Source organism: Pseudoalteromonas sp. SG45-5 (assembly GCF_014164085.1).
Lineage (GTDB): Bacteria > Pseudomonadota > Gammaproteobacteria > Enterobacterales > Alteromonadaceae > Pseudoalteromonas > Pseudoalteromonas aliena.
This window is the reverse complement of sequence record NZ_JACJEM010000016.1, coordinates 1-51,320: the sequence shown is the minus strand read 5'-3', so window position 1 is coordinate 51,320 and position 51,320 is coordinate 1. Positions and strand designations below refer to the sequence as shown.

Sequence of the window (51,320 nt, the reverse complement as noted above, 5' to 3'; positions counted from 1 at the left end):
AAAATAGTAAGTGGCGTCCCCAAGGGGATTCGAACCCCTGTTACCGCCGTGAAAGGGCGGTGTCCTAGGCCTCTAGACGATGGGGACACATAAATGTGTCACTAGGACAACTGAATTTTTAGACTCGTTTCAGGCGAGCTTTCTTAATAACACTACACCAACTATAAAAACAGTAAGTGGCGTCCCCAAGGGGATTCGAACCCCTGTTACCGCCGTGAAAGGGCGGTGTCCTAGGCCTCTAGACGATGGGGACACATAAAAGTGTCACTAGGACAACTGAATTTTTAGACTCGTTTCAGACGAGCTTTCTTAATAACACTACACCCACTATAAAAATAGTAAGTGGCGTCCCCAAGGGGATTCGAACCCCTGTTACCGCCGTGAAAGGGCGGTGTCCTAGGCCTCTAGACGATGGGGACACATAAATGTGTCACTAGGACAACTGAATTTTTAGACTCGTTTCAGGCGAGCTTTCTTAATAACACTTCACTTCCCTATTAAAAATAAGTAAGTGGCGTCCCCAAGGGGATTCGAACCCCTGTTACCGCCGTGAAAGGGCGGTGTCCTAGGCCTCTAGACGATGGGGACACATAAATGTGTCACTAGGACAGTTGATAAGTTTAACTCACATCATGAGCTTTAAGGTAATTGCGTTTAATACAAGTAAAGACTCGAGCTTTAATTGTGACGCTATTTTCTCGGTAAAACCGCCTTTAACTAATAAAAGTTAAATGGCGTCCCCAAGGGGATTCGAACCCCTGTTACCGCCGTGAAAGGGCGGTGTCCTAGGCCTCTAGACGATGGGGACACAGAAAACTGCTACCCTAGGACAAAACACTAATTTTTGGTGGAGCCATGCGGGATCGAACCGCAGACCTCTTCACTGCCAGCGAAGCGCTCTCCCAGCTGAGCTATGGCCCCAACTTAATCAATACTCGCCATGATAAACACGTCGGGTATCGCTTAGTGCGGGGCGCATTCTATGCACCACCCAAAATAAAGTCAACAGTTTTTTACCTAGCTTTATTTAAATGGTTTAATTTTCAACAAACTGGCTATCAAGCATGCTAAAAAACACAATTTTAATAGGAATCCCCTTTCATTGCTTGTAACTTAACCGCAACTTTAAAACTTTTAGCTAGAACTACTCCACTTTTCTGTTTCACACCCAATCTCTAATGAAGATAAAAGGTATACATTTATATGCAAATTAAATTTATGATGAATTCTAGCCATGTTTATCTTTCAAAAATGAATTTACCGTTGTGCATTTAGTTTTACGCTAAGTAAGGATAGTATGCTTATTTCTATAAGGCTCATTTGGTTATAACCCCCCCTCGTCGCGATTACATACCCTAGATTGAACAAATTTAATAAACTTGGTCTTTAAAAGACAGCGCTAATTCTGCTAAGTGGTGAAAAATGACCACTTAAATTAATTGTGAGGCAATAAATATTGCACCTGAGAAAACCAACATGCTCCATTTAGAATGGTTTTTAGCTATAACTCATTTTGATCTAAAGATAAAAACTCGAATCCTGAAAGGTCATCAAGCCCTAACATAAAGCTAATGTAAACAGCGTCTACACTACATTTATTACAAACAGCTTAACTTATTTGAATCCAATGATTAAAACAAACGTAATTTAAGTACAGTGATAATACAATATTGCACTGTTCTCGAACGTTATTTAAACTACAACTTTGGATTTGATGATAAAATAGACTCCAACCCTGCCCCATTGCTTATAAAATCTTCATTCAGCACATTTTTATCATTCAAGTGTTGACACATTTCCAACTCTATCTATAATAGCGCCCCACAACGACGCAGCAATGTGGTGTTGTTTAGATGTGGGTGATTAGCTCAGTTGGGAGAGCATCGCCCTTACAAGGCGAGGGTCACTGGTTCAAGTCCAGTATCACCCACCACTTTTTGATAAAAGTGTTCACATCTAAATTCTATATGGGTCGTAAGATCAGTTAGAAAAAGAGAGCATCACCGCTACTTAACAAGCAACGGCGAAGTTCACTGGTTAAAGTCCAGTACTATTTATTTAATAGTAGCGTTTTAATTTATATGTGGGTGATTAGCTCAGTTGGGAGAGCATCGCCCTTACAAGGCGAGGGTCACTGGTTCAAGTCCAGTATCACCCACCACATATAAAACCTATCATTATATTAATAGTCGCGTTTTGAAATTGTAATATGGGTCGTTAGCTCAGTTGGGAGAGCATCGCCCTTACAAGGCGAGGGTCACTGGTTCAAGTCCAGTACGACCCACCATTCCTAGAATGGTGCGTATTACAAGAAAATCTAAATGGGTCGCTAGCTCAGTTAGAAAAAAGAGAGCATCACCGCTATTTACAAGTAACGGCGAAGTTCACTGGTTAAAGTCCAGTACTATTTATTTTAATAGTAGCGTTTTAATTTATATGTGGGTGATTAGCTCAGTTGGGAGAGCATCGCCCTTACAAGGCGAGGGTCACTGGTTCAAGTCCAGTATCACCCACCACATATAAACCTGTTATTATATCAATAGTCGTTTTAAATTTAATATGGGTCGTTAGCTCAGTTGGGAGAGCATCGCCCTTACAAGGCGAGGGTCACTGGTTCAAGTCCAGTACGACCCACCACTACTTACAGTGGTGCATATTAAATGTAATTTGGGTGATTAGCTCAGTTGGGAGAGCATCGCCCTTACAAGGCGAGGGTCACTGGTTCAAGTCCAGTATCACCCACCAAATTACACATTAAGTGTTTAATTCATATAAAAGCATTTAATGACAGGCGTACCTATTATATGTGGGTGATTAGCTCAGTTGGGAGAGCATCGCCCTTACAAGGCGAGGGTCACTGGTTCAAGTCCAGTATCACCCACCACATATAAAAACATCTAAAAATTCTCCTTGTTAAAATCAATAAATACTTTTTTATAATCACTTTTAATTTTTACATTATAAAATTCTATGTGGGTAGTTATCTAAGCTGTAAAAAAAGAGCATCGCCACTACTCACAAATAATGGCGAGAGTCACTGGTATCAAGCCAAGTAATCACACACCACATAGATCATTAAAAATATTTTTATTAAACTCCCACAGATCCAACTTTAAATTTATAAATCTTTTTTAACTATACTAATTCGCTTAATTAAGTGCGCTATTTTGAGATAAGAAAGCATTGTCGATAACAATCCAAAATTTCACCACTTAATTATTCTCAGCAATTGTTTCTGCATGGACCTACTTTCTACATCCACCCAATCGCATAGCAGAAGTTTTTAACTCTGTTATAGTCAGGTTTAATACCAATCTGCTTATATATGGGGTCTATTTAACGTTAATAAAATTACGCTAGAACTAGGCAAAAATTCTTGTATCTAGTTGTTCTAAATAAAAAATTTTAACGACGTTATAGTGCAATTTAATTAGTTAAATTGATCAAAGATTTATGCAGTTTAGTATAAGCCCTCAAATTGATAAAACATTGATGCGGACCGGTATTAAGCTATTTCTTGATTAATTAGATCAAACCAATGCTATAAAAGTTAAATAACTGCCAAAGATAGACTCCCTACCCAAGATTCACATTACCCATACAAATTAAGTTACAATTGTCAGCTTTATCAAAAGCACTTAAAGGTTATACTTTAATCATTAACGAATAATAAGGAATGAGGTTATGTCTGGAACTACGATGATTGTACTTATTGTGCTAATTTCGGTTGGCTCAGGAGTAGTTTACGATATGTATAAAAAGCATCTTGAGTTTAAGCATAAAATGCAAAACAACAACAGCGATGCCCATAAACAATTAGCTGAAACAAACGCACAAGTGCTTGCATTAAAAGAGCGTGTACAAACACTTGAGGCTATTGTTACTGATTCAAGCTTTAACATTAAAGATGAAATTAATAAGCTTTAAGTTGTTATAAATAATCAGGATATAAGTGCGCGTTTTCTGGCTGCTCTATGCCGTGAGCAGCTAAAAACCCGCCAATAGCTTGCCCGCAGCCTTGTGGTGCTCGCCCACTGTCTATTTCAAAATTTAATTGATTAGCGTGTTGCTTACCCATAGAGCAAAGCCCGACCGTACTTGGTGAGCGCATTGCAATACTTAGCTTACCAATTTGTGCTACTGCCACATTTTTACTAAAACGTGTAAATCCTTGGTATTTGAATTGCTCACTGACATAATCATTACTCGTATTTACTAAAGCAGAAATAAAACCATGTAAAAAGCTATTAGCTGATGCATCGCTTGTTAAAAAAGCCAACATTTTGTTATTAAACTCACTTAATTGGCAATTACTGCATTGCAACTCAACAGTGAACAAGTGCTGTTCGGCTGTAATTGCTTGATGACTTTTAAGCTCAATGGCTGCATCCGCAAATACAACACGCTTAATAATATTATTAATGCTGACTTCATTGCTGTTTGCAATAACTAACTCAGGGTTTTGCGCCATTACCGGTAAGTCGTGATGATTATTAAAAGGCGTGCTTATTGAACCATCTTGAATAAGCTGAAATAGCTCTCGTACTTCGTGTTCACGTGCTATTTTTAGTGCTAAAAATGCAGTTTGAATAAGCTCTGAGGTAGGTAAGTTTTCCTCTACTATCCAGCGTCTGCCAAATAATAATTTTTTGGCTTTGCCTTCATTTACAGATGCACTTTTTTGGTAGTTATCTGGACTCAGCACTGCTACTTGCAGATAAATTTCTTCACCTTTTTGTGCAGCAAGCACTCTAAAGTGAGCCGAAAATTCAATACTCTCAAGCACTTCGTTTACGCTTTCAAGCGTGTGCTTATAACGTAAAAAATGTTGTGGCACCACCCAGCTACTATTAGCCAATTGCACAAGGGGTGCATAAGAAATAGGTTGCTCGTAACTGTGTTGCCATTTTTGCTCATTACTAAGCAAATGATCAATGTGACTCTTGTTATCTGACATAAATAAACCAAATAAACTCGCGTTGTGCGATATAAACTATGAACACATTACGTCGTCAATGTCGCAATTAGATCACATGTACGCCCTACTTTCGGGCTTTTTTAACTATCGGTAAGTTCTTGATAGTTTTTTATAACTTTTTGATAGTAAAGAGCATCTTTATTAAGCATTTTATTATAATGATTTATGAGTTGGCGCTGGTACATAGCGTGTTCTGCGCTAGTAAAGTCCCACATTTCGTTGCCAGTATTACTAATCTCATTATTGGTATTAAAGCTCACTTCAATCACTTCATAAAAACGTTTGTTGTCGTAAATTATTTGTTCACTTATAAGCCCTAAACCTAATTGCTTTAAACCGACTCGCAACTTATAAGTGTGATGCACTGGGCATAAAATAAACCGAACATTATTCAAATGCTCACTTAAGTTATTAACAGTAATTTGTTGTATTAAACGTAACAACAGCTCACCACCAACACCTGCTATTACAACTACTTGGCTTTTACTTTGAGCAATTTCAATTTTGCCTACATCCTGACATAAGACCTGCCACTGCGAATTTTTATCACCGGTTTTTTGTAATTTATTAATAGATGATAATTGCGCTTCTAAATCGTTCATTAAAGTCGCAACTATATCAACAAAAACGACTTTATTAGCTGCGTTTCGTTTTAGTAGCGCCAAGCCCAAATAACCATGGTCGCAACAGCAATCCCAAATTATATCTTCAGGCTCGGTAATTAACGCATCGATAGCCGCTAAACGTTTGCTCAGTTTCATTTAAGCAGGTGTTTGTGACGTTTTATAGACAAGCGCCTTTAAACTTCTGTCGCTGTCCACTTCAATAAAGCGTGCTGTAGGTGCAAGGCGCTCAACAAATTCAATTGCGCCTTGGGTGTGCTCGTTTATTAACGCTTTAAACGCGTCTTCGCTAAGCTCTGGACTATTTGCACACAACAGCAGTTTTGTTGTATCGCAAAGTAGTAGCTCTGGCAACCTGCGCAGTACTTTTTGATAGTCTTTAGTTAAAATAAAGCTGCCTTTTTGAAAGCTTGGCGGATCAACTATTATTAAATCAAACGGGGCTGCTTTTTTTAGTTTTCCAAACGACTTTAAAATATCATGTGGTAAAAAACTGACGCCTTTGTCAAAACCATTTAATTGATGGTTTTGCTTACCAACCTTAAGTACGCCTTTACTCATGTCCATATTCATTACATGGTCTGCACCACCTTGCATAGCCGCCAAAGAAAACCCACACGTATACGAAAATAAGTTAAGTACTTTGCCGTGTTTACTGTTCGCCATTACAAATTCACGGCCACTGCGCATATCGGGAAATATTCCGGTATTTTGACGGCTTTGTAAATCTACTAAAAAACGAATGCCGTTTTCGGTTACAACATGCGGGTTAGGTAATTGCCCATAAACCACGGTATTTTGGCTTTGCACACCAGCGCGCTGCTGATAAACAAGTGACGTAATAAGCTCTGGCTGGTTTTTTTGCGCCCATTGCCACACAACATCGGTAAGCTCGGTTAGTGTTTGCTCGTCAATCTCGTCGTACGAGACCAAAAATAAACTGGGCGGATAAAAGTCTAAATTAATGTGGCTTAGCGCTTCGACGCTGTGGCCTCGGCCATGAAAAACACGACATAGTTCATTTTTTAAAATTGGCGCGTCTTCAAGCGCAGTAATAATAGGTGTAAAGTTTGCTGTCATTGTTAATTAATCAACTGTTGTTGTAGTTCATGTATTTCGTCGCGAACGGAGCCCGCTTTTTCAAATTCTAAATCGCTTGCGTATGCATGCATTTTGGTTTCAAGCTGCTTAATTTGTACTGAAATTTCTTTCGCACTAAGCACCTTTTTAGAGTCTTTACGAACAAGTCTAAGGTTATCTTTAGGCCCAGCTTCTTCGCCTATATCCATCGCATCAAGAATCTTTTTGGCTAACGAATGCGGTTCAATGCCATGTTTAACGTTGTAAGCATGCTGAATTTCGCGTCTGCGCGCTGTTTCGTCCATAGCCTTAGCCATCGATTTTGTAATTTTATCACCGTATAAAATTGCGCGACCATCTAAGTGACGAGCAGCACGACCAATGGTTTGAATAATTGAACGCGCTGAGCGTAAAAAGCCTTCTTTGTCGGCATCCAGTATAGCAACAAGCGCCACTTCTGGCATATCTAGGCCTTCTCGAAGTAAGTTAATACCCACCAACACATCAAACACACCTGCACGTAAATCACGAATAATTTCGACTCGTTCAACCGTATCAATGTCAGAATGCAAGTAACGTACTTTTACACCATGCTCACTCAGGTAGTCGGTTAAATCCTCCGACATACGCTTGGTTAATGTGGTTACAAGTACTCGTTCGCCCTTCTCCACACTTTTATAAATTTCTGATAGAAGATCATCAACCTGATCCCCCACTGGGCGCACTTCTATGAGTGGGTCAAGCAAACCTGTGGGTCTAATTACCTGCTCTGCTATTTCACCTACGCAGCGCTCTAATTCAAAGTCGCCTGGCGTTGCCGATACATAAATAGTTTGTGGTGCTATGGCTTCAAACTCTTCAAAACGTAGCGGTCTGTTATCCATTGCTGAGGGCATTCTAAAACCATATTCAACAAGATTTTCTTTACGGCTTCTGTCGCCTTTATACATAGCGCCAATTTGCGATACGGTTACGTGCGATTCATCAATAATCATTAATGCGTCGTCTGGTAAGTAATCAAGTAATGTTGGCGGCGGATCGCCAGGCGTACGGCCTGATAAATAACGGCTGTAGTTTTCTATACCAGAGCAATAACCTAGCTCCCGCATCATTTCTATATCGTATTGCGTACGCTGTGTTACGCGTTGCTCTTCTACTAATTTATTGGCACTGAGTAACTGGGCTCGTCGCTCTTTGAGTTCTTCTTGTATTTTATCGATAGCACCGAGTATTTTTTCACGCGGAGTAACATAGTGTGTTTTTGGATAGATAGTGGTACGTATTATATGCTTTTCGACGGCGCCAGTAAGCGGGTCAAAAATACTCAAGCGCTCTATTTCGTCATCAAACATTTCTACGCGAATTGCGAAGGTGCTAGATTCTGCCGGAAATATATCAACCACTTCACCGCGTACACGGTATGTACCACGGCTAAAATCTATGTCGTTACGGGTATATTGTATTTCGGCAAGGCGACGAAGCATATCGCGTTGATCTACTTTTTCGCCCACTTTTAAAAGCAGCATCATTTTCATGTATGACTTAGGGTCACCCAAACCATAAATAGCCGATACCGATGCGACAATAATGGTGTCTCGGCGCTCAAGCAGTGCTTTGGTGGCACTTAAACGCATTTGCTCGATGTGTTCGTTAATAGATGCGTCTTTTTCGATGAATGTATCGCTTGACACAACATACGCTTCTGGTTGGTAGTAATCGTAATACGATACAAAATACTCAACCGCATTTTTAGGAAAAAATTCTTTCATCTCACCGTATAACTGTGCGGCTAGTGTTTTATTATGCGCCATTATTATTGTAGGACGATTTAGGTCGTTAATAATATTAGCCATAGTAAAGGTTTTACCTGTACCTGTAGCACCGAGTAAAGTTTGGTGCGCAAGTCCAGCTTCTAATCCCTCGCACAGCTGTTTAATAGCCGTGGGCTGATCGCCCGCTGGCTTAAAGTGTGATTTTAGTTGGAAATGATCGCTCAATTAGTGCACTCCTTTAACGATTGACGGCTCAAAGCTTCAAGCTCTTTTACAAACCACTTATAAGATACTATTGCGGTAAATAAATTACCCAACGCGGCACCAATAAATAGGCCAGTTAAACCAGCAAGTTCATTGCCTATATAAGCAAATGGTAAGTAGAAAACGAATAAACGAATAGCACTTAAAAATAATGCATTCATTGGTTTGTGTAATGCATTAAACGAAGAATTAGATAATATGATCACTCCTTGCAAACCATAGCTTAATGGAATGGTATAGATAAAGAGTTTTATAACATCTATAACCGCTTGCTCTTTACCAAACATTTGGCTAATAAAGCCAGAAAGGGCAATTAAGATAATATAGATGACGAATTGCCAAATCATTACAAACTTTAAAGTACCAATGTAGGCCTCTTTTACTCGGCATAATTTACCTGCCCCAAAGTTCTGGCTCACAAACGGCGGGAGTGTCATCGACAAAGCAAGTACAAGAATACTGGCTATAGACTCAATCCTGCTGCCAACACCAAATGCAGCAACGGCTTCTGGACCATGATGAGCAACCATAGCAGTCATTACAGCCATTGCAACTGGGGTCAACATGTTCGCCCCAGCAGCGGGTAAACCTATTTTTAACATTTTACGAATAGCGCCGATCACTGTTTGAGAACCGGCTTTTAAACTCAACAATCGTTTTTTTACTATCAGTACATATAAGATAATAACGACAGCAACTCCCCATGCAATTACACTCGCAATGGCCGCGCCTTGGATACCCATTGCTGGAATAGGCCCAAATCCAAAGATAAGAAGGGGATCGAGTACTGCGTTTATAAGCCCTGCTCCGCCCATCACAATACTTGGCGTTTTAGTATCGCCACTGGCACGTAATACCGAATTACCAATCATTGGCGTAATTAAAAACACACTACCAATAAACCACACATTCATGTATTCATGTATCAAAGGAAGTACTTGCTGGCCTGCGCCTAATAACGTAAAAATGGGATCGATTAGCAAATACCCAATAAACGATAAAATAAGCACCAAAACAAACGCCACTAATATAGAAATACTTGCATCAAAGCGCGCTTCATCTATTTTATTACTGCCAAGCGCTTTGCCGATTACCGCAGAGGTGCCTATCCCTAATCCAATTGCCAAACTAATAACCGTAAACGTAACAGGAAACGTAAAGCTCACGGCAGCAAGTGGTTCTGTACCTAATAAACTAATAAAGAATGTATCAACAATATTAAACATCATCAAAGTGATCATGCCAAAAATCATCGGAATGGTCATTTTCTTTAGTGTTGCAGGAATTGGATCGTTTAGTAAATCAGGGCGAGTCTGAGTTTTTGAAATTGCGCGCATGGTATAAATTAGCCTCTTTTACTGAGCTGATCATTTTAAAGCATCAAGGCAATTCAAGCCACGGATTTATCAATAGATTTGCAGTAGCAGATTAAGTAAGGACTTAAAAAACAGTTAATGTGGATTTTTACGTATTTTTGTTAAAATAGAGCCTTAACAGTCTAAAAAACAATTAAAACACATTTTCGTTACTTTTATTACAAACAGCCACTTATTGCTGATGCTTTTTCGCACAAAGCAATCCTTTAATTTATCGTGACGAATAATTTCTTTCATCAGGTTACCTGATACAAATCAAAAAGATTAACCTATTGTTTTTTATAGATATAAAAATAATGATTTAAAAGCTTGAAATCGGTGTAGCACCCTACAGCTCTAGTGCCGCTAATGTTCTTCAGGTTTCATAAACAGAGTTATCCACAGAAACCGTGGATAACTCATTCAAAGCCGCATTTATAAAGGCTTTCACAGAACCAAACTCTTTAGTTAGTCTTTACCAACATCAGATGTTCTATTAATGCCATTTTTACAATTTCAACAAAAAAATACATTCACCAGTAAAACCGCCTCTATTATCACTTGTGTTAGGCTAAATAAATTTTGTATAAGTATACCGCAAGTTATTGATTGTATTATTTTTGAACTATTCATTCGCTATCTTTAACGTGCGTATAAAATGAGAACAGCTCTACATAAAAATTAATTTATTTTAAATCTTACCGAAAACCAATTTACCAAAACCTGCTCATTCAAAAAGAACAAAGACTATTTTTGTAAAAAGAATGAAACCTTCTTTTTATGTTTTTTAGCTGACTTTCGTTAACTAAGCACTTAAAAACTGTATTTTATTTACTCAATGAACACTATAAATTAAATAAAAAAGCAATTTACATCGTGTTCTAGCACCTAAAATTTCTGGAAAAAAATCTAAATAAAGCCAGAAAACACGCAGATTGAGTATAAAAACAACGAATAAACCTCTTTTTTTAATTTATGATCTTTTATATGTTGACAGTTTGCGGTGAGGTCATTAATATTTCGCCCCGTTGAAAGGCAAGACGCTTCCCCCTTAGCTCAGTTGGTTAGAGCGACGGACTGTTAATCCGCAGGTCCCCCGTTCGAGTCGGGGAGGGGGAGCCAAGTTTTTCAACCATAAACGATTCCCCCTTAGCTCAGTTGGTTAGAGCGACGGACTGTTAATCCGCAGGTCCCCCGTTCGAGTCGGGGAGGGGGAGCCAAGTTTATGATTATGATATGTAGTTCCCCCTTAGCTCAGTTGGTTAGAGCGACGGACTGTTAATCCGCAGGTCCCCCGTTCGAGTCGGGGAGGGGGAGCCAAATCATAATAAAAGCACTACTTTAGTTCCCCCTTAGCTCAGTTGGTTAGAGCGACGGACTGTTAATCCGCAGGTCCCCCGTTCGAGTCGGGGAGGGGGAGCCAATTCTAATAATTTCATAGACATTCCTCTTAAATTACACTACCATAAGCGCCATAACTAAAGCATAAATTAATGCGTTAAACTTAGTTTATTAATCTAATATTTGATCCCTTCGCTTTCGAATTAAAAGACTAAAAAATGGCCGGCTTTAAAAAACTTATTCTTATACAACTTATCTCTTGGCTATTATGCGTAGTTGCAGGAACTTACTTTATATCAGCTCAGTTTGATAGCGCAGTAAGCGACGCACAAATAAATGCACAAAATACAATAACGAAATATATTGATAATTCTTTTTTTAATGACGAAGCCGCCCAAAATTTAAAAAACGCGCTTGCCGATGGTAAAACATTCTCACACTTTACGTTAAGAGACTTCCAGGGGGCTGAAGTATTTACTATAAACTCCCCTGCTCGCCTCCCTGTGTTTGCTCAGTTTATAGAGTCTGTTTTTAATTCTGTTCGACCACAGTTTGCGGTTAATACCGCAGCCGATATTAAAGTTGAATTTACAATTAATATTCAGCATCTTGGCGAACAACTGCAAACATCGTTTTTTATTGTGTTTTTTATGTCTGCTATTTTAGTTATTATTCCTGTTATTTTAATGAAATCTATTTTTTATCGTTTGAATAGAAATATCAGTATGACTATTGCCGATGTCATCGATATTTATATCAACCAAAACCAAGCAAGTAACGATTTAAAAATTGCATTAGATGGCTCTAAATTGCAAAAGCTAGGTAAGGATCTCGTGCCAAGCTTTAACCGTTTGTCCTACTTTTTAAAGTCAAAAAATGACGACATTCAAAATGCTGCATTAAGTATTAAACAAGAAGCGTATAAAGACGTAATTACGGCACTTGGCAACCGCAATATGTTTGTTGAGTATTACGAAAAAAATATTGAAAACGTAGAACAAAGTACATTCGGATCACTCGCAATGATCCGCTGTAGCGAACTGCAAATTATAAATCAAACACGTGGCTACCAAAAAGGCGACGAATACGTCAAAGCTGTTGCAGATATAGTTAAACACATAAGTGGCACTTATACAGGCAGTCAAGTGTTTCGATTAAATAGTTCTGATTTTGCTGTCGTACTGCCTCATGTGCCTTTGAAAGAAGCTGAGCGCTTTGGCGAAAACTTACAGTCTCGTTTTACGCAGTATCAACAAAACCAAGAACTAAGCTCAGTAGCTAACACGGGAATTGTGGGTTACGAAAAAGGCAAACCGTTAGGCGAGCTGCTTTCGATTGTTGATAACGCCATGAGTATGGCGCAATCAAAACAAGTAAATGCATGGCACGTTCAACGCGAAACCGACTTAATTAATAATGTAAGTGCAGGTTTTGGTAATCAGAACTGGCGTAAAGTAATTAACGAAGTTATTGAATCCAAGCGCGTTCATTTAGTTATGCAAAACATTATGCCTTTAGGTAAAAACAGTAAAGCCTATGCCGAAATTCAAGTTCGCTTTAAAACCGAAGAAAACCAAACGCTTCCTACCGCTTCGTTTTTAGCAATGGCCGAAAAGCTTGATATGGCCATAGACATAGATAAGCTAATTATTGATTCTTCACTTGAGAAAATAAAAACTCGCAACCTTTCTGAAAAAAACTTTGGGCTGAATGTAACCGCCTCAAGTGCGCATAATGATCAATTTGTCATTTGGTTAGAGCGACGCTTGCTAAAAGATACGCACATTGCGTCAAAACTTATTTTTGAAGTGAGTGAATTTGGTTTACAACAAAATATTAAAGCCAGTAAACGCTTTATTGATATGGTACATCGAGTTGGTGCCCGTATTACTGTTGAACGCTTTGGTGTTGGTTTAACCTCATTTAAATTTTTCCGTGATTTAAAGCCTGACTTTATTAAAATGGATGCAAGTTACACTCGTGGTTTAGAAGATGACAAAAACAATCAATACTTTATGAGACTTATGGTCGACTTAGCACACAGAATAGGTGTTAGCGTGTTTGCAGAAGGTGTTGAAAGCCAAGAAGAAAAGCATATTGTTGAGACTCTTCTTTTAGATGGTGTACAAGGCTATTACATAGAAAAACCTAAAGATATGTAACGGTCACCTCCCAAACACTTATCCCCCTGCTTTTTTAGTTTTAAAGTAAATATTAGTGTGATCGTTTTTTATAAATTTGTACTATTAAAGTCATAATTTTAAAGTAAAGATCACATCCAAATCACAGTATTTTTACACCTTTGTTGTTACCCCTTAAATTAATATTGTTTATTTAAATGATAATCACTGCATATGTTGTTAATCACATCAGAAAAAAGGATAATACCTCTGATTTTAATAGCGCGAGGCTCGCATGACTGAATATGTCTTGTTATTGATTGGTACTGTTCTGGTTAATAACTTTGTATTAGTACAATTTTTAGGCTTATGTCCTTTTATGGGCGTATCAGGAAAACTTGATACGGCTATTGGTATGTCTTTGGCGACTACTTTTGTGCTTACGCTCGCCTCTGTTACCAGCTATTTAGTAAATCAGTATATTTTAATCCCACTCGACATCGAGTTTTTGCGCACAATGAGCTTTATTTTAGTGATTGCCGTTGTGGTGCAATTTACTGAAATGGTGGTACGTAAAACGAGCCCAACTCTGTATCGCTTATTAGGAATATTTTTACCGCTAATAACCACTAACTGTGCTGTATTAGGTGTCGCCTTATTAAATATCAAAGAAGATCACTCATTTTTACAATCGGCAGTGTATGGTTTTGGCGCTGCGGTTGGCTTTTCGTTGGTGCTGGTATTATTTGCAGCATTACGTGAGCGTTTAGCAGCAGCTGACGTACCCACCCCTTTTAAAGGCGCCTCTATTGCCATGATAACCGCAGGATTAATGTCGATGGCGTTTATGGGCTTTACCGGATTAGTGAAATTTTAATATGACCTTGTTTTATGCCTTAATTGCGCTTGGCTCGTTAGCGCTGGTTTTTGGGTTGATTTTAGGATTTGCTGCGATACGATTTCGCGTAGAGAGCAATCCCATTGTTGAGCAAATAGACACCATTTTACCGCAAACCCAGTGCGGACAATGTGGCTACCCTGGTTGTCGTCCCTATGCAGAAGCAATTGCAAATGGTGATGAAATAAATAAATGCCCACCGGGTGGCGAAGCAACCATGAAAAAGCTTGCAGGCTTAATGGGTGTTGATGAAAAACCACTTGCTGGCGGCGAACAAGCAGAGCCAATAAAAACAGTAGCCTACATTCGCGAAGACGAATGTATTGGCTGTACTAAATGTATTCAGGCTTGCCCTGTTGACGCTATTTTAGGCGCGACTCGCCAAATGCACACGGTGTTAATTGATGAATGTACCGGCTGCGATTTATGTGTTGAGCCCTGCCCTGTAGATTGCATTGATATGCTGCCTGTAGCCGAAACTAAACAAAACTGGAAATGGCAGCTAGATGCTATTCCTGTTACACAAATAGATTAGAGGTTTGAGTGGATAAGTTACTTGAACAAATAAAAAAAGGGGTTGTTTGGCCATTTCCTGGCGGCATACACCCACCACAACAAAAATCACTCTCTAATAGTGCGAGCATTACGCGCCTACCATTGCCCGATAAGCTCGTAGTGGCGCTAAAGCAACACATAGGCGCAAACGGTAAACTACTTGTAGAAAAAGGCCAACGTGTACTTAAAGGCCAAGCTTTAACGGCTCCTACTGCAAACTGGTCAGTACCTGTGCATGCACCAAGTTCGGGTATTATTACTGATATAGCTCCACAGCCTTCGGCGCACCCTTCTGCATTACCTGAGCTAAGTGTTGTTATTGAACCAGATGGTAAAGATGAATGGGTAGCACTTAATCCAATTAATAATCCAACAGCGCTTACCCACGACGAATTAGTAAATATAATTCATCAAGCCGGCATTAGTGGTATGGGCGGCGCAGGTTTTCCTACCTATATAAAAGCCGACACTAAACAACCGATTGAATTTTTGATAGTCAATGCGGTTGAGTGTGAGCCCTATATTACAGCCGACGACACCCTAATGCGTGAGCATGCAATTGAGGTAATTCAAGGCCTTGAACTCATGCAACAGTTGCTAAACCCAACGCTATGTATTGTAGGCATTGAAGATAACAAACCCGAAGCTATTATAGCGATGACCAAGGCGGCTGAGCATAACGAAAAAATAATTGTGCAAACGGTCCCAACTATTTACCCATCGGGCGGTGAAAAACAACTTATTAAATTACTCACTAATCGTGAAGTGCCAAGCGCCGGCATACCGGCTGACATTGGCGTACTTGTGCAAAACACAGGTACGTTGTTTGCCGTGCAGCAAGCTGTGTACGAAGGTAAGCCACTCATTGAACGGGTAGTGACGGTTACGGGTAATACTATTCATAAACCAAGTAATGTGTGGGCTTTATTAGGCACTGAAATTAAACACTTACTTGATTGCCAAGGTTTTTCACCTGTACCACAGCAACGCGTTGTTATGGGCGGCCCGATGATGGGCTTTACTCTGCCCACAGTCCGTATTGGCGTTGTAAAAACAACTAACTGCATACTAGCGCCTGATCATAAAGAACTTGCAGAGCCTGGCCCTGAAAAAGCCTGTATTCGCTGTAGTGCGTGTGCTGATGCTTGCCCTGCCTCTTTATTACCGCAACAATTACAATGGTTTGCTAAATCAAAAGAATACGACAAACTCCAGGAACACAATTTATTTGATTGTATTGAATGTGGTGCATGTGCCTATGTTTGCCCAAGTGAAATCCCACTTGTGCAATACTACCGTGTTGCCAAAATGGAAATAAAAGAACAACAGGCTGATAAAATTAAAGCCGATCGCGCAAAAGAGCGTTTTGATGCACGTAAAGAGCGCTTAGATCGCGAGCAAGAAGAAAGGCAAAACCGTCATAAACGCAAGCCTGCGGCTAAATCAGCTGACGAGAAACAAAAAGTGGCTGATGCGCTAGCCCGCGTTAAAAGTAAATCAGATAATGGCGATGAAAAATCGGCTGTTGCTGCGGCTATCGCCCGTGCTAAAGCTAAAAAACTCGGCGATCAATCAGCTGAGTTAGAGCCTGATAATAGTGAAGTCGCAAAAGAACGCGCACTTCGTAAAGAACAAGCGCGAAAATATAAAGATCAAAAATCTCAAACAGATGAATCAGCCGTGAGTGAATCGCCACAAAGCGATGCACCAGTTGATGATAAAAAATCAGCAGTGGCTGCAGCAATTGCCCGCGCTAAAGCTAAAAAAGCAGCGCAAGCAAATGAAGCTACTGAGCCTGCCATTAGTGAAGTGCCGCAAACCGACGCGCCAGTTGATGATAAAAAAGCCGCCGTTGCCGCTGCCATTGCTCGCGCCAAAGCCAAAAAGGCGGCTAAAGCATTAGAAGACGCAGAGCCAATCGTGAGTGAAGCGCCACAAACTGATGCGCCAGTTGATGACAAAAAAGCAGCCGTTGCCGCTGCTATTGCCCGTGCCAAAGCGAAAAAAGCAGCTAAAGCATTAGAAGACGCTGAGCCTGCCATTAGTGAAGCACCGCAAACCGACGCGCCAGTTGATGACAAAAAAGCCGCCGTTGCCGCTGCTATTGCACGCGCTAAAGCCAAAAAAGCAGCTAAAGCACTTCAAGATGCAGAAGCACCACACACACCCGATAATACTGACAATTCATCTAGCTCTATTGACGCTAACGTACCTAAATCAAGCGACGATAAGAAAAAAGCAGCTGTTGCTGCCGCTATTGCCCGAGCAAAAGCCAAAAAGTTACAAAAAGAAGGAAATGATCAGTCATGAAATTAACCATGGCCAGTTCGCCGCATAATCACAGTCATAAATCGTTAACGCGATTAATGCTCACCGTTATAGCTGCGTGTATTCCTGGACTCATTGCTCAAGTTGTATTTTTTGGCACTGGCGTGCTCATTCAGTTAGTACTGGCATTAACTGCAGTAACGGTTTTTGAAGCGGCCATAATGTTTTTGCGTAAGCGCCCTATTTGGCCTGCATTAAGTGATGGCAGTGCTTGGCTAACCGCAGTGTTATTAGCGTTAAGCATTCCGCCTTTAGCCCCGTGGTGGATAATTATTATTGGTTGTTTATTTTCTATTGTTATCGTTAAACAATTATATGGCGGCTTAGGGTTTAACTTATTTAACCCCGCAATGGCAGCCTATGTGCTGTTATTAGTTTCATTTCCGGTACAAATGACCTCGTGGTTACCAGTGACTGATTTATTAAATAACCCGATTGGATTTATTGAACAACTACGCCTTATATTTACCGACTTCACCTCCATTGGTTATAGTTTAGATCAAGTCCGCGCAGGTATTGACGGCATCACGATGGCAACGCCTTTAGACACGATTAAAACCGATATCGGTCATGGTTTAACGGTGACCGAAAGCATGCAAAAACCATTATTTAATGAATGGGCAGGCCTTGGCTGGGTGTGGGTTAATTTAGGCTTTTTAGCCGGTGGTTTATACCTATTAAAAGAAAAAGTAATTAACTGGCATATTCCAGTCAGCTTTATTGCAAGCTTAGCTATATGCAGCGCCATTGGCTATATTGCAGCGCCAGGAACTGAGCCAGGTACAATATTTCACTTATTAAGTGGTGCCACTATGATGGGCGCATTTTTTATAGCGACCGATCCTGTATCAGCCGCCACAACTAATAAAGGTCGTTTAATTTACGGTGCTTTAATTGGCCTACTAGTGTATTTAATTCGTACTTTCGGTGGTTATCCTGATGCCGTTGCGTTTGCTGTTTTGTTATTAAACATTGCAGTGCCATTGATTGACTACTACACGCAACCACGTACTTATGGCCATGGAGCAGTAAAATGATTATTTCATCAATGGCTAAAAATGGCGCTATTTTAACGGCATTTGCCCTTGTAACCACGGGGCTCGTTGCGTCAATTAATGCATTAACCGCCGATAAAATTGCCGAACAAGAACAGCTACACCTAACGTCTCAGTTGCAAGAAGTGCTTGACCCGAGTACTTACGATAACGCGCTTTCAACCGATTGCGTTATTATTTCAGATGAACGGTTAGGCCCTTACGCTAATCAAATAATTTATCGTGCCCGCAAAAATAACAAGCCCGTTGCCCTTGTTGTAAGGCATGTCACACCAAGTGGTTACAGTGGCGATATTAACTTGCTAACGGCCGTTTTAAGTGATGGTACTATTGCAGGCGTGCGCAGCACTAAACACGAAGAAACCCCAGGTTTAGGTGATAAAGTAGAAGTTAAAAAATCCTCTTGGATCACCACCTTTAAAAGTTTAACAGTGCAAAGCGAAAACGATGCTCGCTGGGCCGTTAAAAAAGACGGGGGACAATTTGATCAGTTTACAGGAGCCACCATTACGCCTCGCGCAGTGGTTGGCTCAGTAAAAAACGCAGTACTGTTCGCGCAGAGTGAATTTGATGTTATTTTTGCCGCACCTAACGCCAAATGTGCAGAGGTAACTAAATGAGCGAATTAAAAACTTTATATAAAGAAGGTGTATGGGTAAATAACCCTGCCCTAGTGCAGCTGTTAGGCCTGTGCCCGCTGCTTGCTGTTACCTCTACAATCACTAACGCATTGGGCTTAGGGCTTGCAACACTGCTTGTTTTAGTCGGCTCTAACGTAAGCGTATCAATCGTAAGAAACTGGGTACCAAAAGATATTCGTATTCCGGTGTTTGTCATGATCATCGCAGGCTTTGTAACCATAGTGCAGTTACTCATGAACGCTTATACATTTGGGCTTTATCAGTCTTTAGGGATTTTTATTCCGCTGATAGTTACTAACTGCGCCATTATTGGCCGTGCTGAAGCGTACGCGTCTAAAAATCCTGTTCACTTATCAGCCTTTGATGGCTTAATGATGGGCTTGGGCTTTATGATTGTGCTGGTAGTTTTAGGCGCAATGCGAGAGCTAATTGGCCAAGGCACGTTATTCGACAGCGCCGATTTATTATTAGGCCCGTGGGCACAAAGCTTACGCATTGAAGTATTTAGCTTTGATAACCAATTTTTACTCGCTATTTTGCCACCCGGCGCATTTTTAGGCCTGGGGCTGCTTATTGCAGCTAAAAGCGTAATAGACGCACAAATAAAATCAAAACAAATCGCACCGCCAGAGGCTGAAAAAGGCCCTCGAGCACGTGTTACTAGCTTAACTTAAGGGGAAAGCGCATTAACTTAGCAAAAGCTAATGCGTTTTAAGTTGCATGAATAAAGAAAAACGTCACCAAATACTCTCTCGCTTACGCGACGATAATCCACATCCAGTTACAGAGCTTGAATATTCAAGCCCGTTTGAGTTATTGGTTGCCGTTACGCTCTCAGCGCAAGCAACCGACGTAGGCGTTAATAAAGCCACTCGTAAGCTGTTCCCTGTTGCTAATACACCCCAAGCTATTTTAGATATTGGCCACGACACACTGCGTGATTATATAAAAACAATCGGTTTATTTAATTCAAAAGCGGCCAACGTGTATAAAATGTGCCAAATATTGGTTGATGAACATAACAGCATAGTGCCAGAAAACCGTGAAGCCCTAGAAGCCTTACCAGGCGTTGGCCGTAAAACCGCTAACGTAGTGTTAAATACCGCCTTTGGCTGGCCTGTAATTGCGGTAGATACACATATATTTCGTGTTTCTAATCGCACTAAGCTTGCCATGGGTAAAGATGTTGTCGCCGTTGAACAAAAGCTTGAAAAAGTAGTGCCAAAAGAATTTAAAGTAGACGTGCATCATTGGCTAATACTACACGGGCGTTACACCTGCGTAGCACGTAAACCAAAATGCGGCAGCTGTATTATTGAAGACTTATGTGAGTTCAAAGATAAGACAGAATAGTTGATTCTCTAGTACTATATCCAAATGATCAATGCAATTTAAATATCAAGATCGTCCAAGTGTTTAACTTTTGCACTTGGTCGGTTTTCACTTATAGCTCATTAAGTATTATACAATGCTATTGATACTGAAAGCACAGTTCAACAGCTACACCGTTTTCCATTTGCTCTATCTTTACCTTAACACCATATTTTTCGCACAAACGTTTAACTAACGACAGACCAATCCCACACCCGTTGCTCGAAGAACCACGAACTCCTGTCTCAAACGCTTCTGATATAGCAAGCCCAGAAGGAAAGCCTTTACCGTTATCGATAATACTTAAGCTCCCATCATGGAAGGATAATTTGATTTGGTTGCACTTACCGTGTTCGACTGCGTTATAGAGTAAATTTTGTAGAATAAGTTTAAACTCATCTTCTCCCATTTCTATATAAACATTACTTTCAATTTCTATACACAAATCGACACCTGAAAGAACCTCTAGATTATCAAGCACACAGGTTTCAATCAGCGCTTTTAGGTTGTTTTTTTTAATTTCAGTCCCTTTTTCACGAGCTAAAGCTAAAAGAGCCTCAATGGTCCTTTGCATTTGCTTGTTTGCATCATCGATTCGAACAACAAATTTTTGCTGTTCTGGTGTGAGTTGCGTTTTTGCTAAGAGAGTTAAGGCTCCTTGATTAATGGTTAAAGGAGTTCTGAGCTCATGAGAGACATCCCGAGTAAACTGTTGCTCTCGGTTAATAAATGAGTTGATCCTTGTTAGCGCTAACTGTAACACTTTGGCAAAGCGGCCTATTTCATTACTTTTAAAACGACTAGCAAAATTGGTGGGTAGCTGAGTAACCGGACTGTTATCAACGATATCCATCAAATCATCGAGTGGTTGAAGCTGTTTTTTAACTAACTTTATTGTCCCAAATGCTAAAAGTAGTGCTAAGGCGATGCCAAATAATAAAAGTGCAGATGAAAAGCCAAAAATAGTGCCCATTAATTTATTAACGACAAGCTGGTCGCTGACATCCGCTAACAAAATATGTTGATGCAAATTGGACTCATCGACAAAAGCAATATGAAAGTGTTTACCACTATCATCACTAAACTCTTTGCGGCGAGGCTCTGCTTCTAAGGCTATTTTAATAGGAAGTGGGAGTGTAGAACGATCTTCATAATATTTAATAAAGCTTACATTTGGCCTTGGGAGTTGCGCTTGGTTTATTTGCTCTTTTACAAGACGTTTTTGCCCATTCAATATTTGATAAAAGAAGTTATCTTCAACAACAAAGCTAAATATCAAGGTGACTGAAGAAAATAACAGGCTCAATAACACCACGATGGAGACAAAATAAATAACAATGCGATTTCTTAATTGTTTTGTTTTCATGTAATTCAACTGTAATTTATATATCTAAGGCAAAACCAACACTATGAATGGTTTTAATGACAGTGGAGCTAAAAGGTTTATCCACCGACTTTCTCAGTTGATAAATGTGTGAACGTAACGAGTCGGAATCTGTGCCATTTTCGCCCCAGACTCTATCAACTAATTCACTTTTTGAGACCGGCCTTGGATGTGATTCGATCAGGATCTGTAAAATCGAAAATATTTTAGGAGGTAGCGACAACAATTGGTTGTTTCGACTGACCTGCTGTCGTTGATAGTCGAGCGTTAATTTCTTTTCGCCTTCACCAAGTGACGTGACTTTACCTTGTTTTGGTAAATTTAACCGATTAGACAAGGCAAGACAGCGAATATATAGCTCTTCAAGTGCAAACGGTTTTGTTAGGTAATCGTCTGCACCATGAGTAAAACCAGCTAACTTATCTGCAAGCGTGTCCCTAGCAGTGAGCATTATAATGGGAATATGTCGGTCTGAAGCGGCTCTTATTATTTGGCAGACTTCTAGGCCTTCAATATCGGGCAGCATAATATCTAAGATAATGCAGTGATAATACTGAGAAAGAGCAAGCTCGCAACCGTGTTTACCACTATAGGCAAAATCAATGACGGCATCCTGCAAGGTAAAATAGTCAGCAATATTATTTGCGATTGCGACGCTATCTTCAACCAATAATACGCGTAGTTGCGAACTTGTCCCCATTAAAACCAACCTGTTAATTGTTTATAATAGCCCTCAGGTAAAATATGCCCACCAGCTATCTCAATATGATGTTTATCGAGTACATTAAGAGCATCGTATAAAACCGAGTTATCCTCAACACTTGCATGTTCGTCGTTATCTGCTGTTACTAACCAAACTTTTTCAGTATTTAGTCGGGTAACAAAATTTAAAGGCGATACTCTAGCCACAGTATCCTTTGACGCTGGGGGAACAATCGATAACACCTTACTGATCCGTTCATCCATGGAGGCCAATATCAAACTTATTTGACCACCCATACTGTAACCCGCCACGCTAATGCTATTTTGGTCAAATTGAGGTTGGGTAACAACCCAGTCTAGCAATACTCTATGATCTTTTACTGAATCAATGATCATATTTTCGTACGGTTCTTTCTTGCCCCAGAACCACAAATCATACATTACATCTTTTATGTTGTAATCCAGGTTCTTACGTTTGCCGTGATTCCTTGAGTCGATGGCTAATACGGCATAACCTCGAGCAAGCGCCATATTTGCTAATTCGTCCGTTTGTTCCAGAGTGTCTGTGTCCTTAAACTCACCTTCTACCCAACGCACATAAGTACGCCCCATGCCATGAACACCTATTAGAATAGGAATAGGCTGAGAAGGGTCTGCACTTTTAGGGTAAATGAGTTGACCGTATACCTGCTCGCCATCAAAACTATTAAATGTGATATTAAACTGCCCCTTTTCTAGTGCTGTCAGGTCCACATTAACGGCTTGCTTTTGATAACTATATAGCTCTTCTAACTCTTGAACAGTTACTTTGTATGCTTTCAAGCCGAACACAGTGTACCAACTCACTCCGCTAATCAGCAGCATTAAGGTTATTACCAGAGCGATATTAAATATTTTTTTAATCTTCATTTTTGTCCTAATTCTTTAAACGATTAATGTCAATTTGACTGTAATGGCACTTTACCGAAAAGCTTGTGAAGTAAATGTGAAGCCAATTTGAAAAACTAGAAATAGGACACAATTATTTTAATGAGCTAAACCAAACTTAACTGAGTAAGAAAATTGATGTTTCGTGACTGATAAACGAGTTAACGCAATGATGTAAAAATCTATTTTCATCATCTTTTGGCTGGCCTGCCATCGCTGTAGACACGCACATTGACCGCGTATCTAACCGTACCAAATTAGCTATGGGCAAAAACGTAGTCGAGGTTGAAAAAAAACTTTTAAAAGTAGTGCCTGCTGAATTTAAAGTCGATGTACATCACTGGCTGATTCTACACGGGCGTTACACCTGCGTAGCACGTAAACCTAAGTGTGGCAGCTGTATTATTGAAGACTTGTGTGAGTTTAAAGATAAAGTTGATTAGTCTAGTTTTATAATTAGCGAAAACGGCAATGAACTATTTTTTCAGCCGATTTCAAGTTGTACTTTCTATCAAATCCAGCCTATCGCTAGCCTAATCTAAAGCATAGTCAACCGCCCGAATAAGACCTGCGTGCTATATCCTTTGATTGACTATTAATTTCCATTAGCCTTTTTCTTCCTTAAATTTTTCGCCTTCATAACTTTGTAAAAATTCTATAATCGACGCTTTTAAGTCCTCTTCATCATCGCCAATATATTTTAGCGCCAGCTCAGCCTGTTGCTTAGCACACTCATTTTGTTCCCTATTTTTATACGCTTTGGCAAGATTAAATTGCACCCAAGCTGAATCTGGATAAAGTTCGGCATTATATTTAAATAAATCCATCCCCTTAGCTGGCTTAAACAAGCCTTGAGTCATATAGTCACCCCCAAAATTGACGGCCCCCTTGCGAGGCTTTATTTCATAGTAGAGGTCGTCTGATAAACTCTGAAAATGCTTAATTATACCTTCTCGCCCCTGCTCCATTACTGCAAAAGGAAGGGACCAGTTCCGATATAGCTCATTCAATGCATGCGTTAACCCTGTAATATTGGTCGCTACATGGGGTAAAGTCTGTAACAGCTCACTCTTAACCCTAAAGCCACTAAGCTTACTTTCCTGTAGGAATGCCTGAAGCTCTAAAAATGCTTTTCGCATTAACTTAGATTGGTCGGTGCCTGAGTTAGACCCTTCATTACCTAAATTCATATAAACAAACTGATTCAATTTCTTTTTGGAAGATACATAACTCATCAGTTTTTTAACCGTTTCTTTATTGCCCCAATGAAGCGAAGGGCTCAATGCAAAGTGTGCAGTAAATAACTCAGGCCGAGAATGTAAGGCATGAAGTGACAATAGCCCGCCTAGGGAATGACCATTTAATATTCTAAAGTCTGAGGTTTGATACGCTGTATCTATAAAGGGAATCAGTTCTTTTTCAATATAATCTAGAAAAACATCGGCCCCTCCTGTCCCCTTATGGGTTTCATGAGGGCTTGGCGTATAGTCTCGAATGCGATCTTCGTTTTCGATGGCAACAACCAAAATATCGGGAATAAGCGCATTAGAGTAGTACGAAGTAACGACACCTTGCACCATCCTTTTATAGTATTTTCCGTCTAATAAATATAAAACTGGATATTCGTGGCCTGACTTTTCATCATAATCATTTGGAAGATAGACAGTAATTTTTTGTTCTTCACCCAATGCTTTGGATTCAATGGTGTGTTCATTAAGAATAACATCTTCAGCAAATGAAAAAGAACTGAGGCATGTTAACAGGATGAAAACCCCTGATTTTTTTAAGTAGTTCATAAACTTCCTTGATTTATTGTACTTTTTCTAGACTATAAAATAACACTTTTCATGAAAAGTTGTTTGTTTTAAAACGCAATGCTAATGGAACTCCCTAAGAAGAGGAAGCTATGTGTTTTTCACTAAAAGTGACCAGAAGGTAGTAATTACACATTTTGGTTTTATATAAGCGAGGAAAAATGACTTAAGAAGGTAGTGATTTCAGCAGAATTTGTAGTTGCATATTCAGCGGTTAAAAAACATGCGAACAAAGTAATTTAGTTTATAATCAGGCTGCCGGAGGTCTCTGCTCGCTAGCCTCCGCACCGCAGTAGTGGTAATTAAACAGCCCAATTATTAGAACATTATCAAAGTATTAATTTCACAAGTCTCACTCCTTTGGTTATGCTACTGAGTATTATAAATTATATTGCGAAACCCCCTATGCTACCGATACTTCGTATCTTGTTAATTGAGCAAGATCCAATCACCCTAAAAGAGCTTTCAACGAATCTGTCAAAAACAATTCCTAATTTTGAGCGAGACGATATTCATATCGATATTGTTGAGCGTCTTGAGCTAAAACACGCGTTGGAAAGTGTAGAAGAAGATGGTGATATTCAAGCGGTTGTGCTCAGTTGGGATTTGCAAAATAAGGTTGGCGAACGAACTTATAGTCGCTTTATCGAGCAATTAAAAGCAATTCGTCTTGAGTTACCGGTTTATGTTATTGGCGACGACACTAAAGGGCTGGAAATCGTTAACGAGTCAGAAGAAATTGAATCGTTTTTCTTTAAAGACGAAGTAATTTCTGATCCAGAAGCAATTTTAGGTTATATGATCAACGACTTTGACGACCGCTCAGAAACGCCATTTTGGACAGCGTATCGCCGTTATGTTGGCGAGTCGAACGATTCATGGCACACACCGGGCCACAGCGGTGGCTCTAGCTTTAGAAACTCCCCTTATATCAAAGATTTTTATCAGTTTTATGGCCGCAATGTATTTGTTGGCGACCTGTCGGTGTCGGTTGACTCGTTAGGTTCATTGTCAGATAGTACAAACACCATTGGCAGAGCTCAAGAATCAGCAGCGGCAACATTTGAGGTTAAGCATACTTATTTCGTCACAAATGGGTCGTCTACCTCAAATAAAATCATCTTGCAGACACTGCTTCGCAAAGGCGATAAAGTGATCATCGACCGCAATTGTCATAAATCGGTGCACTATGGCATCTTGCAATCGGCGAGTTTACCTATTTATTTGTCGAGTATTTTAAATCCTAAATATGGGATCTTCGCGCCACCATCGTTGGCCGACATAAAGCAGACTATTGAACAAAATACCGATGCAAAATTACTGGTTCTTACCGGTTGTACCTACGATGGCCTACTGAGCGATCTGAAACAAGTGGTCGACTTTGCCCATCAACATGGTATTAAAGTGTTTATTGACGAAGCGTGGTTTGCTTACTCTTTGTTTCACCCGAGCTTACGCTATTACTCTGCTATTCATGCAGGGGCAGATTATATCACCCATTCCGCGCATAAAGTGGTATCGGCGTTTTCTCAAGCGTCTTATATTCATGTTAACGATCCTGACTTTGATGCCGATTTCTTTCGAGAGATTTACAGTATCTACGCCAGCACATCGCCAAAATATCAGCTTATTGCATCCCTTGACGTATGCCAAAAGCAATTGGAAATGGAAGGCTACAAGTTGCTTAATGCCTTGTTGAATCATGTGGAAGAATTTAAACAACAAATGGCCTCGCTCAAGCAAATTAAAGTGCTAGGTAAGCAAGATTTTATGGAAATATTTCCACACTTTAGCGGTGATAACATGGGCCACGATCCGCTAAAAATTCTTATCGACATTAGCGAATTGCCTTATTCATTAAAGGATATTCATAAATATTTACTGGACGAAATTGGTCTAGAAATAGAAAAATACACTCACAGCACTATTTTAGTTTTGCTGACCCTTGGCGGCACGCGTTCAAAAATAATTCGTTTGTACAATGCGCTGAAAAAACTCGACAGCGGTAAGGTTAAGTTATCAACATCAACGCGCAGAGCACGCTTACCAGAAAACTTACCAGCGATAGACTTGGCGTGTATTCCTAGCGATGCTTTTTATGGTGAGCGAGAATCTGTGCCCATCGCTAAAAGTAACAACCGCATTTGTGCCGGTTTAGTTACCCCTTACCCACCGGGCATTCCGCTTTTGGTACCAGGCCAGCATATCACTGAGGATCACATTGAATACCTCAAAGAGTTAGCGGGACAAGGCCTCACCATCCAAGGCAGTTTCGATGGCGAAATTTATGTTCTTAAAGGCAAGGTTAAGAAGTAAAGATATTACTACAGTAATTTCAGTCAGGCGTGTAATTAAAAGTTACTCTACTTTAATATTTGGTACGGTAAGCCCCTATTTTTAATAGGGGCTAGCTGCAAACATCTATATTGTTCGTATTTCTAACCTTATTTCATGGATAAGAGTGTTATAGCCGTTAAGTAAAAGCTTGAAAAGTAGTGTCTGCTGAATTTAAAGTTGATGCGCATCATTGGTTCACACTCCACGCACGTAAATCAAAGTGTGGTAGCTATATCATTAAAAACGTGCGTGAGTTTAAAGATAAAACAGAGCAACTTACCTCAAATATTTAAATGAAAACGTTTTTAATTTACGGTGCGTTTCCTTTGCATTCAGCCCCGTGAATACGGGGAACACAGCAACGTTTTTTCGCTAAATTTCCGCAATATCGGTTCAGCCCCGTGGATACGGGGAACACGTTATATACAAATACACGCTCGTTTCTGTCATCGGTTCAGCCCCGTGGATACGGGGAACACGTTTGATGCACTATAAGCAACGTTAGCACCACCGGTTCAGCCCCGTGGATACGGGGAACACACACATTTTCCTGATGATGCTGACGGTATTGACGGTTCAGCCCCGTGGATACGGGGAACACCTTTTTAAGCTCATAACCCCCATATTCATAATCGGTTCAGCCCCGTGGATACGGGGAACACTGTCTACTATGCCCGAAGAACACAAGTACACGCGGTTCAGCCCCGTGGATACGGGGAACACTGATTCATCCATGATAGCTAAAATGTCTCGTACGGTTCAGCCCCGTGGATACGGGGAACACTAGCGGGTCGTACACAATAACGCGTTTACCCGCGGTTCAGCCCCGTGGATACGGGGAACACATGGAGCAAATATTTAAACGCCTGGGCTTTGGCGGTTCAGCCCCGTGGATACGGGGAACACTCATACAGGCCACAGGCTCTATTGCACTCAAGCGGTTCAGCCCCGTGGATACGGGGAACACTTTAGTTGTTGCAGCAGTAACAGCAGGGTCAGCGGTTCAGCCCCGTGGATACGGGGAACACTCTAATAGTATATGCTTGTTTTTATTAAATAAAAATAGCTATGTAAAATCTACCACGTTTTTAAAGAGCAAAACAATTATTTTTCAGGAGGTATCTCTTGCGTAATTGGAATGAATTTAACCAATCTTAATCCTTCCAAATCAATCGGCATCCGTGCATTTTTACCATAGGTAATGAAATCAAAACCAGATTCAGTATTTGTACCCCAAGCCATAACGACGTTTCCTTGCTCTGCTAGCTCAGTGACTTGAAACCATATCATTTCTCTTATTCGCCTGCCAACATCCCCAACATAAACACCTGCTCGAATTTCTAATAACCAAACAGCTAACCGCCCTCTTAATCTTGGCGGTACTGCTTCGGTGACTACAACACACATGCTCATAATTTATTCCTAACTTGAACGATGGCCAGAATCGCCTATAGATTCGGGCTCGGGTAATGCCGGTGGCTGTGCATCATCATAAGGCTTAGGCGGAGTGATCTCACCTGCATTTAGTACTTTTTCTATAAGAGGTATTAGCCGTTGTAGGGTTTTATCTTTTCTAAAGGCTTCACGGCACGCTATGCGCACTTCTCGATCAGGTTGTTTAGGCCGTTTACTCGCGACTTTAAATGCAGCAGGTACAACCGTTTCAAATTTAATAAGATCAGCAATGTCATACACAAATGACAGCGGCTTACCTGTGTGTAAAAAGCCTATGGCTGGCGCATAACCTGCGGCTAATATCGCGGCCTCGGTTACACCATATAAGCATGAAGTGGCAGCACTTATACACTGATTTATTATATCTCCTGCTTGCCAATCTTTTGGATTGTAGCGTCTGCCGTGCCATTCGATATTATATTGCTTTGCTAATAGCTGGTATGTTTTACGAACTCGCGCACCTTCTATTCCACGTAGCTGATCAACACTACGTCGTTCTGGTGGAGCTTCATCAAATCGTAGTTCAAACATTTTGCGCACGACTTTTAATCGCAAACCTTCATCAAGTGCTAGTTTAGCTTGATAGAGCAATTTATCTGAACGTGCACCTCCTGGCTGACCTACAGAATAGAGCCTGACACCTGCCTCTCCTACCCAAATGAGTAATGTGCCTGTTGTCGCTGCAAGCTTAACAGCAGCATGACTTATACGGGTACCGGGTTCGAGTAAAATACACACTACTGAGCCTACTGGTATATGCATTCGCTCGCCGTTCACTTCATCAATTACCACAAATGCACCATCGCGTACGTCAATACGACCCATTGCAACAAAAATCATTGAATTACGATCTTTAATAGGTATGGGTTTTAAAGGGAGAAAAGCCATTATTTAATATCGCTTTGATTTGTAGTTGTACTTACTTTTGGCTGTTCAGTAATAGAGCCACTCAGTATCCCCATTTGTTTAATCGCTAACTTGTTGAGGCTTTCAATACGTTACGCCTGATTAATTCCTTGTTCAATAAAATGAGCATTTAAACTTTCTAAATTAGCTAAACACACTAATTGATGAACATTAGCATGATCGCGCATATTGCCTTTTATTTTTGGATTTTCAGTGCGCCATTGCTTTGCAGTTGTGCCAAATAATGCAACATTTAAAAGATCAGCTTCGCTGGCATACACTTGAGCTACTTGAGATGAGCTAACAACATCAGGTATTAAGTTTTCTTTAATCGCATCGGTATGTATTAAGTAATTTACTTTAGCTAGGTTTCTCTTTATGTCCCAGCCTAACTGTTGTTGCTCTTGATCTTTTAAGCGTTGAAATTCTTTAATCAAATAAAGTTTAAATTCAACTGAAATCCAACTTGCGAACTCAAACGCAATATCTTTTTGTGCAAATGTACCACCATAACGCCCTGCTTTTGAAATAATACCAATAGCATTGGTAGCACTTATCCATTGTTTAGCCGTAAGCGTAAAGCTATTTAACCCTGCTTCTTTTTTAAACCCGTCGAATTCGACGGGATTAAAATAGGGATTATTGAGTTGCTCCCAAATACCTAAAAATTCAATAGTGTTACGGTTACGCAGCCAGTTACGAATTAAATCATCTGTACGTGCGGTATTTTTAAAACGCGCAATATCAGTAATATTGATATATTCGATATCACCTTGTTTTAAAGTGGAAATATCCTTTTCAAGTACCGTTAGTTTCGTAGCCATAACAATTCCTATTAAATTTTAAAGTACATCAATTTTAGTTCGTTTTATAAAGTACATACTCACCTTTTACTAACGCTTTAAATAAAGGTAAATCATGCTGATATTTACGCTGTACTGATTTAAAAATAAATTTTGCTTCAATATTAAGCGCTGTAACCGCATCTTTTCTTAACTGCGATGCTTCTTTTCTATCTACATCTAATAAAAGTTGTTGAATAATTTGTTGCGCATTAGAGGTGAAACGTTGCATGGCCTGCTCTTTAATTCCTCCTACAAAGTTTTTATCATAACCAACGCCAAACATTTTATTAAACGATTGAGAAAGCTTATCTTTTTGCTCAAGCCCTGCATCAATAACTTGAGAAATACGCCTATTATTTTTTGAAAGTGAAGAGGGCATAGAATACAAATCATAAACACGTCCTGTGATTGAACCTTGATCAGCAATATTACCGCCAATGAGTATATTAGCTCTTCCTCGTCCTAACTTAGTTTGAAATTGATTAAAAATAAAAGCCGGTTTAACTGTCGCTTTATCTGTTTCCTTTCCAACAATATAAGAGGTTAATTCTTGCCAGGATTGCCAGCTTTGATCCCTTGCGCATACGGCATATGTGCCATCTTCTTTTTCCGTTCTTGGCGTATAAGGGTGCAACCACCAACCAGCACCATTATCACGACCATTTTTCGTTGAACCATATGCACCAGTAAACTTTATTCGCTGAAAATTTCTAACTAATTTATCTGTCTCAATGCCACAAATATGGCAAGTTCCAGACTCCTCTAACACCAGAAAATCAATATAGTATGCAAGTGCAAACAAACCTCTTTCTAACCCAATATTTTGTGCTTGGTAGACAACTCCTGAAGGAGGTAAATCCCACATATAACGTGTTTCTGCTGTTTCATCTAATACTGAGCATTCAGCATAAAAATCAATCGCTACAGTGTTCAATAGTAAGGTTGCTTTCAATGTATCCCCTGCAATTAAGGTAGTTATGGAGCCGCCGCCCCTTATACCTGTTGCTCCTGTGGGACCAAAACATTCACCTTTAATGTTCATATGTAAATTGTAATTAAGAACATGAGTACAATCTGGACAAGATTGACTGACACTTTCTGGTTCTGAAAATAACCCTAAAGCATTTGCTGAACCACCACATTCAATTCCTGAAACTAACTTGGTTATTGGCCCATCAGCTATTTTTGATTTGGCTGGAAATGGTAAACGCATAAAACGCGTTTCTTCAAACCATTCCACTTCTATCTTCTCAAGTGCTTTATCATACTGTTCAACCGCTAAACCATTCGCTAAGTAACCTTCCAACTCAGCGATTGTTGGCTTTAATACGACCGTTGTAAGCGACGCTAACATTTGCAGCATGGCTAACTGGGTTTCATCAAAAAAGTACTGGAGTTGATAATCAGTATTGGAAGTTAAAACCTCCTTTAATGAAACTTTACCAACGGTTGTAGAAATAAAAGGATCTTTAAGTAAGTTCATTTATTCCCTCCTGATCATTTTTAGTCGTTTGCCCGCTAACAAATACTGTTCTCATTGCATATTTTCTAAAAATAGAGGTTAACTTGTCTCGTACTTGCAACGTAGCAACATGGTTTTCACCTTGTATATCACTAAAAATTTGCCCGTTTTCACCATGCTCTTTTAAAGCAGTAGACGGGTTAGTTTGAGTTATCACCGCTTCAAACAAAGGTCGCGTCAACGGACACGATTTTCTGCCTTGAAACACAGTAAACTGTGGCGCTTTCACTGCATAAGTTAGCTGTTTAATTAACTGTTCACTGGCTGTAATAGCAAACGTATGTTCACTATCACACCAGTATTCTCTGTAAGTAGGTTTAACGCCTTTTTGAATTTTCCCCTGTGGGCTGCGAAAATTTTGCACTGTGTGATAGTCCATTATTTTTTCGCCCGCATTATTAACTTGCACTGCCACCTGCACACTTTCAGATAGCTCGAAGAGTCTATCTTGCTCTTTGCGCGTAATACCAAGCGCGGCAGCAAGCAAACCTATAACTGCAGAACGTGTTGGAAAGTGATTAGCTCTGCGGTGAACATCAAAGGTTTGCAAGCCATATGCTGACAATCCTTCTGTTTTTAAAATTAACGTTTTCATAATTAACGCCTTTTGTATTTTTATAACAACTTAGGGGGTAACTGATATTAAAATGCTAACTCACTAACTTTATTCACCATTGTGATTTTTTCACTCTGAGCTGTATTGGTCATATCAAATGCTTTTGCCTTTGATTCTAGATCATAACCATCAACTAATTTTTCATAATGAGACACTAAACTTTGAATGGATGCTTCCATTACTTCCCCTGTATTGGGAATTGGTTTTCTAAAAGCATTTGCAAGAGATAATGGTTGGTTTGAGCTAGTACATAATACAAAGTCAGCCTTGTTATGAGCGGCAAACGTTTTTTGCTTGGCTGAAGGTGAAACCTGTGCAAAACAATTAACAATAGTGGTTATTATAAAGGCTGTTTCCTCAATTGATTTTTTAATATTCTGCGCTAATAGGTCTACGTTAATAGATGCATAACGATAAAATACACCTGAACTGAATTCGTTTGTACCAATATGCCCAGAACCTTGCTCTGCTAAGTCATCACACGCTGTAAACCAATCCACTTCAATATCTGCGCTGTGAGTAGTTAAACTATGCGCTACGCTCATCGCAGCTTCTACATTGCGTTCAGGGCAGCTCGCATCCATTCGCCCTGATAATGCAACATCAATAGTGGGTAATTGCACAATTTTTTTAAGTTCTTTTAGATCTGTACCCGCTTGTACAATATTAATGGCTTCGCGAATAGCACCTAACGAATAGGGTTGTACTGCATCAAAGTAACGACGTTTATCTTTGGTGTCTTTATCTGTTTCTGTTTTTATTTTAGAACCCATATTTTCTAAAACACTCTCTATCGTTTTAGCATCAAATTCAGGTAGTTTTTCTATGCAAAGCTTTAGTAAATCATCAAACCGATTAGTTCTAATTGATAGCTCTTCTACATCTTTTTTATATAAATCGCTCTGGCGAATTGCGCGCTTTAAACACTGGCTTGAAATTCTACTGCGTGTGGTTCCGCCGAATACAGCTGTTTTTTGTAAACCGGAATCATCACGATTCATCATTGAAGAAGGATGTGATATTAATGCGTGAATATTGATAAAAGTAGTCATTGTAATTTCCTTTGATTTTTACTTAATTTTCATAAAATGAGTGTTACTAAACTAATCGTCAATTTGTGCCAAAATAAACTCTTTTAAAAGCTCGCGTCTTGCTTGCTCTCCCCAATATTGCGATAACTTACCTAAACTAGATAAGCTAACATTTTCACACCGTATAAGTTGCCGTTTTAAGTATTCAATTGCATTATCACCACTGCGTGTAATTTGAATAATGTGCGCCCCTTTTACACCTGCTTTTAAAAGCGCAAAAGCGACCGAATCTGACTCAGGCTCTGCTGTGACTTTAATCGATACGAGTAAAAATAAAATACGCTGCGTCTGCGCGTTGTCTTGCGCGCCTGAAAATTTTAAAACGCGAAAATATGCAGGGCAATTAGCTAACTTTTTTAAGTTACAGCGTTTAAGTTCAGCCTGATCGCCTTGCGGTAAAGTTAAGTAGGCTGTATATATTCTGTTGTACATAAGTATTCCTAAATTAACTGGCTTTAGCTAAAGACAATAAACCTGCGCCGGCGTGTTTTTGTCGACCTATACCCATAATTAAAGCCTGATAAATTTGTTCTGCATTAGTAATTTGCAAAACCCCTTCAAAGCAAACATAACGGCTATTAAAGCTTTTTTTACTTTTTACTAGTACGCTATCTATCGCGGTTACATTAACATTGGCACCCGATAACTTTTTATGCAGCCATTGAACTTGTAGGTCTTCATCATGAATTTCTACAACTCGTTTACCTTGGCTAATGCACTTAGTTGGGTATGCTAATAACTTAAATTTATAAAACTCTTCATTGTTTAATTGAGGTGAAAATTCCTTGCTCTGTAATACCTTTGCACTATCACTACTTTTTGGTTGAGTACTTGACTGTAAGAGCACCGTTATCTGGCCTTCATCTGACATATTTTCAACTCTAAATAAATGGTCACGTTTTCTATCCGGTGTTTTTGGAAATAAACTCCAAATTGCCTGATGTTGTAAATAACCATCAGTCGTCTTTAATGCCACCATAGATATGAACATAGAGCCTCCTTTAATTTATTATTTTTTCAAATTAGGTAATACAATACCTAATTCGCCGTATTCAATGTCTTTGTTTACTACAGCTTTAATGCAATGAAAATCACTGTCTTGCTTGCCTTTAGCATGCTTTTTAGCAATAGCAACGGTACTACGCTCTCTGTCTTGTTGTTCTTTATAGTCACCTCCATGTAATAACTCACCTAGTTCATCAAGAAGCACAACCGTTGCCGTCATTTCACCTTCGCGGGTTAATAATGCGCAACGAGGATCGACATCTGTTAATGGCTTTGAATCAAGTACACTGTACATTTTTGCTGTATAAGCTGAGCCATCTTGCTCAATTTGGTATTTATCGTATAAGTTAGTTAGCTCTAACGCTTCATTTGGGTATGGCTGTTCCGCATGCACATATTCAATTGCTTGGCGATAGCAATCTGGGAAAGTTAAAGTATCTGTTTGCTGCAAATACTGCTCGGTTCTAAATAGTACACGGGTGCTTCTATACACAAAGCCACTACCCTGATAATGACTGCTCCAATTACTAATCTTCTGGCTTGGTAATAAAGTAATAAATGTTGGCTGTTTTATTCTATTACAACGAGTATGGAGTGACGTATTAATACGATTATGTCGCCACAACCTCCCCATGCGCTGCATTAAAAACTCTATTGGGGCTATTTGACTCACTATAATGTCAAAATCTAAGTCAAGCGACTGTTCAACAACTTGAGTAGCAACTAGAATACGCCCTTTACGAGGTGCGTCTTTGCCATACGTTTGTAGAACTTCATCTTCAATTCTTGCTCTATCTGCATAAGTATAGCGTGCATGAAATAGATCAACTTCAATCTCCCCTTCTGCTACTAAACACTTTAATTGAGCATACAAGCCTTGTGCATCTGCAACTGTATTACAAATAATACCAATAACGGCACCGGCTTTGGCATGCTCTAATAGTGTTATTTGTTGCTCTGAAGAAGGCAATAAATCTTCTGAAAACCAATTTTCAATTGTTATATGTTTCTTTTTACCAGATGACTCTAGCGAATATTCTTGGGTATTACCTTCTAAATCAACATGTGTTACGAGTGGATACTCATTGCTTCTTGCTGTACCTGCATAAGGTTTAAGTAATTTGTTTTTTAACGATAAAGATAACGTCGCCGATAATAAAATAACGTTAGAAAAGGCTTGGTGTTGTCCCTTAATAACTTTATCAATCAGTGCATACATGTATGCGTCAAAACTATGAATTTCATCAAGAATTAATACTGATTTTCGTGTGCCAAACGAGCGTATAAACTGATGTTTTATACTTAAAACCCCCATTAAAATCTGATCGACTGTTGCTACTGACATAGAGCCCAGAAAAGCGCGTTTATTTGATTGATGTAAAAAGCCATTTTCATCTGAAAATAAATACTTTGATTTACCATGAGCGAGGGTGGGTGTGCTATCCGGAAACAGCTTAAAGGCAGCTTCACCAATCCGCTTAAATAATCCATTTGCAGTTGCTTGTGTAGGAAGACCAAAAACAATTCCATCAGCTAGGTTTTGCTCAATTAGCATTGAGGCATAAGCCAATGCAAACTCCGTTTTTCCTGATCCCGTATCAGATTCAACTATCGTTAAGCCTGTTTCCAATGGTAGCTTAGGTAGTAAGGTTTGAATTCCTCGGGGTTGATACGGCTTAAATAAAAAGTCGAATCCTGAACCGTTAATTTTGTTTAGCATGCCTGATTCAAGTAATGCATCTTTTGCTCTTGGCAATGCTTTTTTATAGTAATCTTGTAAATCAAGCGTTTGATCTTTAGTGAAATTGGTTATAGAAGAGCCAATCCAATCAGCAACACTGCACAAACCGGCAAGCATTGGAATATCGCCAACTTCAGGTATTACTGTTAAACCTGTAAACAAAAGACAAAAATCAACCCACTCTTGGCGCGCTTGTTTATCAAGCTCTACTAATTCTTCATCTGCGTCTGGATCAATTAAATTTCGATCTATTGATATATCACAAAAACCATGATGACCAGCAACCGCTTTCATTGCTTCATTATGACCATATTGTTGGATAAAATGCAGATAGCCATGTGAGCCATGAGCATATTTTTCTGGCTCAACTTCATATTCACAGCCTTGTAATTCTATTCTTACTTCTTCGACAAAATTTTGAAAGCGAGCATCAAACTTACCTAAATCATGCAGTAAAACATAAAATAATACGATTGCTTTAGCTTCGGATTGGGAGAAATTAATTTGTTGTGCGATTTGTTTTAAAATAACATTTGATTCATCTAGCCATATATCAACTACAGCTGCCACATCCAAACAGTGATAAACCAACAAGTGATAGTCAGCGCCATTTTGCAGTGGCTCTCGCTTTGCTTTCCCCCAATATTTATAATAACTTGATATATCCATTACTTTTTATCCTTTGTTATCGTTGCGTCTAAATTACTGGCTGTTTTCCTTTTCAGCAACACTGTATATTTATCACCTGTCGTAATTTTAAGCATGTTTTTAGTTTATTAGTATCTGCCCATTCATTAGATATTACGGCATGTAAGGTTGTAAACTAGCTAAGCAATCGGGGCTGAGTATAATTTGTTGCGCTTCGGGGTTTGCTTGATAGCTATCTACACGTAGTTGTTTTAAAAGATAAAGTAATAAAGTAGCGCGAACTTTTAGGTTACGCTTGTAATGACCATTGGGTTGTTGGTGCATTTGGTGGTCGAGCGCTATTATTTTTGCTTTATTGGCGGTTAACCGAGGATCTGGCTCTATACTAACTACCAGTTGAGTTTGCCATAATGTGTCGTTTTGTTGGTCATACTTAGCTGGCCCTTCTATTTCACATTCGCCATTAAAACGAGTAAGAACAAAGTCTCTAAAATCACGATTTTTTTCGCAATAAGCGCGTACATGCCAGCGAGCACCATCAAAGACTAAATTATGCGGACTGATAATACGCGATTCAAACTCAGGATTTGATACTGAGGCATAACCAACGTCTATTCGTTGCTTATGTTTTAGTGCGTGTAATATCCCACTCACTCTTTTTGGATTTACTGGTACTAGCGGGATTGCATAGCAGTAAAGTGATTATAATATTCACTTTGAATACCTTGCTGGGTAATGCTTAAATATGTACCAAGATCTTTTTCACCATACCTTGGCATAAAGTGGTTTGTTGCCTGATAGCCTTTTTTTGAGTTGTTGTAAGTTAAAGATTTAGGATACAGTTTTACATAATCTTGTATATATTTAGATGCACTTGAACGACTTATATTAAAATGGTGTTGTATGTGCTTAGTCGTTAAGCGATTTTCCCAAAATATAATAAGTTCTATAAAATGAAAGCGCTTAATTAGATCGTAATTTATGTGTGGCGTCATGCTGTTCCTTAGCTATTTTTTATTCTTTTTACAAAGTATCAAATTAGCTAAAAATAACAATGACAAATTTTGTGATAAAACATTTGTCAACACAAACGTTTATAAATGGTTACTTAAGCATCATGTCGATCCGCATATAAATTATGCCACTTTATCTGCTCTCTAAAGTACATGGTTTTTAGCCCTTATAATAAGGGGTGTAAATTAACTACGCGGTTTAGACGCCTTATCTACTATTCTTATAATTATTAAATGGCGAGCCGCCTCGCCGTTTAACCGTTGGTATTAAAACTCAAATAATATACCAATTTGAGTGGTTTCATTTCGGCCGAACTCAGCTTCAGTATTCGCATACGAGAGTGAAAGTAAAACCAAGTCACCTACAGGGACTTCAAACCTAACTTTATAAGTAAAATCGGTGCCTGAAAACTCTTCTTCGGCCTCAGGTCCGGGGTTCAAAAACAGTCCTTGTTTTGTCTCCAGTTCCCAGTGTGAGAAGCCGACCATTGGCACAACTTTAAAATACGTAGCTAAATCAAAAGAATAGCCTGCCATCGCCTTAATTTCATAGGTTTCGTAACTATCAAAAGTACCAAATAATATATCGCTTGATGAGTAGGCTACGTTAGCTTCCGTTACTACATTGTTTGCAAATTTATAACCTAGTACGTAATTTATAGAGAGTCCGTCTGTATCAAAATCCTCTTTTAAAATAGCAAAATCTTTATCTACAGCTATTTTACTAGTACCTAGCTCTACACCCATTCTTATTTGAGCCTCATTTGCATGCGAAGAAAAACTACTTATGAGTAAAGTAAGAGCAGTAAGTGAGATCATTTTTTTCATTTTATTATCCAATATTAAGTTAATCCTAAAAGCGATGCAGTGTTGCCCCTAGGCTAGGTTCAATATATGATAATGAGCGACCCTAAATTAATCTACAGACATAGCGGGACATTTTTAAATATGCCATGCTGCGCGAAACTTTAATTAGCAGTTAAAATCCCTTTGATCATACGTATATTTAACGCTGAGTTATAAGAGCAAAAAATTGAACAACTCAAAAACCGCCCTGCTAAACAGAAAACAGTTACAACAATTAATCTTACAAAAATCAATAAAACACTTATGGCTTGCCAATCAAATTGGTGTGAGTGAAAAAACATTAACTCGATGGCTCAATGGATCGGTTTCCAGAATTAGGCTTAGTAACTTAACTAAACTTGCTCATGCTTTAAGCTGCACTAAAGAAGATTTAATTGCCCGCTCAGAAATAGATATTTATCCTAGCGAAGAAAACCGCGATATTTTAGTCAACGAGTTGCATAACGATGGGCTTTTATATGAACTAATGATGAGCAGTAAAATTAAACTCGCCATTTCTTTAATAAAATCGACATTTCATTCAACGTTACCCCGCGCTATTATTGCTAATTTTTATATTAAACTTGGTTACGCATCTCTTATTCATCGTCAATATAAAAATGCACTGCAATATTTTGAAAAAGGCTTTAATAAAGCGACAAAAGCGGATGATCTTTCGCTCGTTTTTTCTGCTAATTTAGGCTGTGCAATTACATTATTTTTTTCGTGTGAGTTTAAAAAGTCACAATATTACTTAGCTATTTGCAGTAATTCATTACAATACGCTAACCAAGAGAAAGCGCATTACTACAGCACCTATTCGCTCTTTAATTTATATTCTGGTGATATAAACGCAGCTATCCAATCTGCTAATTTATGTTTAACCGAATGCGGGGAAACAACAGACTCAATAGAAAAAAACCTATTTAAAGGGACAGCTTTACAGCTACTTGGGGCATGTTATTTATTAAAAGATGATACTAAAGCCGCCTATACGTTTTGCGCCGAGTCACTCAATGTCGCCAACCTTTCTGGGTATAACCGCTGCGTTGCTGTATCTAAGGGATACTTAGCGGCAATTCATTGTACAAATGAAAAACCCGCACTCGCAGAGCAACTTATTGAGCAGAGCATAGCCTTAGTAAGTGATGAAGACATTTCCCTGCCAAGTTTATTATGTATAGCACTCTATATTTATCGAAAAACGGCAAACACAACAAAATTTCTAGCCTGTCTAAGCACACTAAATGCGATGTGTAACACAACAAATGTCGTCAATACATTTGCTACCTACCAACTTTACCTTATAGATATAGAGCAAGGCAATACACTCGCCGCATCCGAAAAGTTAACGCAGATTGAAAGCGCGCTAAACCAGCTTTCACTCCCTTTGTGGCTGGCATGGTTAACAAAACCTAATCTTTAATCCACCCAATACTCAAAATATAGCGGCAGCCTATTTCTATTTTCATAACGCGGTGCTCATTAATGTCGGGGCGAAAAAGCTTTATTCTGCGGGTGTTAATTATTGAATCCTTGCATATAAACTCACCTCCTTTTTTTGCGGGCTTTAACACTATATTTAACCTGAAGTGTTTACCTGCTTTTACTCTATCTGTATGCGGCTTTATTTCACTCCCTTGCGGGAATTTTATTAAGTAACCATCAAACTTTATAGGCCACAAAGCACCACATAACAGCATTTTATCGTAGCCTGTTTCTTGTCTGCCTCGTTGCCAGCGAAATAATTTATTAAACATAAAAGCTCGATTGTTAGGGTGTATTGATCTTTAAGAATTAAAGTTAAATAACCTGAACTCTGGATAATAAATCTATCTCGAGCAGCTATTTTCAGCGCTAACTGCGTTGAATTTACTTGCAATAGGCCAGCTATTGACGCGTAAATTCGCCTTGTTTTCACTGAAAATATCTGGCTAGAGAAAATAAATTTAAATATCACCATTATTCAATACGTTGGTAAATCTCCTAACCAAAGTTCAGGTTAAATAAACTCTTCTAAGCAGATTGGATTCAACAAATCCCATTAGGTATATTTTTAATAAACTAAGCGCTAAAGCCATTTAATTTTTAGCTTTGCAGAGTGAACTCTACTTACTTGCGGCCGTAATAAATTGCAATTTATGTCAATATAACTTATCGCATTTGGCGCTAATGAAATATCATTACTTTGGCCTATGCAATTACCAATAAATTTACCATTTTTGTCGAATGTTGATGCAACAACAGCCCCCGTATAGATACTTTCGTTAGTAACATTTTGTAACTCTGCCGTTATTCTTACTTTACCATTATCTTTAAAAACCTCAGATAGAGTGAGTCTATAGCTACCACTAAAATCAGACGTTGTTTCAAGTGTTTTATTAGACACCAACTGTTTAAACCCACTGTTTACCTCAGCCGCTATTGTTAAAGCGTACACACTTAAACAACCAAGCAAAGCAATGACAAATCCTATCCCCCAAAAAAAACCTTTTATTGATTCGTTAAAGTTACTACTGCTCATTTAAACTCCTTTTTATTTGCTACCATTGTATTTCGTTAATAATGTATCCAAAATAGCTTTTTTCACCAACTAAATTTACGCTTTTATTTTTCAGTGTTAGTAACTCATTTTTATTTAAGTACCACCTTATTGAATGCTCTTCATGGGTAACTAAATCTGAAAACGTTAGCTTCACGCACTGTGGTTCGTAGTCGCTACTACATGTATCTGTTTTAATTAGCAAATACTCTTGCGACCACTGCTCACCCAAGTGGTAATGGGCCCAAAGCTGTATTGGTACAGCGCTTAGTGACCAAAAATAAAAATAAATTAAAATAGGCGTAAACAGAAAAGTAAAACAGGTGATTAATTTTCCCTCTTCGCTAAATTGATATTTGAGTGATTCACGTACTTTTTTACTAGTTTTATAACGAACAAAAAATATGATCACAGCCAGTATCGTTAACGCTATCAGCACCCTGCTTTTTAAAAAATTATAATATGCGTTAGGAATAAATGCAGGGTCTATACTCTCAAACCATCCATAAAATATAACGGGTAAAAACACCAACAATAATCCGATGATAAGAAATAAATAGCCACGTGTTTTGGTCATAATCGGTGTACCTAAGCTTTTACTAAAATAGTTAAAAATTTGTATTACTGTATTTATAATTATATTTACTGTAAGGGTTTGATTGCAAAAAGTAATGCTGCCATTGAATATGAGGCACTAATTTTTACTTTATTAGAGCTTGAGCTAACTTTTGAATCGATTTGGTTATTTCAATCGTACTTATAGCGCCATAGCCAAAGCGAATATGCGTAAGAGCTTTTTGATCTACAGCAAATAGCGTACTTAACGTTGAATCGTTGTTTTTAAAGTCAGAAAGATCCCTTCCCTCAATTAACTTTGAGATATCGACCCAAATGGCTAAGCCTCCTGTCGGTAGTAAGAATGAGATTTTATCGCCAAATACTCGAGTGAATTCTTGTGCTGTATGGTTTCTTCTTTCTTTATACTCTCGCCTTACTTTTCGTATATGTCGCTTTACTTCACCTGACTCCATTAAGTCTGATATAACGTGTTCTGTTATGGTATTGCCCTGTCTATCAATAAGTACTATTTCTTGTGCTGCGCGTTTAATAAACTGAGTATCTGAAACAATGTACCCAAGTCGTAGTGCTGGCGCAAACACTTTAGACATAGAACCAATATGCACCACGTTTTCGGAATTAGGTAGACTTGCCAATGGCGGAATTGGATTACTTTCATAATGAAATTCATGGTCGTAGTCATCCTCAATAATAGAAAATTGATGGGTTTTAGATAGCGCCAACAAAGCCAATCTTCTGTGCATGGGCAGGCATACCGTTGTCGGGTATTGATGGTGCGGGGTAACATAAACACCCGACACATTGTGATTTTCGAGTATTTCACGTAAGTGAGCTATATCAAGCCCCTGCTCATCTAATCTACATTTAACGACTTCAAAACCATTTGATTCAAACGCAGCTTTTGCAGGTAAATAACATAAATCTTCCATAATAATGACCCCTTTTTTGGAGTCTAATATTCTTGATGCTAAATAAATCCCCATTTGGCTGCCTCTGACTATACATATTTCTTGTTCTGAGCAGTTCATGAATCGATCGCTGGAGAGCATTTTTTGTATTGAGTTACGAAGCTCAATAGCGCCGCGAGGATCGCCGTACCCTAGCTTAGCCTGACGGCTTAAATTAACGCACACTCGCCGATAAGTACGTGCCAATAACTCATATGGAATTAAACGAGCATCAGGTGTGCCATCATTCGTTATTGATACACAATCAGCTAACGCCAAAGCATCAAGATATAAATTTTCGACCAACTTAGATGATGGTTTCGTTTTTATTGTACTGCTGAGCAAATTGGTATTTGCAGCTGACAAACTTTGCTCTGGTAGTGTTTCAGATACGAACGTACCGCGCCTCCGTTTGCTTTTCAACCATCCTTGCACCTCAAGCTCTTCGTAAACTTGTTGCACTGTTTTTCGATTAATACCTAACTGATTAGCCAGTGAGCGAGAGCCCGGCAATATACTTCCTGGCGTTAAACGCCCAGTTTGTATGTCTTTTGTTATACGGTTCAGTAGTTTCGAATGGAGCGTTTTACCGCAGCTATCCTCAAAAGTGAACTGAATATCCCAAGGTCTTAACATAAGCACCTCATCACTGGACCCCTTAACTTTTCATTTCTGGCTCTTATTTTCCATCCAGACTATCGCTATCTTACTGCCATTGTCAAAACATAAAAAGAGAATAACTCACATGAAAACATTAAATACAACTAAAGAGGCCTTGATGAAAAGTACGCAGCAAGACATGCAAACACTCATTCAAGATAGCAACTTAACAGATCGCGAAAAACTGGCGCTAACATGCCGAATATTATTTGATAAAGGCCATGACTCTGGGTTAGCGGGGCAAATTACTAGCCGTACAGAGAAAAATAATACCTTTTTAACACAACGATTTGGATTAGGTTTTGACGAAGTAAGTGCAAAAAACCTAATTGAAGTCGATCAAGATCTAAAGCCTTTAGATGGAGAAGGCATGGCTAATCCTGCGAACCGTTTTCATACATGGATTTATAAAGAACACCCAGAAGTAAACTGCATTATTCATACACATCCAACACATATTGCTGCGTTATCGATGCTAGAAGTCCCTTTGATCATATCTCAAATGGATACATGTGGATTGTATAACGATTGTTCTTTTGTGGCTGACTGGCCTGGTGTACCGGTTGGTAACGAAGAAGGAATGCTTATTTCAAAAGCACTGGGTAAAAACCGTGCCGTGTTTCTTGCACATCACGGGCAGCTTGTTATAGGCAAAAATATTGAAGAGGCGTGCAACCTCGCAATATTGATTGAACGAGCCGCTAAATTGCAATTACTCGCAATGGCTGCAGGTGAAATTAAGCCGCTTCCTCACAAACTAGCTCAAGAAGCTCACGACTGGGTTTCTACCGACAAACGAAATAAAGTCAATTTTGCGTACTACGCAAGACAGGCATTAAAAAATCACACTAACTGTATTTAAGGCACATAAAATGAATATATCTGGAATTATAGGTTACCCAATAACCCCTTTTCACAATAACGGCCAAGGTGTTGATTTTGATAAATTAAGAATTGTTATAGACACATTACTTACTGCTAAAGTAGATGCTATAGCCGCTTTAGGCAGTGCTGGCGAAGCCGCTTATTTAAGCCAAACTGAATGGGAAAATATTTCCAGTTACACAGTTAAATATGTAGCAGGTAGAGTACCCGTTGTTATTGGTATTGCTGAATTAACCACTGAGCAAGCACTAAAACGCGCGACATATGCTCACAGCATTGGTGCTGATGTGATCATGCTTTCGCCATTTTCTTATTATAAATTGAATGACGATGAGATTTATGCACATTATCAAAGTGTATCCGACGCGACACCTCTTCCTATTATGATATATAACAATCCAGCGACATGTGGAGTTGATATGTCACCTCAATTTATGCTGAAAATGGTCAACAACATAAAAAATGCAGTCATGATCAAAGAAAGCACTGGCGATATACAACGTATGCATAAAATCTATAAACTTTCTAATGGCGAAGTACCTTTTTTTAATGGCTGTAATCATATGGCTCTTGAAGCCCTAAACGCTGGCGCTGTTGGCTGGTGCACTGCCGCTCCGTGCTTAATTGGTGATCAACCAAAACAATTATTAGCAGCAGTTAAAAGCGGTAATAGCAGCAAAGCAAAAGAGCTATTTTATCAACAATATGACTTTTTAGAATTTATTGTTAAATCGGGTTTGGCTGCTGCCGTTAAATCTGGCTTTGCCTTACAAGGTGTTGACGTGGGCGGCCCTAGAAAACCGCTTTTACCTTTATCTGTATCAGAGCAGGCACGACTTAAAGGCATGTTATTAAATTTAGATGCTCTTTGTTAAATGACTCTTAGGGGTTATGCTTTCTACATATACAAAAGCATAACCCCATCAATACAATCGTAAAAAACAAACTGACTCTAAGAACATTTAGAGTCCAGCCTAAGGCTTTGCTGTACCGCTGTTAAAACAAACCTGCTTACTTCCAACTTATTATACTTTCGAAGCCCTCACAATTTTGTACAACATCAGAAGCGTTTGAAATAAATACTTGCTGTGTTTTAGAAACTGGATAGCTAAGGTACTCAGAACATTGGGCGCTTTGACCATTACCCACTACGACCTTAGTGCCTGGTTTCAATGTACATTTCACCAGCTTATCAAGCGGCGACCATTGATAACAAATTTCATAGTTTTCTCTATATTTAGCCGTACTACCTGTTGGCAGCTGAAAAGACCACCACTGACCAAGCTGACTACGAGGGTTTGTGCTATTCCATGCTCGATACACTGTTACTTCATGCGTGCTTTGGTAGACTGACCCTTGGCATAACCGACCCTTTAATGGCTCCCCGATTGCCTGAGAAAGAAGGTCTGGATCTTGAACTAGTATAAATTGATTACCTAATTCACCCGTGATCTCTGTACTACCTACACACGCTTGCGGCGACACTTGCACTGCTACCTCAGGCTTATTAGCGCACCCCTGAATAGCAACGATTAGTGCTCCGATTAAAATCCTTTTCATATTACCCACCTATGTTTAATGTAAAGTTGTTAGCGGTATATAGCCGTTCCGCACGATTTTTAGTATCTGCTTTTCGTTGAAGTAAAGCCAAAACCCATTAACTTGCTCAATATCCAAGCAGTTTAAACTGACACAGGTAAACATAGCATATATTAAACAACATAAAGATCGCGCTATTTTTGATAGCTTATTTGGTGCAGGGCCACAATCACCTTACCACTACATAGCGCCTCGATTATTAGCTGCAATAGGGTCAAATCGTGACCGTTATAAATGCGCTGCTGACATACAAAAATACGCAGGCATTGCCAATGTTACCGAACGCAATGGTAAGAAAGAATAAATATACTGGCGATACTCGTGCACTAAATTTTTAAGAAAAACATTTGTGGAATGGGCAGGATTATCTATTCGTTTTCGTTTTGGGCTAAAGTGTATTGTGAGCAACAGAAAGCCAAGGGGAAGCCGCACAACAGCATTATTAGAACACTGGCATTTAAGTGGATACGAATCCTATTTAGGTGCTGGAAAACACATACGCCCTACGATGAATCAACTTACTTAACTGCATTGAAAAGTAAGGGATCACCGCTGTTAAAATTTGCGGTGGAAAGTGAGCTTTAGCGCTTGCTGTCCACCTCAGGGGCGTGTTGTTATGTGCATTTATACACCCAGCCTTTCAATAAGCTTTTGAATTGATCGCTCAGGTGATTCACCAGCAGTATCAATTGAGATTATCTCCGAATCCCAAGAGTGAAATTCTCTTGATTTTACACTTTCCCAAGATGGTAAAGCCAAACCTTTCACAGGAGCATCACGGCTCTCTACTCTACTTTTATGCTCAATTTTATTAGAACAACTAATTTCTATATTAACGTATTTTGCACCAGAATTAATAGCTGTTTGCTCCCATTCAACTCTAGATTCAGGGACAGTGTTACATGAGTCGCCAACCACATTTAGCCCTTGTATTAAATTATCTGAAGCCAGCCTATAAGCTATTTGATAACCTTCAGCATAAACCTCTAAACTACAGATATCCTTTAAGGATTGCTCAATAGTATCAACTCGTAAATACGACGCACCGAGGTATTTACTTAAAAGTGCCGCTAAAGTACTTTTCCCAGTCCCCGGCAATCCTGAAAAGATATAAAGTGTTACCATACTAGATTTGCACCTAACGAGCATGTAGATTAACTCGTTTTTAAATTTGTTTTTATTGATAAACAAACCATAACTGAGTTCCTATTTTGGTTCAATTGATTACTGTATTTTTACGCAGAATATTAAAAAGTGTTTAGTGTGGGTTTTATTCGCGTTTTGGAAGGAGTTACGGGTGTTTCAGTGGATTTATTTTGGCTTAAAAGGGATTACCTCTCTTCAATGCATCGCGTTTTGCCGTTTTTCTATATTATGAACTACGCAATACAGTTGCCATTGCGTATTCACTTTCGTTTGACCCCGTAAGGTCAATTCACAACTAAATTAGACAGCCACTCTAATTGAAAAATAAAACTGTGCTATTAAATTTACTTTTCAGGTTAAAAATTTATCTTTTACTAATACGTTACTTTCATTTCATCCAGTAAATAAGCCATTATCACTATTAAACCTAAATTACATTCATGAAAATCACTGCATAATCGCAGTTTTAATTTTGACTGAGTCGTTTAAGTTTTATGCGAGTAGCTTTTCGCAGTTGCTGATACTCGCTCGCCGTTTTCAATTTAGATTTTCACAGTAATTTACTTGTGAAGATGACCGGCGTACGCAACGTGATGTTCAGTGATAGTACTATGTATTAACCAAACTTGCTTGACGCTTTCTCGCAGTAGCCATATGGCAGCCTGCTTTTTTTGCACAAAATAAAAACGAGTACTTAGTTCAAAAAGTGAAAATATTAGAATGGATGTCTAGTTTACTGATCTGTTTTGAAAAGTAAGGGCTCACCGCTGTTAAAATTTGCGGTGGAAAGTGAGCTTTAGCGCTTGCTGTCCACCGCAGGGCGTGTTGTTATGTGGTTTTCTCTGCGTTACGAAATTTCATAGCAACAACAGTTGAAACACCAAAAACAACACAATAAATAATGCCCAAATATATATTGATAACAACAAAAGACATGATTGAAAAACAAAACGTTATTAAAGCAACTGCAGCCCAAATAGTAGCGACATTAAAGAATTTTTTTTCATGATGCTCATCTTTAAATATACGTACTGAATAGATTGATAAAGCTAATATCCCCAAAACCTGAGGAATGTATTCAAATATCATCGTGAGACTCTCCTTTTCACCTAACGAGCCTGTAGGTTAACTCGTTTTTTATTTGTTTTTATTGATAAACAAACCATAGCTGAGTTCCTATTTTGGTTCAATCTATTACTGTACTTTTACACAGCATTTCAAGAAGTGTTTGATATTGTTTTAATTGGCGTTTTGGAAAGGATTACATGTGTCTGAGTGGCTTATTTGAGGTTAAAAGGACTTCCCCTTCTTAATGCACCGTGTTTTGCAGCTTTTCTATATTATGAACAAGGCAATACAGTTGCCGCAGCGTAAGCTAAAGGCATTCACTTTCGTTTGACCCCGTAAGGTCAATTTATTCATGCCTTTGTTGACGGTAATATTGCGCTTTTTATTTAAAGGAAAGCAAGCTCAAAACAGCCGAGTCGTTTGCCATTCTTTAATAAACAGCTGTCGCCACACCATCGGGCTGTCTATTTTTACTTTCATTTTATCGATATAGCTCAGCTTTTTGCGTGATTTATTATTCTTGATTTTCACTTAACACATTGCTTTAATTGATTGTTTTTGCAACAGTTAGAATGAGTGTTATCCTAACTGTTAATAACCAACAAGGTTTAACCTGATTATATGCCTACAGACCTAAGTCACCTGCCTTGATTAGACGCTCAATACGCGTACACCTGACTTGATAACTGCGTTAGGCACATGAATCTAACTGGATCACAATGATGAAACCAGCCGCCTTGAATAGTGCCATGATTAGGTTAATCGATGAATGTCTAGTGCCCCAGCAAGCCCAAAAGGATATGGGAAAAACCTGGCTGCGATGAGATCGCAATAAGAGATTACGGCGTAACGCGCCCTATATGTGTTTGCCGTAAGCTATTTGCTTAACAGCCGCATCAACATACGAAGTAAACGAATTCGTTTATTGATAAAAACAGCCAAATAAAATACTAGTGTCTATTGACAGAGTTAAGGCTCATATGTGTTTGTTGTTACCCTCCAAACGTTTCAGCACAGGTTTGAAAAACTGCTACAGCAATTAGTATTTTTGCAAATGAAGTTTTTTAGAACCCATCCTTTGTCATCGTAAATATACCCAGTCCCCCCAGCAAACACCTCATATGAATAGATCTCCTTATTCATGGTTAATTCCCCTGAATATTTACAAGGCATAATAATTGACTCTCCATGAGCTTCTTCATTACTGACTTCCTCCGCTGTTTGAAAGTACAAGGTAATTTCGCTTTTTGTCAATTGAAAGCTATCACAAACCTTAGATCCCTGCTTGGTGATATCGACAACTTTTTCTGTAGTCAATATTTGAATTTTTTTTTCATGATTAAAGGCACAAGATGTAATAAAAAAAGCAGCGCCTAGACAAATGACATTTTTTATCATGGAGCAACCCCAACTTTTAAATATTGAAGCAACTGGATTCCTTCTGCTTTCTTTTTCCTAGCAATTACACCGTGTGCGTAAACATCTTTATTTAAATTTAAAGAGAACTCCTTTAATAATATATCCACTAACAACTTCAATGATTGAAACTGTTCGTTTGTTGGTCGTTCAAAGATATTTGTAGCTTTGTTAAACCGACCTACAACCTCAATTCCTAATGAATCATTATTTGAAGGATAACGAAGAGGATAAGCTTTTCCTAACTCATGCCTAGATACATTTTTTACTCTTTTGGAAAATGAAAATCCTTTCTGATGAAGCAAACTATTAACCGTTTTTAATTCTTTAGGGTCACATGATTTTTCGTCGGCACACCGAGAATATAAGATACCAACATGCCAACAGAGTTTTTCTAAACTAGCTGTTTGGTATATTGTTCCATCATTAGCAATTAAAAAATGAGCTCCAGTTTTTTGCCCTGAAGCATAACCATTCAGGGATGAAATAGCATTCGAACCTGCAGTTCGATGAAGCACTATAGATGTTACGTTGTTAATATTCCCATGTTCAATAGAGTTGTATCGCTTGGCCGTTATACGCCCATCTACGATTATTCCATTTGTAACTGTTGTCATTAAAGTTCCTTTTAAATTGTGTTTACAAAATATCAAATTTACCTGTTAGCTTGAAAACAAACTAACGAGCCTGTAGATTAACTCGTTTTTTATTTGTTTTTATTGATAAACAAACCATAGCTGAGTTCCTATTTTGGTTCAATCTATTACTGTATTTTATGCAGAATATAAAGTGGGAGTTTGGTGTTGTTTTAATTGGCGTTTTGGAGAGTATTTATGGTGTTCGAGTGGCTTTTATTTAGGGTAAAAGGGCTTCACCTTCTTAATGCATCGTGTTTTGCAGTTTTTCTATATTATGAACAAAGCAATACAGTTGCCGCAGCGTAAGCTAAAGGCATTCACTTTCGCTTGCCCCCGTAAGGTCAATTTATTCATGCCTTTGTTGACGGTAATATTGCGCTTTTTATTTAAAGGAAAGCAGGCTCTATACAGCCAAGTTGTTTGCCATTATTTAATAAACGACTAAACTAGACAGCCACTCTAATTAAACAAATAAAACTGTGCTATTAAATTTACTTTTTCAGCTAAAAATTTATCTTTTACTATTGGGTTACTTTCATTTCACCCTTTAAATAAGCCATTATCACTCTTAAACCTAAATTACGCGTATGAAAATGACTGCATGATG

At 38.9% G+C, this 51,320-nt stretch carries 44 protein-coding genes, 17 tRNA genes, 1 pseudogene and 1 CRISPR repeat array; of the genes and pseudogenes, 26 read left to right on the top strand and 36 right to left on the bottom strand.

Features of this window, described 5'->3' with window-relative positions:
- Positions 1 to 11: 11 nt before the first annotated feature.
- The 6 genes from H5119_RS07170 to H5119_RS07145 all read right to left on the bottom strand — a co-directional run bounded on the left by H5119_RS07170 (position 12) and on the right by H5119_RS07145 (position 921).
- Positions 12 to 87, bottom strand: a tRNA-Glu gene (locus H5119_RS07170).
- Positions 88 to 177: 90 nt separating this feature from the next.
- Positions 178 to 253 (bottom strand) — tRNA-Glu (locus H5119_RS07165).
- 90 nt (positions 254 to 343) lie between these two features.
- A tRNA-Glu gene (locus tag H5119_RS07160) sits at positions 344 to 419 on the bottom strand.
- 93 nt (positions 420 to 512) lie between these two features.
- Positions 513 to 588 (bottom strand) — tRNA-Glu (locus H5119_RS07155).
- 144 nt (positions 589 to 732) lie between these two features.
- A tRNA-Glu gene (locus H5119_RS07150) sits at positions 733 to 808 on the bottom strand.
- A gap of 37 nt (positions 809 to 845) precedes the next feature.
- Positions 846 to 921, bottom strand: a tRNA-Ala gene (locus tag H5119_RS07145).
- Positions 922 to 1,857: 936 nt separating this feature from the next.
- Between H5119_RS07145 and H5119_RS07140 the strand changes: the two genes are divergently transcribed.
- The 8 genes from H5119_RS07140 (at position 1,858) to H5119_RS07105 (ending at position 3,927) form a co-directional block, all read left to right on the top strand.
- Positions 1,858 to 1,933 (top strand) — tRNA-Val (locus H5119_RS07140).
- A 152-nt stretch (positions 1,934 to 2,085) separates the two neighbouring features.
- Positions 2,086 to 2,161, top strand: a tRNA-Val gene (locus H5119_RS07135).
- Positions 2,162 to 2,211: 50 nt separating this feature from the next.
- Positions 2,212 to 2,287 (top strand) — tRNA-Val (locus H5119_RS07130).
- Positions 2,288 to 2,440: 153 nt separating this feature from the next.
- Positions 2,441 to 2,516, top strand: a tRNA-Val gene (locus tag H5119_RS07125).
- A gap of 45 nt (positions 2,517 to 2,561) precedes the next feature.
- Positions 2,562 to 2,637 (top strand) — tRNA-Val (locus H5119_RS07120).
- 32 nt (positions 2,638 to 2,669) lie between these two features.
- A tRNA-Val gene (locus tag H5119_RS07115) sits at positions 2,670 to 2,745 on the top strand.
- 63 nt (positions 2,746 to 2,808) lie between these two features.
- Positions 2,809 to 2,884 (top strand) — tRNA-Val (locus tag H5119_RS07110).
- An 800-nt stretch (positions 2,885 to 3,684) separates the two neighbouring features.
- Positions 3,685 to 3,927, top strand: a complete 243-nt coding sequence (locus tag H5119_RS07105) for a hypothetical protein (protein ID WP_182701729.1) — start codon at positions 3,685 to 3,687, stop codon at positions 3,925 to 3,927.
- A 4-nt stretch (positions 3,928 to 3,931) separates the two neighbouring features.
- Here H5119_RS07105 and H5119_RS07100 read toward each other — a convergent pair whose 3' ends face one another.
- The 5 genes from H5119_RS07100 to H5119_RS07080 form a co-directional block, all read right to left on the bottom strand.
- On the bottom strand, positions 3,932 to 4,957 hold the full coding sequence (locus H5119_RS07100; RefSeq protein WP_182701728.1) for a hypothetical protein: 1,026 nt from the start codon (positions 4,955 to 4,957) through the stop codon (positions 3,932 to 3,934).
- A 101-nt stretch (positions 4,958 to 5,058) separates the two neighbouring features.
- Positions 5,059 to 5,739: a tRNA (adenine(22)-N(1))-methyltransferase TrmK gene (locus H5119_RS07095; protein ID WP_182701727.1), complete on the bottom strand. Its 681-nt coding sequence runs from the start codon at positions 5,737 to 5,739 to the stop codon at positions 5,059 to 5,061.
- Complete coding sequence (locus tag H5119_RS07090) at positions 5,740 to 6,681, bottom strand: class I SAM-dependent methyltransferase (protein WP_182701726.1); 942 nt, start codon at positions 6,679 to 6,681, stop codon at positions 5,740 to 5,742.
- A gap of 2 nt (positions 6,682 to 6,683) precedes the next feature.
- A complete protein-coding gene (gene uvrB / locus H5119_RS07085; protein WP_077537503.1) occupies positions 6,684 to 8,678 on the bottom strand; it encodes an excinuclease ABC subunit UvrB in 1,995 nt (664 codons plus the stop codon).
- On the bottom strand, positions 8,675 to 10,054 hold the full coding sequence (locus H5119_RS07080) for an MATE family efflux transporter (protein WP_077537502.1): 1,380 nt from the start codon (positions 10,052 to 10,054) through the stop codon (positions 8,675 to 8,677). The genes uvrB and H5119_RS07080 overlap by 4 nt, the downstream gene beginning before the upstream one ends.
- A gap of 1,063 nt (positions 10,055 to 11,117) precedes the next feature.
- On the opposite strand from H5119_RS07080, the gene H5119_RS07075 reads away from it, so the two are divergent.
- From H5119_RS07075 to nth, 12 genes are all read left to right on the top strand, one after another.
- A tRNA-Asn gene (locus tag H5119_RS07075) sits at positions 11,118 to 11,194 on the top strand.
- Positions 11,195 to 11,215: 21 nt separating this feature from the next.
- Positions 11,216 to 11,292, top strand: a tRNA-Asn gene (locus tag H5119_RS07070).
- A 23-nt stretch (positions 11,293 to 11,315) separates the two neighbouring features.
- A tRNA-Asn gene (locus tag H5119_RS07065) sits at positions 11,316 to 11,392 on the top strand.
- Between the two features lie 26 nt (positions 11,393 to 11,418).
- Positions 11,419 to 11,495, top strand: a tRNA-Asn gene (locus tag H5119_RS07060).
- A gap of 136 nt (positions 11,496 to 11,631) precedes the next feature.
- Positions 11,632 to 13,575, top strand: coding sequence for an EAL domain-containing protein (locus tag H5119_RS07055; RefSeq protein WP_182701725.1), 1,944 nt, complete (start codon positions 11,632 to 11,634; stop codon positions 13,573 to 13,575).
- A gap of 253 nt (positions 13,576 to 13,828) precedes the next feature.
- On the top strand, positions 13,829 to 14,410 hold the full coding sequence (rsxA, locus tag H5119_RS07050) for an electron transport complex subunit RsxA (RefSeq protein ID WP_008134172.1): 582 nt from the start codon (positions 13,829 to 13,831) through the stop codon (positions 14,408 to 14,410).
- 1 nt (position 14,411) lies between these two features.
- On the top strand, positions 14,412 to 14,966 hold the full coding sequence (gene rsxB / locus H5119_RS07045; RefSeq protein WP_007379057.1) for an electron transport complex subunit RsxB: 555 nt from the start codon (positions 14,412 to 14,414) through the stop codon (positions 14,964 to 14,966).
- Between the two features lie 8 nt (positions 14,967 to 14,974).
- Positions 14,975 to 17,296: an electron transport complex subunit RsxC gene (gene rsxC, locus H5119_RS07040; protein ID WP_182701724.1), complete on the top strand. Its 2,322-nt coding sequence runs from the start codon at positions 14,975 to 14,977 to the stop codon at positions 17,294 to 17,296.
- On the top strand, positions 17,293 to 18,351 hold the full coding sequence (rsxD, locus tag H5119_RS07035) for an electron transport complex subunit RsxD (protein ID WP_182701723.1): 1,059 nt from the start codon (positions 17,293 to 17,295) through the stop codon (positions 18,349 to 18,351). The genes rsxC and rsxD overlap by 4 nt, the downstream gene beginning before the upstream one ends.
- Positions 18,348 to 18,989, top strand: coding sequence for an electron transport complex subunit RsxG (gene rsxG / locus H5119_RS07030; protein ID WP_182701722.1), 642 nt, complete (start codon positions 18,348 to 18,350; stop codon positions 18,987 to 18,989). Before rsxD ends, rsxG begins: the two co-directional genes overlap by 4 nt.
- On the top strand, positions 18,986 to 19,684 hold the full coding sequence (locus tag H5119_RS07025; RefSeq protein WP_182701721.1) for an electron transport complex subunit E: 699 nt from the start codon (positions 18,986 to 18,988) through the stop codon (positions 19,682 to 19,684). The genes rsxG and H5119_RS07025 overlap by 4 nt, the downstream gene beginning before the upstream one ends.
- A 46-nt stretch (positions 19,685 to 19,730) precedes the next feature.
- Complete coding sequence (nth, locus tag H5119_RS07020; protein ID WP_138489360.1) at positions 19,731 to 20,363, top strand: endonuclease III; 633 nt, start codon at positions 19,731 to 19,733, stop codon at positions 20,361 to 20,363.
- Positions 20,364 to 20,481: 118 nt separating this feature from the next.
- Here nth and H5119_RS07015 read toward each other — a convergent pair whose 3' ends face one another.
- The 3 genes from H5119_RS07015 to H5119_RS07005 are packed head-to-tail and all read right to left on the bottom strand — an operon-like array spanning position 20,482 to position 23,376.
- Positions 20,482 to 21,747: a HAMP domain-containing sensor histidine kinase gene (locus H5119_RS07015; protein ID WP_182701720.1), complete on the bottom strand. Its 1,266-nt coding sequence runs from the start codon at positions 21,745 to 21,747 to the stop codon at positions 20,482 to 20,484.
- A gap of 16 nt (positions 21,748 to 21,763) precedes the next feature.
- Positions 21,764 to 22,465: a response regulator transcription factor gene (locus H5119_RS07010; protein WP_182701719.1), complete on the bottom strand. Its 702-nt coding sequence runs from the start codon at positions 22,463 to 22,465 to the stop codon at positions 21,764 to 21,766.
- The gene (locus tag H5119_RS07005) at positions 22,465 to 23,376 is read right to left on the bottom strand and encodes a S9 family peptidase (RefSeq protein WP_182701718.1); all 912 of its coding nucleotides are present in this window, start codon (positions 23,374 to 23,376) and stop codon (positions 22,465 to 22,467) included. Before H5119_RS07005 ends, H5119_RS07010 begins: the two co-directional genes overlap by 1 nt.
- Positions 23,377 to 23,588: 212 nt before the next feature.
- On the opposite strand from H5119_RS07005, the pseudogene H5119_RS07000 reads away from it, so the two are divergent.
- Positions 23,589 to 23,837 (top strand): annotated as a pseudogene (locus H5119_RS07000) (endonuclease III); the annotation flags it as partial.
- Positions 23,838 to 23,999: 162 nt separating this feature from the next.
- Here H5119_RS07000 and H5119_RS06995 read toward each other — a convergent pair.
- Positions 24,000 to 25,190: an alpha/beta hydrolase gene (locus H5119_RS06995; RefSeq protein WP_182701717.1), complete on the bottom strand. Its 1,191-nt coding sequence runs from the start codon at positions 25,188 to 25,190 to the stop codon at positions 24,000 to 24,002.
- Between the two features lie 423 nt (positions 25,191 to 25,613).
- Between H5119_RS06995 and H5119_RS06990 the strand changes: the two genes are divergently transcribed.
- A complete protein-coding gene (locus tag H5119_RS06990; protein WP_182701716.1) occupies positions 25,614 to 27,524 on the top strand; it encodes an aminotransferase class V-fold PLP-dependent enzyme in 1,911 nt (636 codons plus the stop codon).
- A gap of 179 nt (positions 27,525 to 27,703) precedes the next feature.
- Positions 27,704 to 27,838, top strand: a complete 135-nt coding sequence (locus H5119_RS20440; protein ID WP_259399027.1) for a hypothetical protein — start codon at positions 27,704 to 27,706, stop codon at positions 27,836 to 27,838.
- Between the two features lie 35 nt (positions 27,839 to 27,873).
- Positions 27,874 to 28,573: direct repeats of the CRISPR family, unit length 29 nt; unit sequence CGGTTCAGCCCCGTGGATACGGGGAACAC.
- A gap of 76 nt (positions 28,574 to 28,649) precedes the next feature.
- Here H5119_RS20440 and cas2e read toward each other — a convergent pair.
- The 12 genes from cas2e to H5119_RS06930 all read right to left on the bottom strand — a co-directional run bounded on the left by cas2e (position 28,650) and on the right by H5119_RS06930 (position 39,215).
- Positions 28,650 to 28,958 (bottom strand): type I-E CRISPR-associated endoribonuclease Cas2e, encoded by a 309-nt coding sequence (gene cas2e / locus H5119_RS06985; RefSeq protein WP_138585739.1) that lies wholly within the window; start codon positions 28,956 to 28,958, stop codon positions 28,650 to 28,652.
- Positions 28,959 to 28,967: 9 nt separating this feature from the next.
- Positions 28,968 to 29,888 (bottom strand): type I-E CRISPR-associated endonuclease Cas1e, encoded by a 921-nt coding sequence (cas1e, locus tag H5119_RS06980; RefSeq protein WP_138585738.1) that lies wholly within the window; start codon positions 29,886 to 29,888, stop codon positions 28,968 to 28,970.
- 110 nt (positions 29,889 to 29,998) lie between these two features.
- Positions 29,999 to 30,730: a KilA-N domain-containing protein gene (locus tag H5119_RS06975; RefSeq protein ID WP_182701715.1), complete on the bottom strand. Its 732-nt coding sequence runs from the start codon at positions 30,728 to 30,730 to the stop codon at positions 29,999 to 30,001.
- Between the two features lie 34 nt (positions 30,731 to 30,764).
- On the bottom strand, positions 30,765 to 32,234 hold the full coding sequence (locus H5119_RS06970; RefSeq protein WP_182701714.1) for a type I-E CRISPR-associated protein Cse1/CasA: 1,470 nt from the start codon (positions 32,232 to 32,234) through the stop codon (positions 30,765 to 30,767).
- Positions 32,221 to 32,868 carry a type I-E CRISPR-associated protein Cas5/CasD gene (cas5e, locus tag H5119_RS06965; protein WP_182701713.1) on the bottom strand — a complete coding sequence of 216 codons (648 nt, stop codon included), beginning with the start codon at positions 32,866 to 32,868 and terminating at the stop codon, positions 32,221 to 32,223. The genes H5119_RS06970 and cas5e overlap by 14 nt, the downstream gene beginning before the upstream one ends.
- A gap of 47 nt (positions 32,869 to 32,915) precedes the next feature.
- The gene (gene cas7e / locus H5119_RS06960) at positions 32,916 to 33,941 is read right to left on the bottom strand and encodes a type I-E CRISPR-associated protein Cas7/Cse4/CasC (protein WP_182701712.1); all 1,026 of its coding nucleotides are present in this window, start codon (positions 33,939 to 33,941) and stop codon (positions 32,916 to 32,918) included.
- A 51-nt stretch (positions 33,942 to 33,992) separates the two neighbouring features.
- Positions 33,993 to 34,412 carry a type I-E CRISPR-associated protein Cse2/CasB gene (locus H5119_RS06955; RefSeq protein WP_182701711.1) on the bottom strand — a complete coding sequence of 140 codons (420 nt, stop codon included), beginning with the start codon at positions 34,410 to 34,412 and terminating at the stop codon, positions 33,993 to 33,995.
- Positions 34,413 to 34,425: 13 nt separating this feature from the next.
- Positions 34,426 to 34,971 carry a type I-E CRISPR-associated protein Cas6/Cse3/CasE gene (cas6e, locus tag H5119_RS06950; protein WP_182701710.1) on the bottom strand — a complete coding sequence of 182 codons (546 nt, stop codon included), beginning with the start codon at positions 34,969 to 34,971 and terminating at the stop codon, positions 34,426 to 34,428.
- Between the two features lie 18 nt (positions 34,972 to 34,989).
- Positions 34,990 to 37,395, bottom strand: coding sequence for a CRISPR-associated helicase/endonuclease Cas3 (cas3, locus tag H5119_RS06945; RefSeq protein ID WP_182701709.1), 2,406 nt, complete (start codon positions 37,393 to 37,395; stop codon positions 34,990 to 34,992).
- A gap of 132 nt (positions 37,396 to 37,527) precedes the next feature.
- Complete coding sequence (locus H5119_RS06940) at positions 37,528 to 38,028, bottom strand: WYL domain-containing protein (protein ID WP_182701708.1); 501 nt, start codon at positions 38,026 to 38,028, stop codon at positions 37,528 to 37,530.
- A gap of 20 nt (positions 38,029 to 38,048) precedes the next feature.
- Positions 38,049 to 38,369 carry a hypothetical protein gene (locus tag H5119_RS06935; RefSeq protein WP_182701707.1) on the bottom strand — a complete coding sequence of 107 codons (321 nt, stop codon included), beginning with the start codon at positions 38,367 to 38,369 and terminating at the stop codon, positions 38,049 to 38,051.
- A gap of 285 nt (positions 38,370 to 38,654) precedes the next feature.
- The gene (locus H5119_RS06930) at positions 38,655 to 39,215 is read right to left on the bottom strand and encodes an outer membrane beta-barrel protein (protein ID WP_237070409.1); all 561 of its coding nucleotides are present in this window, start codon (positions 39,213 to 39,215) and stop codon (positions 38,655 to 38,657) included.
- Between the two features lie 205 nt (positions 39,216 to 39,420).
- On the opposite strand from H5119_RS06930, the gene H5119_RS06925 reads away from it, so the two are divergent.
- Positions 39,421 to 40,659: a helix-turn-helix transcriptional regulator gene (locus H5119_RS06925; RefSeq protein WP_138585728.1), complete on the top strand. Its 1,239-nt coding sequence runs from the start codon at positions 39,421 to 39,423 to the stop codon at positions 40,657 to 40,659.
- Here H5119_RS06925 and H5119_RS06920 read toward each other — a convergent pair.
- The 4 genes from H5119_RS06920 to H5119_RS06905 form a co-directional block, all read right to left on the bottom strand.
- Positions 40,649 to 40,993 carry a 2OG-Fe(II) oxygenase gene (locus tag H5119_RS06920; RefSeq protein WP_182701706.1) on the bottom strand — a complete coding sequence of 115 codons (345 nt, stop codon included), beginning with the start codon at positions 40,991 to 40,993 and terminating at the stop codon, positions 40,649 to 40,651. The genes H5119_RS06925 and H5119_RS06920 overlap by 11 nt on opposite strands.
- 311 nt (positions 40,994 to 41,304) lie before the next feature.
- Complete coding sequence (locus tag H5119_RS06915) at positions 41,305 to 41,757, bottom strand: FxLYD domain-containing protein (protein WP_182701705.1); 453 nt, start codon at positions 41,755 to 41,757, stop codon at positions 41,305 to 41,307.
- 19 nt (positions 41,758 to 41,776) lie between these two features.
- Entirely contained in the window at positions 41,777 to 42,352 is a 576-nt protein-coding gene (locus tag H5119_RS06910; RefSeq protein WP_182701704.1) for a hypothetical protein, read from the bottom strand.
- 124 nt (positions 42,353 to 42,476) lie between these two features.
- Positions 42,477 to 43,937 (bottom strand): PLP-dependent aminotransferase family protein, encoded by a 1,461-nt coding sequence (locus tag H5119_RS06905; protein WP_182701703.1) that lies wholly within the window; start codon positions 43,935 to 43,937, stop codon positions 42,477 to 42,479.
- 109 nt (positions 43,938 to 44,046) lie between these two features.
- Between H5119_RS06905 and H5119_RS06900 the strand changes: the two genes are divergently transcribed.
- On the top strand, positions 44,047 to 44,823 hold the full coding sequence (locus H5119_RS06900; RefSeq protein WP_182701702.1) for an aldolase: 777 nt from the start codon (positions 44,047 to 44,049) through the stop codon (positions 44,821 to 44,823).
- Between the two features lie 10 nt (positions 44,824 to 44,833).
- Positions 44,834 to 45,721 carry a dihydrodipicolinate synthase family protein gene (locus H5119_RS06895; RefSeq protein ID WP_182701701.1) on the top strand — a complete coding sequence of 296 codons (888 nt, stop codon included), beginning with the start codon at positions 44,834 to 44,836 and terminating at the stop codon, positions 45,719 to 45,721.
- Positions 45,722 to 45,857: 136 nt separating this feature from the next.
- Here H5119_RS06895 and H5119_RS06890 read toward each other — a convergent pair whose 3' ends face one another.
- The 5 genes from H5119_RS06890 to H5119_RS06865 all read right to left on the bottom strand — a co-directional run bounded on the left by H5119_RS06890 (position 45,858) and on the right by H5119_RS06865 (position 50,692).
- Positions 45,858 to 46,406, bottom strand: coding sequence for a hypothetical protein (locus H5119_RS06890; RefSeq protein WP_182701700.1), 549 nt, complete (start codon positions 46,404 to 46,406; stop codon positions 45,858 to 45,860).
- A gap of 663 nt (positions 46,407 to 47,069) precedes the next feature.
- Positions 47,070 to 47,570, bottom strand: a complete 501-nt coding sequence (locus H5119_RS06885; RefSeq protein ID WP_259399053.1) for an AAA family ATPase — start codon at positions 47,568 to 47,570, stop codon at positions 47,070 to 47,072.
- A gap of 849 nt (positions 47,571 to 48,419) precedes the next feature.
- The gene (locus tag H5119_RS06875) at positions 48,420 to 48,680 is read right to left on the bottom strand and encodes a hypothetical protein (protein ID WP_182701699.1); all 261 of its coding nucleotides are present in this window, start codon (positions 48,678 to 48,680) and stop codon (positions 48,420 to 48,422) included.
- A gap of 987 nt (positions 48,681 to 49,667) precedes the next feature.
- Entirely contained in the window at positions 49,668 to 50,057 is a 390-nt protein-coding gene (locus H5119_RS06870) for a hypothetical protein (RefSeq protein WP_138585488.1), read from the bottom strand.
- A complete protein-coding gene (locus H5119_RS06865) occupies positions 50,054 to 50,692 on the bottom strand; it encodes a peptidoglycan recognition family protein (protein ID WP_220492880.1) in 639 nt (212 codons plus the stop codon). Before H5119_RS06865 ends, H5119_RS06870 begins: the two co-directional genes overlap by 4 nt.
- Positions 50,693 to 51,320 lie beyond the last annotated feature (628 nt).

Excerpts from the sequence above, each read along its gene's own strand:
- H5119_RS07105 (WP_182701729.1), top strand. The coding sequence starts at position 3,685 with ATGTCTGGAACTACGATGATTGTACTTATTGTGCTAATTTCGGTTGGC.
- H5119_RS07100 (WP_182701728.1), bottom strand. The coding sequence starts at position 4,957 with ATGTCAGATAACAAGAGTCACATTGATCATTTGCTTAGTAATGAGCAA.
- H5119_RS07095 (WP_182701727.1), bottom strand. The coding sequence starts at position 5,739 with ATGAAACTGAGCAAACGTTTAGCGGCTATCGATGCGTTAATTACCGAG.
- H5119_RS07090 (WP_182701726.1), bottom strand. The coding sequence starts at position 6,681 with ATGACAGCAAACTTTACACCTATTATTACTGCGCTTGAAGACGCGCCA.
- H5119_RS07080 (WP_077537502.1), bottom strand. The coding sequence starts at position 10,054 with ATGCGCGCAATTTCAAAAACTCAGACTCGCCCTGATTTACTAAACGAT.
- H5119_RS07055 (WP_182701725.1), top strand. The coding sequence starts at position 11,632 with ATGGCCGGCTTTAAAAAACTTATTCTTATACAACTTATCTCTTGGCTA.
- rsxA (WP_008134172.1), top strand. The coding sequence starts at position 13,829 with ATGACTGAATATGTCTTGTTATTGATTGGTACTGTTCTGGTTAATAAC.
- rsxB (WP_007379057.1), top strand. The coding sequence starts at position 14,412 with ATGACCTTGTTTTATGCCTTAATTGCGCTTGGCTCGTTAGCGCTGGTT.
- rsxD (WP_182701723.1), top strand. The coding sequence starts at position 17,293 with ATGAAATTAACCATGGCCAGTTCGCCGCATAATCACAGTCATAAATCG.
- rsxG (WP_182701722.1), top strand. The coding sequence starts at position 18,348 with ATGATTATTTCATCAATGGCTAAAAATGGCGCTATTTTAACGGCATTT.
- H5119_RS07025 (WP_182701721.1), top strand. The coding sequence starts at position 18,986 with ATGAGCGAATTAAAAACTTTATATAAAGAAGGTGTATGGGTAAATAAC.
- nth (WP_138489360.1), top strand. The coding sequence starts at position 19,731 with ATGAATAAAGAAAAACGTCACCAAATACTCTCTCGCTTACGCGACGAT.
- H5119_RS07015 (WP_182701720.1), bottom strand. The coding sequence starts at position 21,747 with ATGAAAACAAAACAATTAAGAAATCGCATTGTTATTTATTTTGTCTCC.
- H5119_RS07010 (WP_182701719.1), bottom strand. The coding sequence starts at position 22,465 with ATGGGGACAAGTTCGCAACTACGCGTATTATTGGTTGAAGATAGCGTC.
- H5119_RS07005 (WP_182701718.1), bottom strand. The coding sequence starts at position 23,376 with ATGAAGATTAAAAAAATATTTAATATCGCTCTGGTAATAACCTTAATG.
- H5119_RS06995 (WP_182701717.1), bottom strand. The coding sequence starts at position 25,190 with ATGAACTACTTAAAAAAATCAGGGGTTTTCATCCTGTTAACATGCCTC.
- H5119_RS06990 (WP_182701716.1), top strand. The coding sequence starts at position 25,614 with ATGCTACCGATACTTCGTATCTTGTTAATTGAGCAAGATCCAATCACC.
- cas2e (WP_138585739.1), bottom strand. The coding sequence starts at position 28,958 with ATGAGCATGTGTGTTGTAGTCACCGAAGCAGTACCGCCAAGATTAAGA.
- cas1e (WP_138585738.1), bottom strand. The coding sequence starts at position 29,888 with ATGGCTTTTCTCCCTTTAAAACCCATACCTATTAAAGATCGTAATTCA.
- H5119_RS06975 (WP_182701715.1), bottom strand. The coding sequence starts at position 30,730 with ATGGCTACGAAACTAACGGTACTTGAAAAGGATATTTCCACTTTAAAA.
- H5119_RS06970 (WP_182701714.1), bottom strand. The coding sequence starts at position 32,234 with ATGAACTTACTTAAAGATCCTTTTATTTCTACAACCGTTGGTAAAGTT.
- cas5e (WP_182701713.1), bottom strand. The coding sequence starts at position 32,868 with ATGAAAACGTTAATTTTAAAAACAGAAGGATTGTCAGCATATGGCTTG.
- cas7e (WP_182701712.1), bottom strand. The coding sequence starts at position 33,941 with ATGACTACTTTTATCAATATTCACGCATTAATATCACATCCTTCTTCA.
- H5119_RS06955 (WP_182701711.1), bottom strand. The coding sequence starts at position 34,412 with ATGTACAACAGAATATATACAGCCTACTTAACTTTACCGCAAGGCGAT.
- cas6e (WP_182701710.1), bottom strand. The coding sequence starts at position 34,971 with ATGTTCATATCTATGGTGGCATTAAAGACGACTGATGGTTATTTACAA.
- cas3 (WP_182701709.1), bottom strand. The coding sequence starts at position 37,395 with ATGGATATATCAAGTTATTATAAATATTGGGGGAAAGCAAAGCGAGAG.
- H5119_RS06935 (WP_182701707.1), bottom strand. The coding sequence starts at position 38,369 with ATGACGCCACACATAAATTACGATCTAATTAAGCGCTTTCATTTTATA.
- H5119_RS06930 (WP_237070409.1), bottom strand. The coding sequence starts at position 39,215 with ATGAAAAAAATGATCTCACTTACTGCTCTTACTTTACTCATAAGTAGT.
- H5119_RS06920 (WP_182701706.1), bottom strand. The coding sequence starts at position 40,993 with ATGTTTAATAAATTATTTCGCTGGCAACGAGGCAGACAAGAAACAGGC.
- H5119_RS06915 (WP_182701705.1), bottom strand. The coding sequence starts at position 41,757 with ATGAGCAGTAGTAACTTTAACGAATCAATAAAAGGTTTTTTTTGGGGG.
- H5119_RS06910 (WP_182701704.1), bottom strand. The coding sequence starts at position 42,352 with ATGACCAAAACACGTGGCTATTTATTTCTTATCATCGGATTATTGTTG.
- H5119_RS06905 (WP_182701703.1), bottom strand. The coding sequence starts at position 43,937 with ATGTTAAGACCTTGGGATATTCAGTTCACTTTTGAGGATAGCTGCGGT.
- H5119_RS06900 (WP_182701702.1), top strand. The coding sequence starts at position 44,047 with ATGAAAACATTAAATACAACTAAAGAGGCCTTGATGAAAAGTACGCAG.
- H5119_RS06895 (WP_182701701.1), top strand. The coding sequence starts at position 44,834 with ATGAATATATCTGGAATTATAGGTTACCCAATAACCCCTTTTCACAAT.
- H5119_RS06890 (WP_182701700.1), bottom strand. The coding sequence starts at position 46,406 with ATGAAAAGGATTTTAATCGGAGCACTAATCGTTGCTATTCAGGGGTGC.
- H5119_RS06885 (WP_259399053.1), bottom strand. The coding sequence starts at position 47,570 with ATGGTAACACTTTATATCTTTTCAGGATTGCCGGGGACTGGGAAAAGT.
- H5119_RS06875 (WP_182701699.1), bottom strand. The coding sequence starts at position 48,680 with ATGATATTTGAATACATTCCTCAGGTTTTGGGGATATTAGCTTTATCA.
- H5119_RS06870 (WP_138585488.1), bottom strand. The coding sequence starts at position 50,057 with ATGATAAAAAATGTCATTTGTCTAGGCGCTGCTTTTTTTATTACATCT.
- H5119_RS06865 (WP_220492880.1), bottom strand. The coding sequence starts at position 50,692 with ATGACAACAGTTACAAATGGAATAATCGTAGATGGGCGTATAACGGCC.